We start from the raw sequence: 55,726 nt of genomic DNA, 5'->3' as shown, positions 1-55,726 counted from the left end.
GTTACGGCTCCCAGGGCCACGCCCAGGCCTGCAACCTGAAAGATTCCGGCGTTGACGTCACCATCGGCCTGCGCAAAGGCTCCGCTACCGTTGCCAAGGCCGAGGCTCATGGCCTGAAAGTGACCGACGTGGCTAGCGCCGTTGCCGCTGCCGATCTGGTCATGATCCTGACCCCGGACGAATTCCAGGGCCAGCTGTACAAGAACGAGATCGAGCCGAACATCAAGAAGGGCGCCACCCTGGCCTTCTCCCACGGCTTCGCCATCCACTACAACCAGGTCGTACCGCGTGCTGATCTCGACGTGATCATGATCGCGCCGAAGGCTCCGGGCCACACCGTTCGCACCGAGTTCGTCAAAGGCGGCGGTATCCCTGACCTGATCGCTGTTTACCAGGACGCTTCCGGCAATGCCAAGAACGTCGCTCTGTCCTACGCTTCGGGCGTTGGCGGCGGCCGTACCGGCATCATCGAAACCACCTTCAAGGACGAGACCGAAACCGACCTGTTCGGCGAGCAGGCTGTTCTCTGTGGCGGTACCGTCGAGCTGGTCAAGGCCGGTTTCGAAACCCTGGTCGAAGCTGGCTACGCGCCGGAAATGGCCTACTTCGAGTGCCTGCACGAACTGAAGCTGATCGTCGACCTCATGTACGAAGGCGGCATCGCCAACATGAACTACTCGATCTCCAACAACGCCGAGTACGGCGAGTACGTCACCGGCCCGGAAGTGATCAACGCTGAATCCCGTCAGGCCATGCGCAACGCTCTGAAGCGCATCCAGGACGGCGAATACGCCAAGATGTTCATCAGCGAAGGCGCCACTGGCTACCCGTCGATGACCGCCAAGCGTCGTAACAACGCCGCTCACGGTATCGAAGTCATCGGTGAGCAACTGCGTTCGATGATGCCGTGGATCGCTGCCAACAAGATCGTCGACAAGGCCAAGAACTAAGGTCTGCGATGTGCGAAAGAACGCGGCTTTATGCCGCGTTTTTTCATTCTGGGGCGAGGCTTCTGGTATAAAGCCAGCTCGCTGATTGGCGAACTGAGTTCAGTCGTCCCGGTCGAAATTTGTCAAACCCGTTGCAAGGTGCTGTTCATGAGTGAAGGTCCCGAGGATCAAAAGCCGGCTGGCGATAATCTGGAAAGCCTGCTGCCGATCGACGAGCACATAGAGGAAGGGCAGGACGCGGAAGGGCGCAAGGTGCGTCACCGTGGTATTTATCTGCTGCCCAATCTGTTCACCACGGCAAACCTGTTCGCCGGTTTCTACTCCATCATCAACGCGATGAACGGCAACTTTTATGTGGCTGCTGCCGCTGTGTTCGTCGCCATGGTGCTCGATGGTCTGGACGGCCGCGTGGCGCGTTTGACCAACACGCAAAGTGCCTTCGGCGCCGAGTACGACTCGCTTTCCGATATGGTGGCCTTCGGCGTTGCGCCAGCTCTGCTGGCATTCGAATGGGCACTGGGTAGCATGGGCAAGGTAGGCTGGATGGTCGCCTTCATCTATGTTGCTGGCGCGGCATTGCGTCTGGCGCGCTTCAATACGCAGATCGGCAGCGTCGACAAACGTTACTTCATCGGCCTGGCCAGTCCGGCTGCTGCGGGTGTGGTTGCCGGTACGGTGTGGGCGTTCAGCGACTTCGGTATCAAGGGCTCGAACATGTCCTTTGCCGTGGCGCTGCTGGTCGCTGCTGCAGGGTGCCTGATGGTCAGTAACATCAAGTACTACAGCTTCAAGGACCTGGATCTGAAAGGGCGCGTACCTTTCGTGGCCATTCTGGCCGTGGTGCTGGTGTTCGCGGTGGTGTTCAGCGATCCGCCCCGTATCCTGCTGCTTATCTTCCTCGCTTACGCAGCCTCCGGTCCGATTCAGTACCTGCTGCAATTGCGTCGTCGTAAATCTGCCTGATGCTGTAATTTCTCCTGCACTCCGTGGTCTACAGTTCGTTTCTCGAACTGTAGTCGCGGAGTCGCCATGCTCATCCGAGTACGTCCCTCTTCTCGGGCTCTTGAGTCCGAAGTCACCCCGGAATCCGTTTACCTCTCCCGTCGCAAGCTGATGCAGGGCTCGCTGGCGCTGGCTGCGATGGCGGCTATGCCTGGTTGGGCCGGTGCCGAAGCTCAAGGGCGCTACAGCGATGTCGAGCCCGCCAAGGCGCCAGGCTGGTTCGAAGAGAAACTGGCGGCCACGCGCTGGCAAGCGATTACGGCTGAAGGTGAAAGCATCACGCCGTTCAAGGACGCGACGCACTACAACAACTTCTATGAGTTCGGCACAGGTAAGGGCGATCCGGCGGCCAATGCCGGCAAGCTGCAGGCTGAGCCCTGGACGGTGATGGTCGATGGCGAGGTGGGCAAGCCGGGGCGCTATGCCATCGAGGATCTGGTCAAGCCGCATGCGTTCGAAGAGCGTATCTATCGACTTCGCTGTGTCGAGGCCTGGTCCATGGTCATTCCCTGGTTGGGCTTTCCTCTGGCCGAACTGCTTAAGCAGGTCGAGCCCACCTCATCGGCTCGTTATGTGCGCTTCGAAACGCTGGTCGATCGTGAGCGCATGCCGGGCCAGCGCTCGGGGTTCTCTCTGATCGATTGGCCTTATGTCGAGGGTCTGCGTCTGGACGAGGCCATGCATCCGTTGGCCTTCATGGCTATCGGCATGTACGGCCGAGTGCTGCCGAACCAGAACGGCGCTCCCTTGCGTCTGGTGGTGCCTTGGAAATATGGCTTCAAAAGCATCAAGTCCATCGTACGTATAAGCCTGGTCAACGAGGCGCCTAAAACTACCTGGGAGCGCATTGTTCCGAATGAGTACGGCTTCTATGCCAACGTCAACCCGCAGGTGGATCATCCGCGCTGGTCTCAAGCAACCGAGCGGCGTTTGCCCAGCGGGTTGTTCAGCCCCAATGTGATCGACACCCGGATGTTCAATGGCTACGAGGAGGTCGCTGACCTCTACGCGGGCATGGATCTGGCGAGGTACTACTGATGCGCTATAGGCTCTGGCGCGTCAGCGTATTCCTGGCTGCATTGGTGCCGCCGCTGTATTGGCTGTACTGCGCTGTCTTCGATTCGTTGGGACCTGACCCTGGAAAGGTTCTGGTGGATAACCTGGGGCTCGGTGCTCTGATCCTTCTGTTGATCACCTTGGCAATGACGCCACTGCAGCAGCTGACCCGCTGGAGCGGTTGGATCGCTGTACGCCGACAGTTAGGTCTATGGTGCTTTGCCTACGTAACGCTGCACCTGTCCGGCTATGGGCTGTTTATCGCAGGGGTACGCCTAGACCTAGTGCTCCGCGATCTTTCCGAGCGTCCCTACATCATCGTGGGGGCATTGGCCTATATAGGCTTGCTTGCCCTGGCCGTTACTTCCAATCGCTTCAGCATCAGAAAGCTGGGCCGTAAGTGGAAGGCTCTGCACCGTCTGGTCTACGTCATTCTGTTACTGGCCTTGCTGCACATGCTCTGGGTGGTGCGTGCGGATCTGGGTGAGTGGCTCGCTTATGCGCTCATCGGTGGGGCGCTGTTGCTGATGCGTGTTTCTGCAGTGGCAAGTGGGTTGCAGCGAGCTGGCGTCCTTTGGCGAGAAAATCCGAAGAAAGTTGAAATATAAGCTTGACGCATATTCTGCTGGATGTAGAATGCGCGCCACTTCAGCGATGAAGCTCTTCAAAAACTTCTTGTTAATCAATAAGTTAAGTTTAAAAGAGGGGTTGCAAAGCGAAGCGAGGTGTGTAGAATGCGCGTCGGTCGGCAGGGTGGTGGTTTGATCCTGTTGATGCTTTGGTCGAATGGATCGAAAGCGGTAAAAAAGAGGTGTTGACAGCGGTTTTGAACGCTGTAGAATGCGCCTCCCGCTGGAGAGAAGAAGTTCTGATTGAAGGCGCAAGTGGTTGAGTAGAAAGAAGTTTCTCCGGAAACAAAATCGAAAAACAGCTTGACAGATAGAGAGGCTGCTGTAGAATGCGCGCCTCGGTTGAGACGAAAGACTTAACCAACTGTTCTTTAACAACTGAATCAAGCAATTCGTGTGGGTGCTTGTGAGGTAAGACTGGTAGTCAACTGATTATCAGCATCACAAAGCAACACTCGTTAATTCGAGAGTTAACTCTTTAGCAATAGAGAGATTTGCGATTGCTGAGCCAAGTTTAGGGTTTTCTCAAAACCCAAGCAGTATTGAACTGAAGAGTTTGATCATGGCTCAGATTGAACGCTGGCGGCAGGCCTAACACATGCAAGTCGAGCGGATGAGAGGAGCTTGCTCCTTGATTTAGCGGCGGACGGGTGAGTAATGCCTAGGAATCTGCCTGGTAGTGGGGGATAACGTCCGGAAACGGGCGCTAATACCGCATACGTCCTACGGGAGAAAGCAGGGGACCTTCGGGCCTTGCGCTATCAGATGAGCCTAGGTCGGATTAGCTAGTTGGTGAGGTAATGGCTCACCAAGGCGACGATCCGTAACTGGTCTGAGAGGATGATCAGTCACACTGGAACTGAGACACGGTCCAGACTCCTACGGGAGGCAGCAGTGGGGAATATTGGACAATGGGCGAAAGCCTGATCCAGCCATGCCGCGTGTGTGAAGAAGGTCTTCGGATTGTAAAGCACTTTAAGTTGGGAGGAAGGGTTGTAGATTAATACTCTGCAATTTTGACGTTACCGACAGAATAAGCACCGGCTAACTTCGTGCCAGCAGCCGCGGTAATACGAAGGGTGCAAGCGTTAATCGGAATTACTGGGCGTAAAGCGCGCGTAGGTGGTTCGTTAAGTTGGATGTGAAAGCCCCGGGCTCAACCTGGGAACTGCATCCAAAACTGGCGAGCTAGAGTACGGTAGAGGGTGGTGGAATTTCCTGTGTAGCGGTGAAATGCGTAGATATAGGAAGGAACACCAGTGGCGAAGGCGACCACCTGGACTGATACTGACACTGAGGTGCGAAAGCGTGGGGAGCAAACAGGATTAGATACCCTGGTAGTCCACGCCGTAAACGATGTCAACTAGCCGTTGGGTTCCTTGAGAACTTAGTGGCGCAGCTAACGCATTAAGTTGACCGCCTGGGGAGTACGGCCGCAAGGTTAAAACTCAAATGAATTGACGGGGGCCCGCACAAGCGGTGGAGCATGTGGTTTAATTCGAAGCAACGCGAAGAACCTTACCTGGCCTTGACATGCTGAGAACTTTCCAGAGATGGATTGGTGCCTTCGGGAACTCAGACACAGGTGCTGCATGGCTGTCGTCAGCTCGTGTCGTGAGATGTTGGGTTAAGTCCCGTAACGAGCGCAACCCTTGTCCTTAGTTACCAGCACGTTATGGTGGGCACTCTAAGGAGACTGCCGGTGACAAACCGGAGGAAGGTGGGGATGACGTCAAGTCATCATGGCCCTTACGGCCAGGGCTACACACGTGCTACAATGGTCGGTACAAAGGGTTGCCAAGCCGCGAGGTGGAGCTAATCCCATAAAACCGATCGTAGTCCGGATCGCAGTCTGCAACTCGACTGCGTGAAGTCGGAATCGCTAGTAATCGTGAATCAGAATGTCACGGTGAATACGTTCCCGGGCCTTGTACACACCGCCCGTCACACCATGGGAGTGGGTTGCTCCAGAAGTAGCTAGTCTAACCTTCGGGGGGACGGTTACCACGGAGTGATTCATGACTGGGGTGAAGTCGTAACAAGGTAGCCGTAGGGGAACCTGCGGCTGGATCACCTCCTTAATCGAAGACATCAGCTTCTTCATAAGTTCCCACACGAATTGCTTGATTCATAGTCGAAGACGATGCTGTAACGCGACCCTGTTATAGGTCTGTAGCTCAGTTGGTTAGAGCGCACCCCTGATAAGGGTGAGGTCGGCAGTTCAAATCTGCCCAGACCTACCAATTGCTTGGTGCAGAAGAATACGGGGCCATAGCTCAGCTGGGAGAGCGCCTGCCTTGCACGCAGGAGGTCAGCGGTTCGATCCCGCTTGGCTCCACCACTCTCTACGCGGTTACGGTGAGAAGAGAAAGAGTTCAGAAATGAGCGCTTCAGGTTTGGCCTGTTGAGTGCTGATTTCTGGTCTTTTGATCGGTACGAATATCGTTCTTTAAAAATTTGGATATGTGATAGAAGTGACTGATTAATTGCTTTCACTGGCAATTGATCTGGTCAAGGTAAAATTTGTAGTTCTCAAGACGCAAATTTTCGGCGAATGTCGTCTTCACGATTGAGACAGTAACCAGATTGCTTGGGGTTATATGGTCAAGTGAAGAAGCGCATACGGTGGATGCCTTGGCAGTCAGAGGCGATGAAAGACGTGGTAGCCTGCGAAAAGCTTTGGGGAGTCGGCAAACAGACTTTGATCCAGAGATCTCTGAATGGGGGAACCCACCCGGCATAAGCCGGGTATCTTGTACTGAATCCATAGGTGCAAGAGGCGAACCAGGGGAACTGAAACATCTAAGTACCCTGAGGAAAAGAAATCAACCGAGATTCCCTAAGTAGTGGCGAGCGAACGGGGACTAGCCCTTAAGTTGATTTGAGTGTAGTGGAAGGCTCTGGAAAGTGCCGCCGTAGTGGGTGATAGCCCCGTACACGAAACGCTCTTATCAATGAAATCGAGTAGGACGGGGCACGAGAAACCTTGTCTGAACATGGGGGGACCATCCTCCAAGGCTAAATACTACTGACTGACCGATAGTGAACCAGTACCGTGAGGGAAAGGCGAAAAGAACCCCGGAGAGGGGAGTGAAATAGAACCTGAAACCGTATGCGTACAAGCAGTGGGAGCCTACTTAGTTGGGTGACTGCGTACCTTTTGTATAATGGGTCAGCGACTTATATTCAGTGGCGAGCTTAACCGAATAGGGGAGGCGTAGCGAAAGCGAGTCTTAATAGGGCGCTTTAGTCGCTGGGTATAGACCCGAAACCGGGCGATCTATCCATGGGCAGGTTGAAGGTTAGGTAACACTGACTGGAGGACCGAACCGACTACCGTTGAAAAGTTAGCGGATGACCTGTGGATCGGAGTGAAAGGCTAATCAAGCTCGGAGATAGCTGGTTCTCCTCGAAAGCTATTTAGGTAGCGCCTCGTGTATCACTGCTGGGGGTAGAGCACTGTTTCGGCTAGGGGGTCATCCCGACTTACCAAACCGATGCAAACTCCGAATACCAGCAAGTGTCAGCACGGGAGACACACGGCGGGTGCTAACGTCCGTCGTGAAAAGGGAAACAACCCAGACCGTCAGCTAAGGTCCCAAAGTTATGGTTAAGTGGGAAACGATGTGGGAAGGCTTAGACAGCTAGGAGGTTGGCTTAGAAGCAGCCATCCTTTAAAGAAAGCGTAATAGCTCACTAGTCGAGTCGGCCTGCGCGGAAGATGTAACGGGGCTCAAACCATACACCGAAGCTACGGGTTCATCCTTTGGATGAGCGGTAGAGGAGCGTTCTGTAAGCCTGTGAAGGTGAGTTGAGAAGCTTGCTGGAGGTATCAGAAGTGCGAATGCTGACATGAGTAACGACAATGCGAGTGAAAAACTCGCACGCCGAAAGACCAAGGTTTCCTGCGCAACGTTAATCGACGCAGGGTTAGTCGGCCCCTAAGGCGAGGCAGAAATGCGTAGTCGATGGGAAACGGGTTAATATTCCCGTACTTCTAGTTACTGCGATGGAGGGACGGAGAAGGCTAGGCCAGCACGGCGTTGGTTGTCCGTGTTTAAGGTGGTAGGCTGGTTTCTTAGGTAAATCCGGGAGATCAAGGCCGAGAGCTGATGACGAGCGTTCTTTTAGAATGCGAAGTGGTTGATGCCATGCTTCCAGGAAAAGCTTCTAAGCTTCAGGTAACTAGGAACCGTACCCCAAACCGACACAGGTGGTTAGGTAGAGAATACCAAGGCGCTTGAGAGAACTCGGGTGAAGGAACTAGGCAAAATGGCACCGTAACTTCGGGAGAAGGTGCGCCGGTGAGGGTGAAGTATTTACTACGTAAGCCCATGCCGGTCGAAGATACCAGGCCGCTGCGACTGTTTATTAAAAACACAGCACTCTGCAAACACGAAAGTGGACGTATAGGGTGTGACGCCTGCCCGGTGCCGGAAGGTTAATTGATGGGGTTAGCGCAAGCGAAGCTCTTGATCGAAGCCCCGGTAAACGGCGGCCGTAACTATAACGGTCCTAAGGTAGCGAAATTCCTTGTCGGGTAAGTTCCGACCTGCACGAATGGCGTAACGATGGCGGCGCTGTCTCCACCCGAGACTCAGTGAAATTGAAATCGCTGTGAAGATGCAGTGTATCCGCGGCTAGACGGAAAGACCCCGTGAACCTTTACTATAGCTTTGCACTGGACTTTGAGCTTGCTTGTGTAGGATAGGTGGGAGGCTTTGAAGTGGGGACGCCAGTTCTCATGGAGCCAACCTTGAAATACCACCCTGGCAACCTTGAGGTTCTAACTCTGGTCCGTTATCCGGATCGAGGACAGTGTATGGTGGGTAGTTTGACTGGGGCGGTCTCCTCCCAAAGAGTAACGGAGGAGTACGAAGGTGCGCTCAGACCGGTCGGAAATCGGTCGTAGAGTATAAAGGCAAAAGCGCGCTTGACTGCGAGACAGACACGTCGAGCAGGTACGAAAGTAGGTCTTAGTGATCCGGTGGTTCTGTATGGAAGGGCCATCGCTCAACGGATAAAAGGTACTCCGGGGATAACAGGCTGATACCGCCCAAGAGTTCATATCGACGGCGGTGTTTGGCACCTCGATGTCGGCTCATCACATCCTGGGGCTGAAGCCGGTCCCAAGGGTATGGCTGTTCGCCATTTAAAGTGGTACGCGAGCTGGGTTTAGAACGTCGTGAGACAGTTCGGTCCCTATCTGCCGTGGACGTTTGAGATTTGAGAGGGGCTGACCTTAGTACGAGAGGACCGGGTTGGACGAACCTCTGGTGTTCCGGTTGTCACGCCAGTGGCATTGCCGGGTAGCTATGTTCGGAAAAGATAACCGCTGAAAGCATCTAAGCGGGAAACTTGCCTCAAGATGAGATCTCACTGGAGCCTTGAGCTCCCTGAAGGGCCGTCGAAGACTACGACGTTGATAGGTGGGGTGTGTAAGCGCTGTGAGGCGTTGAGCTAACCCATACTAATTGCCCGTGAGGCTTGACCATATAACACCCAAACAATCTGCGAAGGCATAGGCCGGAGACAGAGGGTGTCGATGGTGAAGTCGACAGAAAGCCGAAAATTTGCAAGAACTACAAATCATCTATCACGTATCCAAGGGATAGCGTCTAATCGCGAGATCCCAACCGAATTGCTTGACGACCATAGAGCGTTGGAACCACCTGATCCCATCCCGAACTCAGTAGTGAAACGACGCATCGCCGATGGTAGTGTGGTGCTTCACCATGTGAGAGTAGGTCATCGTCAAGCTCCTATACGAAACCCCAGATCGCCTAGCGGTCTGGGGTTTCTTCTTTGCAGCGCGGAAAACAGAGCTTCGCGAGCAGAGCTCGCTCCTACAGGCTTGGGGCACGCACCAATAAAAGCGCCGCTCGGGTAGAATGCGCGAATTCTGCTGGGGACTTTCATGTCTGACTCGCCGTCCGAACCTTCCTTGTCATCCTTGACGATCGAGCAGTTGGTCGCCTGTCATGAGTGCGATCTGTTGATGCGCAAGCCGGTGCTGCAGGATGGTGAGAGCGCCGAGTGCCCGCGTTGTGGTTATGAGTTGTTCAGCCACCGTCATCGCGTGGTAAGGCGCAGCCTGGCCCTAGTACTGACGGCTCTGCTGCTCTATGTCCCAGCCAACTTCCTGCCGATCATGCAGCTCAACCTGTTGGGGCAGACCTCGCAGGACACCGTCTGGAGCGGTGTAATCGGGTTGTATGAAAGCGGTATGCAGGGCATCGCTGTTGTAGTGTTTCTGTGCAGCATGGCGGTGCCATTGCTCAAGTTGCTTTGCCAACTGCTGGTGCTGCTCAGTATTCGTATGGATTTCGGTCGTAGCTACGGTCTGTTGCTCTACCGGATCTACCATCACATGCGTGAGTGGGGAATGCTCGAGGTCTACCTGATGGGCATCCTGGTGGCGATGGTCAAGCTGATGGACCTGGCTGACTTGAGCCTCGGCTTGGGCCTGTTCTGTTTCATCGCGCTGTTGCTGGTGCAAGTCTGGCTGGAGGTGACCATGTCACCGCATCAGATCTGGGAAGCCTTGTCCGGGGAGGATATCCATGCGGGCGATTGAGGCAGGATTGCTGGTCTGTCACGAATGTCATCAACTCAATCCGGTCGACGTTGATGCCAAGCACCAGTACTGCAGCCGCTGTGGTGGTCAGATTCATGCCCGGCGGCCCAATAGCCTGATCAGAACCTGGGCATTGCTGCTGACGTCGGCGATTCTCTACATCCCAGCTAATCTGCTGCCTATCATGACCGTCAACAGTCTCGGCAAAGGTGCGCCAGCGACCATAATGGGCGGCGTACTGGAGCTCATTAACTTTGGCATGCTACCTATTGCGGCGGTGGTATTTATCGCCAGCATTCTGGTGCCAACCTTCAAGTTGGTGGGGATTGCTCTGCTGTTGTATTCCGTGCAGCGCCATCAACCGATGTCTGCGCGCCAGCGGATCCTCATGTACCGCTTCATCGAATGGATTGGCCGCTGGTCGATGCTCGATATTTTCGTCATCGCCATTCTGGTGGCAGTGGTGAATTTTGGCAGCCTGGCCAGCATCGAAGCTGGAGCCGGCGCCGCTGCCTTTGCCAGTGTGGTGATACTGACCATGCTTGCCGCATTGACTTTCGACCCTCGCCTTATCTGGGATAATACGGAAACCGATCATGACTGACCTTCCTCTGGCCAAGACGCGTCCTGCTTCGAACTGGTCAGCCATCTGGGTTTTGCCTCTTATTGCACTGCTCATTGGCGGCTGGTTGGCGTGGCGTGCATACAGCGAAGCCGGCATTCAGGTGGAGCTGATATTCGCCAGCGGCGAGGGTATTCAGGCCGGCAAGACCGAACTGATGTACAAGGGTATGGCGGTGGGGAAGGTAACGGCCATCAGTCTTGATCAAAGTGGAAAGAATCGCGGTGTTGTCGCTCAGTTGGAGGTCAATAAGGAACTCGAGCAGTATCTGCGTGAGGGCACTCGCTTTTGGTTGGTCAAACCGAATGTCAGTCTGGCGGGTATCAGCGGTCTGGAGACACTGGTTTCAGGTAACTACATTACCTTCAGTCCCGGTGAGGGCGAATCTACCCGCAGCTTCACCGCCTTGGCTCAAGAGCCGCCGATGGGTGACGATGTACCGGGGCTGCACATCACGCTGAAAGCTGAGCGGCTCGGCTCGCTCAACCGCGACAGCCCGGTTTTCTATCGGCAGATCCAGGTTGGCCGAGTGAAGAGTTACACCCTGGGTGATGACCAGAGCACCGTAGAGGTGAAGGTGTTCATCGAGCCCGCTTATGCGCATCTGGTGCGCAAACATACGCGGTTCTGGAATGCCAGCGGGATCAGCGTCGATGCCGACCTGTCCGGCTTCAAACTGCGCAGCGAGTCGCTAGCCAGTATCGTCGCTGGCGGTATCGCCTTCGCCACGCCTGAGCATCGCAAGGACAGCCCGCCCACTGATCCAGCGCTGCCGTTCCGTCTCTATGAGGACTACGACGAGGCTCAGGCGGGTATCAAGATCGTCGTGAAACTCAGCGATTTCGATGGGCTGCAGGAAGGTCGAACGCCGGTCATGTACAAGGGCATTCAGGTCGGTTCGCTGAAAGCCATGAAGGTCGACCGCGACCTCAATAGCGCCACGGCCGAGCTGACCATCAATCCACTGGCCGAAGAGTATCTGGTGGAGGGCTCGGACTTCTGGGTGGTCAAACCCTCCATTTCGCTGGCCGGTATCACTGGCCTCGAGGCGTTGGTCAAAGGTAACTACATTGCCGTGCGTCCAGGTGAGAAGGGCAATCCGCCGGCGCGCAACTTCGTCGCGCGGAGCAAGGCGCCGCCTTTGGATCTCGGTGCGCCAGGACTGCATCTGGTGCTGTTCACCGATCAGCTCGGCTCTATCGAAGTCGGCAGTCCGGTGCTTTACAAGCAGATCAAGGTGGGCTCGGTACAGAGTTTCCAGCTTGGCCGCGACAATAGCCAGGTCGTGCTCGGGGTGCATATCGAGCCTGACTACGTACACCTGATCAATACGTCCACACGTTTCTGGAATGCCAGTGGCATCACCCTAAGGGGTGGATTGTCCGGTGTAGAGGTGAAGAGCGAGTCGTTGCAGACCCTGCTGGCGGGCGGCATTGCTTTCGAGACGCTTGATCTGCAAGCCGCCAGGTCGGATCGCCAGGTGCAGCGTTTCGCCTTGCATGCGGACCGCGAAAGCGCCTTGCAGCTAGGGCAGCAGATCACCATTCGGCTGGCTGATGGTGACGGTCTGCAACCAGGCACCCTGGTGCGCTACAAGGGGCTGGAGGTTGGCAAGGTCGAGAGCCTCAGCCTGACCGCTGACCTGCAAGCGGTGATCCTCAACGTGCGTATCAGTCAGGCAGCCGAGCAGATCGCCCGTGAGGGGACGCGCTTCTGGGTGGTGAAGCCGGAACTTAGCCTGATCCGTGCCGCGAATCTCGGCACGCTGGTCAGCGGTCAGTATCTGGAGGTACAACCGGCTGCGCAGAAAGGAGCGCGACGTACCGAGTTCGTCGCCCTGGCTGCTGCGCCGAATCAGGCCGTGCGTGAGCAAGGCTTGCGCCTGGTGCTGAGCGCGCCGCGGCGAGGCTCGATCAAGCCGGGTGTGATCGTCAGCTACCGCGAGGTGCCGGTGGGCAAGGTGGTGGATTTCGAGCTGGGGCCGACCTCGGATCGCGTATTGATCCATGTGCTGATCGAACCGCGTTATGCGCCGCTGGTGCGTTCGGGCAGCCGCTTCTGGAATGCCAGTGGCATCGGAGTGGATGCCGGGCTGTTCAAGGGCGTGAAGGTGCGGACCGAATCGCTGGAGGCGTTGCTCGAAGGCGGCATCGCCTTCGCCACGCCGAACAACCCTGAGATGGGTGGGCCGGCGCAGCCGGGGCAGACCTTTGCACTGTTCGACGAGCCGCAGGATGTGTGGATGCAGTGGGCCCCGAAGATCGTGCTGGAGCAGTGAGCAAACCACAGAAATGAAAGGGGCCGCATTGAGCGGCCCTTTCACTTTGGGTTGATAAAAGCTCGCGGCCGAAGCCGCTCCTACGGTCGTGTGGACCTTGGGAGGGGCTTGAGCTTCAAGCCGGCTCGACCGCCTCTTCCTGCTGAGGTGCCTGGGCCTTGGCACTCTCGCGCGGTTTGATGAACTTCCAGTCCGCCTCGTCGATATAGATGCCGTTGGGGCCGCTGCCGCCTTCCAGGTCGATGGCCACGTGGGCCGAGACCTGCGGCTTTACCGATGCCAGGATCGGCACGAAGCCGAGCTGCAGGCTGGTTTCGATCAGTGCCTGCTGGTTACGCTCGTCGATGTCCGCCGCCTCGTCGAGGTAGTAGGGCAGGCGCACGCGCCCGGCCTGCTCGCGATCCATCAGGTGCAGCAACAGGTACATGTTGGTCAGCGCCTTGATGGTCATGGTGGTGCCGTTGGAGGCGGCGCCATCGATGTCGGTGTGGATGATCGGCTGGCCATGCACCTTGGTGATCTCGAAGGCCAGTTCGAACAGATCCTTCAGGCCCAACTGGTTGCCGTTGGCAGCCACCAGGCGCGACAGGTAGTCCTTGGCTTCCTCGTTTTTGGCGTCCTGATCGGCCGACTGCGACAGGTCGAACACCGACAGGGTCTCGCCTTCCTCGTACTGGCCGGCGCTGTGAATGATCTGATCGATATGGCGCAGCGCTTCCTTGTTAGGCGCCAGGACGATACGGAAGCTTTGCAGGTTGGACACCTGGCGCTTGTTGATCTCGCGGTTGAACAGCGCCAGCTGGTGCTCGAGGTTGTCGTAGTCGCTGCGGATATTGCGCAAGGTGCGGGCGATATCGGTGACCGCCGCACGGCGCGCCTTGGCCAGGGTCAGGGCTTCGTCCTGACGGTGGGCGTAGGCGTTGACCAGCAGTTGCAGGCGGCGCTCGACATCGTCCTCGCTGTCGAACTTGGCCACGCCCTTCAGGCGTACCTGGGCATAGAGTGCTTCGATCTGGCCGTCGATGCGCTGCAGCGCCTGCCAGGTGTCCTGGTAGTCGTTGAGCAGCGGCAGCAGGTTGTCCAGCGAGTCGTCCACCGGCTCCATGAACGGCGTGCCGAAGGGCAGATCGGCTGGCAGCAGCTGGCGACGACGCAGGGCGTCTTCCAGGGTGCGCTCCTTGGCTTCCAGATCGGCCAGTTGGCGGCCGACCAGTTGCAGCTTGGCCGAGAGTTGCTGCACGCGCTCGGCGAAGGCATCGCTGGCACGCTTGAGTTCGTCCTGGGCGCCTTCCAGTTCGGCCAGGCGCTCCAGCTTCTGCGGCTCTTCGGCAGTCAGGGTCTGGCTCTTGCGGAAGTCTTCCAGGGCCTTCTGCGCGTCCAGCACGGCCTGGTACAGGGTTTCAGCCTGGGCCTTGCTGGCGGCGCGGTCGGCGGCGACCGATTGCTGGGTCTTGAGCTGCTTGAGTTCGCGCTCCAGGCGATCCTTCTGGTCGCGCAGGGCGGCGCGGTCGGCCAGTGCCTGCAGCGCCGGCGGCTCGATATGACTGAGGTCGATGGACAGGCCCGGCACGGCGAAGGTGTCGCCCTTGAAGCGATCCAGCACCGCTTCGACCGCCTTGACCCAATCGTCGCCCTCGGCCTGGATGCCTTTTTCACCCAGCGGCAGGCTGAACAGCTGGCCGTTGAACAGGCGCATCAGGCGATCGACATCGGCCTGGCTGAATTCCTCGCGCAGGCGCGAGTAGCTGTTGTTGTCGGCGTGGTCGAGTTGCTGCTTGACCGACTTGAGGCGTTTTTCCAGATCGCGCAGGCGCTCGTCCAGGTCTTCGCTGGAGAACTGCCGCGACTGCGCCAGGGCGCCGGCCAGTTCGTCGTGGGCGTCCTTGGCGGCGAGCAGTTGCTCTTCCAGCACCTTGGCGTTTTCCACCAGGGCGAAGCGGTTCTTCAGTACGGACAGCTCGCCAAGCCAGCGCTGGATTTCGCTGATCTCACGCTCCAGGCGCATCAGCTCGGTGGTGCCGCCGCGCTGTTCGTTCTGCAGGCCGTCCTGCTCGTTGCGATAGTGCTCGGCCTGGATCACCAGCTCTTCCTTGCGTGCATCGGCGTAGTCGTGCCAGGTGCCGAGCAGGTTGTCGAGCAGCGGCGAGAGACGATGCAACTTGCCGCGCAGCAGTTCGCGCTGACCAACGCCGGCCGCCAGTGCCTCGATCTGCGGGCCGGCAGTCACCAGGGCCTGGTAGTCCTGCTCCATGCGGCGCACATCGCGGAAGGCCTCTTCGGTGGCCGCGATGTAGTCGACGCTGCCGGAGCGCAGGCTGTGCTCGAAGGCGTCGAGGAACAGCTGCTTGAGCTTGGCGGCGGTGATCTCACGCATGTGCAGCAGGTTGATGAACAGCGCGCGGAAGGTCTTCAGGCTCTGCTCGCTGGTCGAGCGCAGCGGGATCAGGGTCAGATCCAGCGGGATACTGGTGTGCCCGCCGACCAGCAGGCGACGCAGTTCGTCGGGTTTCAGTTCGTAGGCGGTGATGCCGGCCTGGCCGAGGTTCTTGAACAGTTCGCGCTGACGCAGGCAGGTGCCGTTGCTCTGGTAGTGCTCCAGATCCAGCTCTCCGGCGTAGGCGAAGAACTGGTGGCCGAAACCGCCACCTGGGCCGCGACCAGCCACGCCGATCACGTGCGGGCCGTGGGGCAGGGCGACTTCGACGAGGATGTAGCTGGTGTCGCTGGCGAAGTAGAACTTGCGCGAGGCTTCCAGGCTGTACTTGCCGAAGCTCATGTCCGACATGCGCGCCAGGATGGGGAACTGCAGGGCGTTGATCGAGGCGGATTTACCCAGGTTGTTGGCGCCGTAGACCGACAGCGGGTTTTCCAGCGGGAACAGGCCGAGGCTGTAGCCGGCGGTGTTCAGCAGGGCGAAGCGGCGGATGCCGTAGCGTTCCTGGCTCATGCGTCCATCTCCTGTGCGGCGCGTTCTTCGGCCATGGCGCGGGCCAAGGCGTCTTCCTCGGATTCTTCGATATCGATGACAGCGGTCGCGTCGGCGTCGGCGTCGGCGTCGCCGTCATCGTCCAGCAGTACCGGCGCCGGCAGCGGCAGGTCGCTGCTGTGCAGGCTGGCGGCCAGGTCGCGGTCGTGCTGCACCGACAGGCAGACGTCGAGGAAACGGTGCATCGGCGGCAGGAAGCGGTACACGCCGTTGCTGTCCTCGGCGAAGCCGAGCTGGGTGAGGCGGCGGATGATCTTGTCTTCCAGCTCTTCGAAGGTGGTGACTTCGGCCTGCAGGAACAGGTCGCGGTATTTCTCCAGCAGCGCTGGCAGCTCGTCACGGCCGATGCTGCCGCCGTCGAGTACGGAGAGCGGGTCGCGGCCCTGGTCGGCCAGATGCTCGACCAGGATGAAGGTGAACAGCGCCAGGCGTTGGGCGGTCTTGTTCACCTGTGGGGCGACCTGCTCGGGGACGAAGTAGTAGAAGCCGCGCGGGTCGCACACCAGCTCGAAGCCGAGGGCGCGGAACAGCGCGCGGTACTGGTCCTGCATGCTGGACAGCTGGGCGTAGCACTCCGGCTCGCTGCGGGAGATGTGGTAGCCCTTGAACAGGTCGCGGAAGGCGGCCGCGAGCTGGGTCATTTCTTTCAGATCGATGTTCATACGCAATGCTCACGGGCAGTCGTAGGGTGCGCTGTGCGCACCAGGTCGTCGGTTGCGGTGCGCACAGCGCACCCTACGGGTAGCTCAGCCATTGGGCTGGCCTACCAGGGCGAAGGAGGCGAGGCTGACCTCGTGCTCGCGGGTCAGGTACTGGCGGCGCTCCAGGCGTTCACGCTGGAAACGCGACTCGCGCGACAGGCGCGAGAACCAGTAGAGCAACTCGTCGGTGGCACCTTCCGGCTCCTGCTCCAGCAGCCAGGCCATCAGATCCGGCAGTGGCAGGGCCTGTTCGCAGCGTTCGATCATTTCCCGCGCGGTCTTCGGCGCCTTGGGCGCGCCGCCCTTGCGGCTGCCGCTGGCCTTGGGGAAGTGCGCCGGCTTGGCCTCGAAGCGTGCCAGGGCGTAAACGTAGGCCTCGACCTGGCTGGCCGAACCGAGGAAGTTGCTCTGCGGCCGGGTGAACAGCGGCATGGCCGCTTGCGGCACGGCGTCGATGCCCTTCTTGCGGATCACCGACAGCGCCAGTGCGGCGCCGCGGGTCACTGCGTTGTGCCGACGCGCTTCTTCGCGCAGCGGCAGCAGCAGTTCGCGGGCCTTGCGCAGCGTCAGTTGGGCGGTGGTCTGCATCTCCAGGATGCGCGCGTGGGTGCGCAGCAGCAGGTCATCGTCGACCAGTTGGCCGAGGCGCTGCTGATCGCCGAGCAGGCGCAGCAGCACCTGTTCGACGCGGCGTACGCCCTGCTCGAAGGCGCCGTCGGCGGCGACCAGCTGGATCATCGGTTCGACGTATTCGTCCCAGGTGGCCAGCACCTCGGCGTAGCGCTGGCGCAGTGGAATCTGCCGGTCGCTGGTTTTGGCGCGGTCGGCCACGCTGACCAGCGCCTGTTCGTCGTTGGCCAGCTTCTTCAGCACGTCGCGCACGCGCATGTCGAGCAGACGCAGCTGGCGCGCCAGGTCGTTGGCATCGCGCACTTCGAAGGCGTCCTGGATATAGCCGGCCAGGCGCTCCAGGTGGCGCAGGTAGGCTTCGATCTCCAGGCACAGGCCGAGGCGGTGCTCGCGGCGCAGGTAGGCGAGAAAATCGTGGATCTGCGCGTTGAGCTCGAAACGGTTGGGGCTCTTGGCCACTGGCACCAGGATGTCCAGGCGAATCCAAGTGTCGAGCAGGGCAGTGGTGTCGCTGGGCGTGGCGTCGGGCAGTTGCGCGGCGAGCTGGCCACGCAGCTCGACCAGGCTCAGGGTGCCGGCGTCGAAGCGCTCGCAGAGCGGTTCGAGCAACGTCCAGTGTTCGGCGAGGGCGCGCAATACGCGCTTGGGATCGATCATCGAGGCGCCGGTTCCAGGCAGGTTAAAAGCGACGATTGTACTGCAAGGTGGATGCCGGGTTTGAGTCCGAATCGATCAGAGGCAGGTGACGCGATTCGGCACATTGGGACGGGCTGTGCGCAGGAAACCCTGGCAAGTGCCTGAAAAGCCGGGAAAACCTGGGTTGGAGAGGTGGCACACTTTCTGCCGTGGCAACAGCGAACCGGTTTTTGGAGGGCTCTGTCTGAGTTATCTGTTGCAGTGGTCTAAACTGAATCGTGATCTTTCCCAGCATGAGGGATCTATCATGAAAGCGGTTCAGTTTTCGCGGTGGATGGCACAGCTTTCCAGCCTCAACCCAGAGCAACGCGACCAGTTGAGATCCAAGCTCTTGCCAGCTGCCAGGCACTCGCAGGACGCAATCAAGGCCCCAAGCCATTGCCCGCATTGTCAATCGCGGGAACTGCGCCCCTGGGGTTCCAGTGGTGACTTGCCGCGATACCGCTGTAAGGTTTGCGGCAAAACCAGCAATGCCCTGACGGGCACCCCAATGGCGCGACTGAGAAAGCGCCATCTCTGGCAAGACTATGCGGACGCACTGACCCAGAGCCTGAGCGTGCGCAAGGCCGCCGTTCATTGTGGCGTCAGCAAAAACACAGCTTTCCTGTGGCGACATAGGTTTCTTTCTCGGATTGCCGATCACCAGGCCCAGCACGCGTCAGGCATTGTTGAAGCAGATGAAACCTTCTTCCTGGAGTCCTTCAAAGGGCAACGCGAACTGCCTCGACCGCCTCGTCGGCGCGGTGGCAGCGCCAAACGACGCGGACTGTCTGCCGAGCAAATTCCTGTGCTGGTGGTAAGAGATCGCAGTGGTCAGCAGGCAGACTTCAAGTTGGAAAAGCTGGATGCACAGCACATAGGGGAGCGGCTACGCCCGCTGATAGACGCGGATGCGATTCTCTGTACTGACAGCGCAAGTGTCTACGCCCATTTCGCCAAGGTTGAAGGCATCACTCACCGACCGATTAACCCGAGCCAGAATCGACGGGTTGATGGTGCTTTCCACATCCAGAACGTGAATGCCTACGACAGCCGACTCAAGAGCTGGATGATTCCTTTTCATGGTGTGGCCACCAAGTACCTAACGAACTATCTGGGCTGGCGCCGCCTGCTTGAGCGCTACAAAACACAGCTCAACCCATTGATTTGCTTGAAAGAGGCGTTGGGGTATAGGGATATGCAACAGTTAACTCAGACATAGCCTTTTGGAGTCCCTGATGTCTGCCCTTGCCCTGAATGTCGATGCCCGTTGGCATGAGCTGCAGCACCAGCGCGATCTGAACTGGGAGCTGCACGCGATTACCGATCGTGCTCAGGCCATCGCGTTTCTACGGCGGTTCGAAAACCGCCTGTGCATCTACTCCAGCTATGTCGAGAAGCTCTACAGCAACTACAGCTTCGTGGTGCCGCAGGACGAGCAGGGCGGTATCACCATCCTGCCGGACGAGATGGCCTGGCATGACACCTTTCACGATATTCCCGCCGATGCGGTGGAGCCCACCGGTGTGCACATCCTGCCAGGTGAAACGGTGGGGTTCGACGGCCTATATATGAAGGTACCGGGTGAGTCGCGTCTGATTGCCTCGCGTGAATTACCATTCCAGGCCGGCTTGCGTTTGCTGATCGAGCGCTATCGGGCGCGCGGCGAACATTTTCTGCCCGTGCTGGTGAAAGGCGATCTGCGTGAGTACGAGGCGCGGATGCCATCGCTGCACCTGCACCGTATCAACCCCGCCAAGCTAGCTCACTGCTCGCGCTTGAGCATCGACACCATTCGCGGCGCCATCGCCGAGCACCTGCTGAGCCTGTTTCGTCAGCATTGAGCGCGTCGGATATCGCGGCAATGTGACCCGCACCAGCCCTGTGCGCCTCGGGGCGCGGGTGATGGATAAGCCTTGCCCGGTCATATCACTGTAACCGCTCGGCCGTAGGGTCTCCGCTCAGTCAAGGCAGACTCCGGTCATCACCGGTTGTACAAAAAATCCCCAATGCCCTTTCGATATGCGTCGGTTATCGGCACAATTCGCGTCCACTTTTTTCTGGGGGGCTGAAACCCCTCCACTGGCCGACCTTGCTGGGGCGACGAGATGATCCAGACGCCGTACTACCTCATCGACAAACAAAAGCTTCTGGTCAACCTGGAGAAGATCGCCTATGTGCGCGAGAACTCCGGTGCCAAGGCGCTGCTGGCGCTGAAATGCTTCGCCACCTGGTCGGTGTTCGACCTGATGCAGCAATATATGGACGGCACGACCTCATCGTCCCTCTATGAGTTGAAGCTGGGCCGACAGAAGTTCGCCGGCGAAACCCACGCCTACAGCGTGGCCTGGGCCGACGACGAGATCGAAGAGATGGTCGCCAACTGCGACAAGATCATCTTCAACTCCATCGGTCAGCTCGAGCGCTTTGCCGCGCGTACCGAGGGCACCATCCGCGGCCTGCGCGTCAACCCGCAGGTGAGCAGCTCCGACTATCTGCTGGCCGACCCGGCGCGTCCGTTCAGCCGCCTGGGCGAGTGGGACCCTGCGAAGATCGAGCAGGTCATGGGGCAGATTTCCGGCTTCATGTTCCACAACAACTGCGAGAACGGCAGCTTCGAGCTGTTCGACAAGATGCTGACCACCATCGAGGAGCGTTTCGGCCACCTGATAGCCCAGGTCGAGTGGGTCAGTCTCGGCGGCGGCATCCACTTCACTGGCGAGGGCTATCCGATCGATGCCTTCTGTGCGCGCCTGAAAGCTTTCTCCGAAAAATACGGCGTGCAGGTGTATCTGGAGCCGGGCGAAGCGGCGATCACCCTCAGCGCCTCACTGGAAGTCACCGTGCTCGACACCCTGTACAACGGCAAGAACTTGGCCGTAGTCGACAGCTCGATCGAAGCGCACATGCTCGACCTGCTGATCTACCGCCTCAACGCCAAGATGGCGCCGAACGACGGCGAACACACTTACATGGTGTGCGGCAAATCCTGTTTGGCCGGCGACATCTTCGGCGAGTACCAGTTCGACAAACCGCTGCAGATCGGTGATCGCCTGTCGTTCATCGACGCGGCCGGTTACACCATGGTCAAGAAGAACTGGTTCAACGGCCTGAAAATGCCGTCCATCGTGGTGAAACAACTCGACGGTAGCGTCGAGGTGGCGCGCCAGTTTGGCTTCGACGACTACCTGTCCAGTCTGTCGTGACACCGTTGATGGTGGGCTGAAGCCCACCCTACACCGAGCCTTGAGCCGTAGGGTGGGCCGGGCGGCGATCCGCTTCAGCCCACCTCATCAAACGTTTTAAACAACGCAGTTCCCTGGAGGTGAAACAATTGAAGAAGAATGTTCTGATCATTGGTGCAGGAGGTGTTGCCAAGGTGGTGGCCCATAAGTGCGCGCAACACAATGACGAGTTAGGTCGCATTGCAATTGCGTCGCGCAACATCTCCAAATGCCAGGCCATCATCGACAGCGTGCAGGCAAAGGGCGGTCTCAAGCAGCCCGGCGAGATCAAGGCCTATGCGCTGAACGCCCTGGACGTGGAAGCGACCAAGGCACTGATCCGCGAAACCGAATCGCAGATCGTCATCAACGTCGGTTCGGCGTTTCTCAACATGTCCGTGCTGCGCGCCTGTATCGACACCGGCGTCGCCTATCTGGACACCGCCATCCATGAAGATCCGAGCAAGATCTGCGAAACCCCGCCATGGTACGGCAACTACGAGTGGAAGCACCTGGCCGAATGCCAGGAAAAAGGCGTGACCGCCATCCTCGGCGTCGGCTTCGACCCGGGTGTGGTCAACTCCTATGCCGCTCTGGCGCAACAACAGTACTTCGACAAGATCGAGTCGATCGACATCCTCGACGTCAACGCCGGTTCGCACGGCAAGTACTTCGCCACCAATTTCGACCCGGAAATCAATTTCCGCGAATTCACCGGCACGGTCTACAGCTGGCAGAACAGTCAGTGGACCAGCAACAGCATGTTCGAAGTCAAACGCACCGACGATCTGCCGGTGGTGGGCGTGCAGAACCTGTACCTGACCGGCCATGACGAGGTGCACTCGCTGTCCAAGCACCTCAACGTGCCGAACGTGCGCTTCTGGATGAGCTTCGGCGATCACTACATCAACGTGTTCACCGTGCTGAAGAACCTTGGCCTGCTCTCCGAGAAGCCGGTCAAGACCGCCGAAGGCCTTGAGGTGGTACCGCTGAAAGTGGTTAAGGCCGTGCTGCCCGATCCCGCCTCGTTGGCGCCGGGCTATACCGGCAAGACCTGCATCGGCGACCTGGTCAAGGGCACCAAGGACGGCCAGCCGCGTGAACTGTTCATCTACAACGTGGCCGACCACGAAGAAGCCTTCGCCGAGACCGACAGTCAGGGTATTTCCTACACCGCCGGCGTGCCGCCAGTCGCCGCCGCGCTGCTGGTCGCGCGTGGCGAGTGGGATGCGCAGCGCATGGTCAACGTCGAAGAGCTGCCGGCCGAGCCGTTCCTCAAGCTGCTGGACGTAATGGGCCTGCCGACGCGCATCAAGGATGAGAATGGCGATCGTCCCTGGGATCAGTAAGCCCAGGTGAACCCCGAAAGCCCCGCTGCGCAAGCTGCGGGGTTTTTGTTTTTTGGACGCTTTGTTTGCCCGCAATCTCGTTGCGACGCTTCCCGCTCCGGCCATTTCACGCGACAATCCGCCCCTGTTGAAAATCCTCTCTCTGGAGCGCCTGTGATTCCCGAACAGCGCCGTCGCGCCTACCTCGACGCCATGCAGGTGGCCACTTGGCTGCCGCGTACCGAACTGCCCTTCGCGGCAGCGTCGCGTCTGGAGCTGCTTGAGCCGCAGCAGGAGGAAGCGTTCGAGCCTGTGCCAGAGCCTGTTGCCGTCACTCCGGCTGCCGTGCGTGAAGCGCCGGTCGAGCGGCCGAAGATCGAGATTCCGCGCCCGGGCGCCCAGCCGCGCCAGGCGGCTGTCGAACCGGTGGCGGAGCCGGAACCTGTCGAGGAAAAGCCGGCTCGGGTCAGTGCTCCGCCGCCGCGTTTTTCCCTGCAGTTGCTGCGAGCCGGCGATTGCGCCCTGTTGGTGGAGCTGCCCACCGGCCAGCCATTCCAGAGCCGCGATCCAGCCTACATCCTGCTCAAGGATCTGCTGCGCGCCGCCGGCTTGCCGGATAGCCCGCAACTGCTCGGTGAGCCAGTGCGCTGGCCGCTGCTGGTGCGCGGCAATATGGATCAGGGCCCGCAAGCGGCGCTGGAGTTCGTGCAGAGCTTCGTCGCTGCGCGCCTCGAAGAACAGCCGAGCACCTGTCTGTGGCTGGTTGGTCTGCCGGCCATTCGCTTTGCCGGCGAAGGCGACGAGCACAGCTACAACTGCGAACTGCAGGTCGAAGGTCTTGGCGCTTGCTGGGCGCTGCCGGGGCTGGAGCTGCTGATGGAAGAACCAGCGCGCAAGCGCGAACTCTGGCAGGCCATGCGGCGCGTTCGCCAGCGCTGGCTGACGCCTGCACATTCCTGAGAACCCCCGTCTTTGCGCCCGAGTTTCCCTTAATGAGCGATGCGATTTCCTTCCGCCCGATGACCGAGGCGGATCTCGATGCCGTGCTGAAAATCGAATACGCCGCCTTCAGCCACCCCTGGACGCGCGGCATCTTCACCGACAGCCTCAAGTCCTATAACTGCTGGCTGATGTTCGAGGGCAATCAGCAGGTCGGTCACGGTGTGATCAACCTGATCCTCGACGAAGCGCACCTGCTCAATATCACCGTCAAGCCGGAAAGCCAGGGCCGCGGCCTCGGTTTGCGTCTGCTCGAGCACTTGATGAAAGAGGCCTTTGAACTGGGTGGGCGCGAATGCTTCCTCGAAGTGCGCGCCAGTAATCAGAGTGCCTACCGACTGTACGAGCGTTTCGGCTTCAATGAAGTGGGACGCCGTCGCGATTACTACCCGGCAGTCGGCGGACGCGAAGACGCGTTGGTGATGGCCTGCACGCTGGTCGATTGATGTCATTGCTTTAAAAACGTAGCCCGGATGCAATCCGGGAAATCGTTGCCCCGGATTGCATCCAGGCTACGGTCTAGCCGTTTGATCGCACCAGGCATTTCACCCCGGATGCCCATCCACCCGCGCCCGACACAGCATCGGCGCGTAATGCCAGGCGAACAGGGCGAAGGCCACGCCCCAGCAAAGCGCTGCCAACCATAGCCACCCGCCACCGCATGTGACCCGAATCAGCGCGCCCAGATTGAGCAGGCCGAAGGCCCAGCGCATTGCTTTTGGCGGTTGCAGCGCGCGGCCGGTGTGGCCGAGGCTGACCCGCGCCATCATCGCCAGGATCAGCCCGCCCATCGCACCCACCCCCAGCGCGTGGCTGGCCAGGCTGGGTTGCGCCAGCCAGCCCAGGTGCCAGGCGGCCATGCCGAGTGTGGCCAGCAAAAGCCAGGCGTAGGCCAGATGCAACGACCACAGCAGCGGCACGCGCCAGATGCCTGGCAGGTACCAGCGCCACAGGCGCAGGCCGTGCAGCGCGCTCAGCAGGATGAACGGTGCGGCCAGCCATGGGCGGGCCTGCAGGTTGTGCCCGCTGGCGAACAGCGCCGCGACCAGCACGCCGCAGGCCAGCAGCAGACGGTCCAGCCAGGGATGGGCGGCGAAGGCCTCGGCCCGCCCCAGGCCGCGCTGAGTGAAGAAGGGGATCACGCGGCCACCGATCAGGCTCAGCATTACCGCAATCAGCCACAGGGCGGCCAGCGCTCCCCGGCGTTGCAGGTCGTCGTCACCCATTGCCAGGCCGGCGAGAGTGAGTGACTGGCATAGTGCGAGCAGGCTCAGGACCAGCAGGATCGGGTAGTTGTTACGCTGCCTCGCTGCGATCAGCTGGCGCGCCATCTGCGTGATGAGCAGACCGATAAAGGCCAGTTGCACGGCGATCAGCAGGTGCAGCGGTACGGGTGCGAACCAGGCCAGACGCGCCGTCAGCCACAAGCCGAACAGCGCGATCAACGGCCGCCCGCTGAGGCCGGGGCGGCCCGTCCAGTTCTGTACAGCCGTGAGCAGGAAGCCGGCGATGATCGCCAGGCCGAAGCCGAAGGGCATTTCATGGCGATGCCAGGCCAGCATGCCGCCGGGCACCGCAGGGTTTGTCAGGCCGTGCAGCGCCGCCGCCCAGAGGGCGACGGCGAGCAGGGCGAACAGGGCGCCAGCGAGGAAGAACGGCCGAAAGCCAAGGCGCCAGAGCGGCGCAATGGCCAGGGCCTGCTGGCGATCAAGCAACTGCATGAGCACATGCCCTGTCGTTCAGGCGCTCCTGTGCGATCAGACGCAGCACGTAGCCGATCTTCAGTACGCTCGGACCGATCAGTGTCAGGCTGTGGGCCAATACCAGTGTCGGTACATTCAGGTGCTTCTCCAGGCCGTAGGCCGCGACCAGTCCGACGAGCAGCAGAATCAGGCCGCTCCAGAGCAGTTGGCTGGACAGATGAAGAATCTGCACAGGTGGAAGATTGAGCGGATACATGGTTTACCTCCTGATTGATCAGCTATCCAGTGCCGAAGCCGGGCCGAAGAATTCGTAGCGGCTTTGCTCGGCGGGAACGCCCAGCGCCTGCAGATGACGCTTGACCTGCGCCATGAAGGGTTTCGGGCCGAGGAAGTAGGCGTCCAGATCGCGCTCGGCCGGCAGCCATTGCTCCAGCAGATCGCGGCTCAGAAAACCGCTGGCGTCGGCCCTGTCACCCTCGCGCGGTTCGCTGTAGCAGACGTAGTGGCGAATCTGCGGATGCTCGGCGGCATGGGCATCGACCCAGTCGCGGAAAGCATGCACCTCGGCATTGCGCGCGCAGTGGATGAAGTGGATGGGACGGCCGCTGTGCCGCGCCGCGTCGAGCATGGCCAGCGCCGGGGTGATGCCGACGCCGGCACTGATCAGGGCCAGCGGTTTGTCCGAGGCGCTCAGGGTGAACTCGCCAGACGGTGGGAACAGTTCGAGTTCGTCGCCGACCTGAACCTTATCGTGCAGATGATTGGAGACACGACCGCCGACCTCGCGCTTGACGCTGATGCGGTATTCGCGACCGTTGGCCAGAGCCGACAGCGAGTAGTTACGGCGCACTTCTTCGCCATCCAGCAGCAGGCGCATGCCGATGTACTGGCCGGGTTGATGGTCGAGCAGGGCGCCGCCGTCGACCGGCACCAGGTGGAAGGAGGTGATCTCGGCGCTCTCTACCACCTTGCGCGCCACGCGGAAGCTGCGTGCGCCGCGCCAGCCGCCCGGCGCCGCTGCATTCTCGGTATAGAGCTGCTCTTCGGCGCCGATGAAAATATCGGCCAGTTGCTGGTAAGCCACGGCCCAGGCATCGATCACGGCATCGGTGGCGATCTCGGCACCCAGCACCTCGCGGATCGCGCGCAGCAGGCAGCCGCCAACGATGGGGTAGTGCTCGGGGAGAATCTGCAGGGCCACGTGTTTGTTCACCACCTGACGCACCAGCGGGCCGAGGGCTTCGAGACGGTCGATATGGCGGGCGTACATCAGCACGCCGCCCGCCAGGGCACGTGGCTGGTCGCCGCTGGCCTGGTGGGCCTGGTTGAACAGCGGGCGTACCTCTGGGTGTTCGCTGAGCATCATCCGATAGAAGTACGTGGTCAGCGCCTCGCCGCCGCTTTCCAGCAGGGGCACGGTGGCTTTGATCAGGTCGCGTTGAGCATTGGTCAGCATGGGGGGATCTCCGCAAGGCAAATGAAGAGCACCTCTAAAAACTATCTACGTTGTCATCACTGCGTTAAAAACAAGCTCAAAATGCTCATTTACAGCTCGTAAACTCCGCTTTTTCGCTTGTTTTTGCCTTGTGCTGACTGCCTCGACTACGTTTTTAGAGGCGCCCTGAAGGCGCCGGTGTGGCTCGTCTGGCCAGTTGTGGCGTGCTAGCGTTAGCGATCGATACCTATCAGTAAGTGTGCCAACTAAATAATCCTTAAAAATCAGTGGCTTATTTATTTTGTTGTGCTAATGACTCGCATCGCGTGTGAGTCATAAAGACTTTGAGTAGTCGAAATGACCGCTAATCCTCTGCTGGAAACTCTTATTCCTCTGGTCGCCGATCTGTCTCGCGAGCTGGATGATGGCGAGCGTTATCGCCGCCTGCTCGCGGCCTTGCGTCAGTTGTTCCCTTGCGATGCCGTGGCGCTGCTGCGACTCGATGGCGAAATTCTGGTGCCCCTGGCGGTCGAGGGGCTGAGTGCCGATACCCTGGGACGGCGCTTCAGAGTCAGCGAGCATCCGCGTCTGGCTGCGTTGCTGGAGCACGCCGGACCGACGCGTTTCGCTGCCGACTGCGGCCTGCCTGACCCCTACGACGGCCTGGTCGAGGGGCTGCATGGCCACCTGGAAGTGCACGACTGCCTCGGTTGCCCGCTGTACCTGGACGAGCAGCTCTGGGGCCTGCTGACCCTGGATTCGCTCGACCCGGCCAGTTTCGGTCGGCTCGATCTGGACAGCCTCGAGGCCTTTGCCAGCCTGGCCGCGGCCACGGTCAAGGTCAGCCAGCGCATCAGCGGCCTGGCGCAGCGGGTCGAGGCTGAGCGCCAGCTCACCGAGCTGTACAAACAGGCGCGGCAGCAACCGCGCGAGCTGGTGGGGCAGAGCGCGGCGCTGCGCAAGCTGCAGGACGAGATTCGCCTGGTCGGTGACAGCCCGCTGACCGTGCTGATCACCGGCGAGACCGGGGTCGGCAAGGAGTTGGTGGCCGAGGCGATCCACGCCGCCTCGCCGCGGGCGCAGCGTCCGCTGGTCAGCATCAACTGCGCGGCGTTACCCGATGCGCTGGTGGAGAGCGAACTGTTTGGCCATGTACGCGGCGCCTTCTCCGGGGCCATGAGCGAGCGCAGCGGCAAGTTCGAGCTGGCCGATGGCGGCAGCCTGTTTCTCGACGAAGTGGGTGAACTGCCGCTGGCGATCCAGGCCAAGCTGCTGCGCGTGCTGCAGAGTGGGCAGTTGCAGCGGGTCGGTTCGGATCGCGAACACCGCGTCGACGTGCGGGTGATCGCCGCCACCAACCGCGACCTGGCGGCTGAGGTGCGCGCCGGACGCTTTCGTGCCGACCTGTATCACCGCCTGAGCGTTTACCCGTTGCCGGTGCCGCCGCTGCGTGAACGTGGTCGCGATGTGCTGTTGCTGGCCGGCTACTTCCTCGAAGAGAACCGCGCTCGGCTCGGGCTGCGCAGCCTACGCCTGAGCCCTGAGGCGCAGAAGGCGCTGCTCGGTCATGATTGGCCGGGCAACGTGCGTGAACTGGAACACCTGATTGGCCGTGCGGCGATCAAGGCGCTGGCGCGCCACGGCGAGCGCCCGCGCATTCTCAGTCTGGACATACAGGACCTGGATTTGCCGACGGCCCAGGCGATGGCTGCCTCAGACGACGTGCTGGCGCCCATTGATCTACCTCCGGCAGGCCTGGAGCTGCGTGCGGCGGTGGATGTTTTTCAGCGCCAACTGATCGAGCAGTGCCTGGCGCGCCATCAGGGCAAATGGGCCGATGCGGCGCGTGAGCTGGGTGTGGATCGTGCCAACCTCAGCCGTTTGGCCAAGCGGCTGGGTATTCGGTAGCTGGATTGTAGGAGGGGCTTTAGCCGCGATCTGTTCACGTCGCGGCTAAAGCCCCTCCCACAGGTTTATCCCTGTTGGAACACCAGAGCCTTCAGGCCGCTTTCGGGCGAGATGTCAGGAAACTCCGGTGGGTTGTCCAGGCGCTCGATAAAGCGCAGTTGCGGCGCCTCGGCGGCCATGCCCTCAATGAGAAAGTCCGGGCCGATATCCGGGTCGTTGACGCAGGCCAGCACCGTACCGTGCTCGCTGAGCAGCTCGGGCAGGCGACGGAGGATCTTGCGGTAGTCCTGGGTGAGGGCGAAGCTGCCTTTCTGAAAGCTTGGCGGGTCGATGATCACCAGGTCATAAGGCCCGCTCTTGCGCACCTTGCCCCAGGACTTGAACAGCTCGTGGCCGAGAAACTCCACCCGGCTCAGGTCGTGCTCGTTCAGGCGATGGTTGTCGCGCCCGCGGGACAGCGCTGCGCGCGCCATGTCCAGGTTGACCACCTGCGCGGCACCGCCGGCAATCGCCGCCACGGAGAAGCCGCAGGTGTAGGCGAACAGGTTGAGCACGCGTTTGCCGGCCGCCTGTTCGCGCACCCAGTGGCGACCCAGACGCATATCGAGGAACAGCCCGCTGTTCTGCTTGCTGCCGAGGTCGAGCAGGTAGCGCAGGCCGTCCTCGATGATCGACCATTGCGCCTGTGGCTCGCCGGCCAGCCATTCGCTCTCGCTGCCCTGCACATAGCGGTGCTGCAGCAGCAGGCCGCGCGCACCGCTGGCCTGCCATTGCGGTGTTTCCAGCAGTTCCATGAGCAGCGGCCGTAGTGCTGGCGACGGCTCGCGGAACAGCATCACCAGCACCACGCCGGAGAGCCAGTCGACGGTAATCTGCTCCAGCCCCGGCCAGCAGCGGCCGCGGCCATGGAACAGGCGGCGGGTCTCGTGGCCGGGGTGGTTTTCCAATGCCTGCAGCAGGTGCTCGCGCAGGGTGGCGAGGGCGGTGTCAGTCATCGCGGGTCAGCACTTCCAGCAGCTCGATCTCGAAGGTCAGGTTGGAGTTGGGTGGAATCGAGCCGACGCTGCGCTCGCCATAACCCAGGTGAGCTGGCACCTGCAGCTTGCGTTTGCCACCGACCTGCATGCCCATCAGACCCTGGTCCCAGCCCTTGATCACCCGGCCGGTGCCGATCACGCACTGGAACGGTTTGCCGCGCGACCAGGAGGAGTCGAACTCGCTGCCGTCGGCCAGCCAGCCGCGGTACTGGGTGGTGATCAGGGCGCCCTTGACCACGGCCTTGCCGTCGCCGAGTTGCAGGTCTTCGATGATCAGTTCGTCAGTCATATCAGGTTTCCTTGCGATGACGGTTTTGACTGGCCTGTACCGAGCGTTCCGCGGGGACGCGCAGCTGGGTCAGCAGGTAGTCGGCGAAGGCGGGTGCATAGTTCTGTAGGGCGATGGCGCTGGCCATGCAGCTCAGCCAGCTTTCGGCCAGCGCCTGATCGATCGGCCACTGGGCATGAAAGGCCGGAATGCTGATGCTGCCGTATTTCTCGGCGAACAGGCGCGGCCCGCCCAGCCAACCGCTCAAGAAGCACGCCAGCTTGTCGCGCGAGGTGCTCAGGTCGGCGGGGTGCAGTGCGCGCAGGGCAGTAGCCTCAGGGCGTTCGTCCATCAGTCGGTAGAAATCATCGACCAGACGGCGCAGGCCGTCGATGCCACCAGCCGCTTGGTAGGAGGCATCGCCGGTGCCGTAGGGAGGTGTGTGACTCATCGCGTTGTTCCGCGGAAAAGGCGCCATTGTAACCGCTGGCGTAGAATGGCCGGCCAGCTTGAGGCGCCAAATCTTGTGGGAGGCGCTTTAGCGGCGACTATCGCGGCTGAAGCCGCTCCTACAGGGGCTCATGACCTGTCGTGCAACCCGTGACCCAATCCCGATGACGCAATCCCAGCAAGGCTTCGTGCTTAGCCGCCATTGGCGCGATACGCCAGAGGGCACGGAAGTGGCCTTCTGGCTGGCGACCGATGCAGGCCCGCGCCAGATACGTCTGCCGTGCCAGGAGACGGTGGCTTTCATTCCCGCTGAGCAGCGCGCCTGGGCCGAGCCGCTATTGCGTAATGAGAAAGGCGTCGAGCTACGCGAGCTGACCTTGCGCGACTTCAAGCGCCGCCCGGTGCTGGGTTTGTACTGCCGCCAGTACCGCCAGTTGCTGCAGCTGGAGAAGAAGCTGCGTCAGGTCGGCGTGGATGTCTACGAGGCCGATATCCGACCGCCGGATCGCTACCTGATGGAGCGCTTTATCACCGCCAGCGTGCTGTTCGACGGTATCGAGCAGGAAGGCGGCAGCCTGCTGTGCAAGTCGCTCAAACCCGCGTCTGATTACCGCCCGACGCTGCGCCTGGTGTCGCTGGATATCGAGACCAGCGCCCGCGGCGAGCTGTATTCCATCGCCCTGGAAGGTTGTGGTCAGCGCCAGGTGTACATGCTCGGCCCAGTCAATGGTGACGCCAGCATCGTCGACTTCGACCTGGAATACTGCGACAGCCGCAAGGCGCTGCTCGAACGCCTGAATGACTGGCTGCAGCGGTATGACCCGGACGCCATCATCGGCTGGAACCTGGTGCAGTTCGACCTGCGCGTGCTGCGCGATCACGCCGAGCAACTCAAGGTGCCGCTGCTGCTGGGGCGTGGCGGCGACGTGATGGGCTGGCGCCAGCACAACAGCAGCCAGCACTACTTCGCCGAGGCGGCCGGGCGGCTGATCATCGATGGTATCGAGGCGTTGCGTTCGGCGACCTGGAGCTTCCCCTCGTTCAGCCTGGAGTCGGTAGCGCAGACGTTGCTCGGTGAAGGCAAGGCGATCGACACGCCCTATGCACGGATGGACGAGATCCAGCGCATGTTCGACGAGGACAAGCCGGCGCTGGCCCTCTACAACCTCAAGGACTGCGAGCTGGTCACGCGTATCTTCGCCCACACCGATCTGCTCGCTTTCCTCCTCGAACGCTCCAGCGTCACCGGCCTGGCGGCCGACCGCAGCGGTGGCTCGGTGGCGGCTTTCACCCACCTGTACCTGCCGCCCATGCACCGCCTAGGTTTCGTCGCGCCGAATCTCGGCGACATTCGTGGCGAGAACAGCCCCGGCGGCTTCGTCATGGATTCGCGCCCCGGGCTGTACGACTCGGTGCTGGTGCTGGACTACAAGAGCCTGTATCCGTCGATCATCCGCAGCTTTCTGATCGACCCGCTGGGCCTGGTCGAGGGGCTGCATCAGCCGGATGACGAGCACTCGGTGGAGGGCTTTCGCGGCGCGCGCTTCTCGCGTACCCGGCACTGTCTGCCGGCCATCGTCGAGCGCGTCTGGCAGGGCCGTGAGGCGGCCAAGCGTGACGGCAACGCGGCCTTGTCGCAGGCCCTTAAGATCATCATGAACGCTTTCTACGGCGTGCTTGGCTCCAGCGGCTGCCGTTTCTTCGATCCGCGCCTGGCTTCGTCGATCACCCTGCGCGGGCACCAGATCATGAAGCGCACTCGTGAGCTGATCGAAGCCGAGGGGCATGCGGTGATCTACGGCGACACCGACTCCACTTTCGTCTGGCTCGGCCGTGCTCATGACGAGGACGAGGCAACGCGCATCGGCCGCGCACTGGTGGCCTGCGTGAACGCTTGGTGGCGTGAGCATCTGCAGCAGGAGCATGGCCTGACCAGCGCGCTGGAGTTGCAGTACGAAACCCACTATCGACGCTTTCTCATGCCCACTATCCGTGGCACCGAAGAGGGCAGCAAGAAGCGCTACGCTGGTCTGGTGCTCGGCGCCGATGGCAGCGAGCGCATGGTATTCAAGGGGCTGGAGACGGTACGCACCGACTGGTCGCCGCTGGCGCAGCGCTTTCAGCAGGAGCTGTATCGCCTGGTGTTTGCCGGGCTGCCGTACGAGGACTACGTGCGCGCCTACGTCAAAAGCACCCTGGCCGGCGAGCTGGACGAGTTGCTGGTGTATCGCAAGCGTTTGCGTCGGCGCCTCGACGACTACCAGCGCAACGTGCCGCCGCATGTGCGCGCCGCGCGCCTGGCCGACGAGCACAACCAGCGTCTTGGCCGGCCGCTGCAATATCAGCGTGGCGGCTGGATCAGCTATCTGATCACCACAGGCGGGCCGCAACCGCTGGAGCGTCTGCTGTCGCCGGTGGACTACGAGCATTACATCAGCCGCCAGCTGAAGCCGGTGGCCGATGCCATCCTGCCGTTCGTCGGCGGCGACTTCGAGCGGTTGGTGGACGGGCAGCTCGGACTGTTCTGAAACCTTCGGATAAACAGCGAACCCCGTAGGAGCCCGCTTGCGGGCGATCCTGGTGCCGGCGGCTGATCGCCAGCAAGCTGGCTCCTACAAGACGGCAGCAGGCTCTGTAGCGGCGTAGAGCCGGAAATACTTTGCAAAAATCGTCTCGTTGAGCAGCATTCTTGGCCTGAGTATCTTTGCGCCCGTGATGCCGGGCCCCTCTGGCGGTTAACACCGCGATGTCGGAATCACAGTCTGTTCAATCTGACTGTAGGAGGGGCTCATGACTGCCCTAGAACCGTTTCTCTTCGCCGACTTCCTCGGCACGGCCACCTGGTTGTGGCTGGTCTTCATCGCTGTCGTCATCTCCCTGCTGGCCTTCGACCTTGGCGTGCTGCATCGCGATAACCGCGAAATCGGCGTGCGCGAGAGCCTATTGCTGTCGGGTGGCTACATCACTGCGGGTCTGCTGTTCGGTGTCTGGGTGTTCTTCCAGAAGGGCGGCGACGCCAGCATGGATTACCTCACCGGCTTTCTGATCGAGAAATCGCTGTCGATGGACAACGTGTTTCTCATGGCCATGATCTTCAGCTTTCTCGCCATCCCGCGGCAGTACCAGCACAAGGTGCTGTTCTGGGGAATCATGGGCGTGCTGGTGCTACGGGCGATCATGATCGGCCTGGGCGCCGCGCTGATCCACGAGTTCGCCTGGATCCTCTACGTGTTCGGTGCCTTCCTGTTCTTCACCGGCGTGAAGATGCTGTTCTCCAAGCTCGACGATGCGCCGGACTTGCAGAACAACGTGCTGGTGAAGTTCCTGCGCAAGCATCTGCGTGTTACCGACAATCTGCATGGCCAGCGCTTCTTCGTCCGTCAGGACGATGGCCAGGGCCGCAGCGTGCTGTGGGTGACGCCGCTGTTCCTGGCGCTGATCATGATCGAGTGCGCCGACCTGGTGTTCGCCATCGATAGCGTGCCGGCGATCTTCGCCATCACCCAGGACCCGTTCATCGTCTACACCTCGAACATCTTCGCCATCCTCGGCCTGCGCGCCCTGTACTTCGCCCTGGCTGCGCTGATCCACCGCTTCGCCTACCTCAAGTACGCGCTGGCCCTGGTTCTGGTGTTCATCGGCGCGAAGATCTTCCTGGTCGGCATCATCGGCAAGATCCCGGCGGTGGTGTCCCTGAGCGTAACCCTGGGCCTGCTGATCGGCGGTGTGCTGCTGTCGCTGTACAAGACCCGCGGCCAGCCGCCCGCGCAGATCTGATCACAGACTTTAACCCGGCTATGCACAACGTCTGGCCGGGTCCTCGAAACTGGAGAGCCATGATGCACACACACTGGAAAAACCGACTTGCGCCTGTCGCACTGGGCCTGGCGTTGATAACTCTGGTCGGCTGCGATGCGGCCGAACAGTCAGCGCAGAAACTCGCGGAGGAGGCGAAGAAGGAAGCGCAGGCGCTGATCGAGGGGTCGGTCGGCGAAGTGGTCGATGAGGTCAACCGCCAGGTGGACTCTCTGCAGGAGTCCACCAATCGCGCCTTGGGCAAGGATGATAAGGAGCAGGACACCGAGGCACAGCAGGAAGATCCCGAGAAACCACTCGAGCAGGGCGTGGAAACCTGATTCCAGGGCAGGATCGGGTAATGGAATTGAGTGTGTGAGAGCGGCAGTTGGCCTCAAAGAACGAGGCCACTGGCGGCTGAAAACCTTCCAACTGCTCAGCCCAGCAGGCGCCCTGGGCTGAGTATCGCCTCGTTAAGGCCGGCTTTTACCAAGTGTTCCGGCAGCGGCTGCCGGCGGATCAGCGCCGCACAGGCCTGGCCCATGGCCGCGCTGGTCTGGATGCCGTAGCCGCCCTGCGCTGCTACCCAGAAGAAGTCATCCGCGTGAGTGTCGAAGCCGCCGACCAGATCGCCGTCGGCGACGAAGCTGCGCAGGCCGGCCCAGGTATGCGCCGGGCGGCGAATCTGCAAGGTGGTGTGTGCCTCGATCTGATGGATGCCCAGTGCGATATCCAGCTCTTCCGGTTGCACGTCATGCGGCGCCACCGGGTCGGCATTGGCTGGTGAGCCCAGCAGCAGGCCGGCATCGGGTTTGAAGTAGAAGGACTCATCCAGGCTCACCAGCGCCGGCCAGGCCTGGCAGTCGACGCCCGGCGCACCATCAAAGGTGAAGGCCGCACGACGCTTGGGTTGCAGGCCGATGCCGGGCAGCCCGGCCAGCTCCGCGATTTCGTCGCACCAGGCACCGGCCGCATTGATCAGCACGGCCGCGCTGTAGCTGTGCCCGGCGCAATCCACCCGCCAGCCGCCAGCGTGGCGCATGATCGATACCACGTCGCGGTTGCAGTGAATCTCCCCACCTTGCTGGCGGATGCCACGCAGGTAACCCTGGTGCAGCGCTGCGGTATCGATATCGGCGGCGCTGGGGTCCAGCAGTGCGCCATGCACGAGCTCACGGCGCAGCACCGGAATCAGCGCGCAGGCCTCGTCAGCGTCGAGCAGACGAGCCTCGGTGACATGCTTGCGGGCTTGCGCATACTGGCGCTGCAACTCGGCGGCGTCACCGCTGAAATCCACCACCAGCTCGCCACGCGGCGTGAGCAAGGGATGCTCGGCGAAACCGGCTGGCGGGGCATCGTAGAAGGCGCGGCTGGCGGCCGTCAGCGCGCGGACCTGCGGCGTGCCGTAGGCCACGGTGTAGAGCGCGGCCGAGCGGCCGGTGGCGTGATAACCGGGCTGCGCCTCGCGCTCGAGCAGCAGCGTCTTGCCGTGGCTGGCGAGGAAGTAGCCGGTGGACGCGCCGGCAATGCCGGCGCCGATGATCAGGTAATCGCAATGCTGCATGCCGCGTCTATCCAGTGTGCAAGGTGATTTCGTCAGGGGGCACTGTCCAGGTACTGCTTGAGAGGTGCAGGGGCGAACAGTGGCTCCCGGCTGATCATGCGCACGCCGTCAGGGCCAGTTTCCAGTAGACGCCGTTCGCTGTGCGCCACGAGCAGGTCGAGACTGTACCCTGACGCGCTCAGGCTGGCAGCGATTTTCCGGATGGCCTGCAGTGCCGCAGGCAGATCGGACTCGAAATGGCCAAGCAATTGATCGTCATAACGGATGGTGAGGCGGAAGATGGGCATGGGTGATTCATCCTCGGATGCAATGCGACCTGGTTTCAGGCAGATGAGAGGCGTTCAGACGGCGCAGTAACTGTCGGCCAGCACGATCCGCCCGAAGCTGGCGCCGGTGTTGAGCGGGGTGATGGCCAGCAAGCGATCCAGGCGTAGCTCCTGCTGGCCGGTGTCGCCTTGCACCACCAGAAATTCTTCCTTGCTGGCTGTCGTGCGCGTGGTCAGCGCCCTGGCCTCGACGCTCGGACCTTCGAGTCGTTCGATCAGCAAGCGATAGCCATGCATGCAGGCAATTTCCAGGTAGTCGTGCAGGTCGCAATTCAAGGGGCGATACGCGTTCATGGGGTGTCTCCTAGCAGCCTTGCAGAGGAATGATGAAATAGCCTTTGCTGCTGATGGCCGCAGCGACTTCGGGGTGTGCGGGCTCGCTGTGGCAGAACTGGCAGCGGCTTTGTTCGATATCGTCGCCTTGCAGGCCGCGTTCGGCCATCCAGTCCTGGGCGAACTGGTTGGCTCGCCCCTGGTCGTTACCCTCGATCAGTACATCGAAGTGCAGGTAACGGCCGTCGCGCGTGCGTACGTGGGTATCGAAAACATTCACTTTCATGCGGTTTCTCCTCGCTGGGGGGCGAGACGCCGCAGGGCGTCTCGCACGCTCTGGATTACTTCAGGTCGTCGATGGAAGCGCCGAAGTTCAGGTGCAGCACCTGGCCGTCGACTACCAGTGCGGGGACCGACTTGACCCCGGCCTGTTCGGCTTCCGCCACTCGGGTGGCCTGTTCGCCGAGGTGAACGATCTCCACCTTCACCTCCGGAGCCAGCAGGTTCAACAGGGTCTGTTCGGCCGATACGCAGACGGGGCAGCCGGCGTGATAGAAGCGTGCTTGAGTCATGGTCAATCTCCTGCTCGTCAATTTGGTATCGAATCGATACTGAATCACAGGCTACGCTCAAACCGATCTTTGTCAATATGGTGTTTAGTCGATACTATGTTTCGACAGGAGTGATACATGACCGACACGACTCTCTTCGATCTGCTCGAAAGACTTTCCAGCCTGACCCGTATCTGGTTTCGCCAGCACCCGCTGCTGGCCGAGTTGCAGCCCATCCAACTCAGTGCGCTGATGTACCTGGCGCGCTGCAACCACTATTCGAATACACCGCTGGGGGTGACCGACTACCTCGGCCTGACCAAGGGCACGGTGTCGCAGTCGCTCAAGGCGCTGGAAGGCAAGGGGCTGATCATCAAGACGCAGGACGCACGCGATAAGCGCAGCGTGCACCTGGCGCTCACCGACCCGGCCTGGGCGTTGCTGCAGACGCTGCTGCCGCCGGATTTCCTCGCTGCCGGCGAAGCGCGCCTGGGGGCTCAGGCAGGGCAGTTGAAAAATCTGCTGACCGATCTTCTGCGGGAAATTCAGCGCGACACCGATGTGCCGGGCTTCGGTCTCTGTGGCAGCTGCCGCTTTCACCAGCAGGTCGATGGTCAGCCGTTCTGCGGTCTGACCCAGGAGCCGCTGCAGCCAAGCGATGCCCAATTGATCTGCCGCGAACATCAGCCCCCGGAGGCCGCATGAACAGCCTGCAACTCGATGCATTGCTGACGGGGCGTGCCCAGCCTTTCACCCGGCCTGGCTCGCGCAGCGGCATTGCCAAGGTGCCACGCCAGGAAGCCCTGGCGGTGACCACGCTGGGGCTGGCCGGAGACGAGCAGGGCGACCTGCGGGTGCATGGCGGCGTGGAAAAGGCCATTCATCACTATCCGCGCGAACACTACGCCGCCTGGCTGGCCGAGTTGGGCGAGCATCCACTGCTGATGCAACCCGGTGCTTTCGGCGAAAACTTCAGCACCACGGGTTGGACCGAGGATGACGTCTGTCTGGGCGACCTGATACATGCGGGGTCCGCCCTGCTGCAGGTTTCCCAGGGGCGCATGCCGTGCTGGAAACTGAGTGATCGCTTCGGCGTGGCCAACCTGGCGCTGAGGGTGCAGCAGTCCGGCCGTACCGGCTGGTATTACCGGGTTCTGCAGGAAGGCGTGGTTGGCGTGGGAGACCGGTTGCAGGTGGTGGAGCGCATTCATGCCGATTGGCCGCTCAGCCGTCTTTCGGCGGTGTTGTTCGACAAGCGCGTGGAGCCCGAGCTGTTGCGTGAATGCCTGGCCCTGCCGCTGGTGCCGTCCTGGCGCAGAACCCTGGAGCGACGCCTGGAAAAAGCCGAGGTCGAGGACTGGACGCCTCGGCTGCAAGGCACAGACGTCATTGGGTAGCGAGCGAAATGCGCAGATGACTGGAACGGCAAACGGATGCGAATGCTTCTACACTGGTTTCTCTTGTTGATTCCAGGTGGTTCTATACCAAGCGCCTAGCGTTTGTTGTGGGGGCAAGATGAGCAGGTTGATCTGCGCCGACTTCGATGAGTTCGAGGAGGCCTTGTACGGGGTAGAGGGCCGTTATCTGCTGCGTTCACGGCAGCAGCGCGACTGGCGTTTACATGTCGTCGAGCTCGATGGCGTGGCGCTGATGTTCGGTCGCGAGGGGGCGGGCACGGTCTACAGTGGCGTCGGTCTGCCGGGCTTCTTCAATATCTTCCTGCCGCTGAGCCGGCACGAATGCACGGTACTGGGCGGCAAGCGCCTCGACCGTCGATTGATCGGCTGGATGGTGCCTGAAGCCATGTTCCACATCGATGCCAGCCAGCCTGCGAGCTGGATGACGGTGGCCATGTCGTGCGAGCTGGTACTGCGTTGGGCGCAGCAGCATGAAGACGAGTTCGATCTGTCGATTCTTTCCCGCAACCTGGTCTGTGTGGCTCAACAGGATCTGGCGCCGCTGATATGGCTGGCGCTGCGTCTGTTACGCATCGACCACTGTGCGCCGCAGGACCTGCATGTGCCGGCGGCCGAGCGTGCAGCGCAGGCAGAGTTGATGGCGCTGGTGTTTCACAGCCTGTTGCCGGTGACACTGGCTCCGCGAAATCACGCCGGGCATCAGCAGATTCTCCGCCGTGCCCTGGAACTGCTGGAGGCGACACCGGATGCGCCGCTGCATATGTCCGATCTGTGTCAGGCGTGTAGCACCTCGGAGCGCACATTACGCAATCTGTTCACCCGCTACCTGGGCATGAGCCCGCACCGCTATCTCATGCAGCATCGTCTTCATGCGATCCGCCGGGCCATTCTGCATGCGCAGGCCAATGAGACCATCACCGAGATCTGTGCCCGTTTCGGGGTCTGGGATTTCGGTCGCTTCGCAGGTTTGTACCGGCTCTATTTCGGTGAGTTGCCGTCGCAATCACTGCGCAGTCGCCGCGTGCTTGCCGAGCCGCTCAACTCGCGTTGAGCGGTCGCTGCAAGGTGGTACTGGGATACTCGCCGAAAACTCTGTAGTACTCCGCGGCCATACGTCCGCAGTCGGTATAACCGAAACGCTGTGCAATCGCCGCGACGCTGCTCTGTTGCCCATCGGCTATGGCCAGTGCGGCGCGCAGCAGGTGCAGGCGTCGCAGGCGCAGATAACGTGCCGGCGCCATGCCCAGCGTATGCACGAAGGCGCTGCGCAAGGTCCGCTCACTGACGCCCACCATTCGACATAGCTCGGTCAGACGAGGCGTGCGCCCGCCGGCCAGCGGTAGCAGCTCCAGCACCTGCTGCAGCAATTGCTCATGGGAGGCCTGGCGAGCGCGCTGGCGAGGCGTCATTCGCGGTTGCATGGCGGTGTCCTGGCCGAAGGGGAGCACTCAGGCTGCGCGCGTGCAACGGTGCTCGCTACGTAAAACAGGCAAATCGCCGGGTAGTGAGATTTGCCGATTTTACGTAGTGAGCGACCACGCACTACGGCGAGCATCGACTCAACGCTCGCCAGTCGCCGTTCGAGCTGACGAGCCTTCAGAAGCGTTCGATGTGGATCGACGCGAGGGGAGGCTATATGAGTCCGTCGACGTGCAGCTGGGGCATCTGTCTGGTGCTGGCCGGTGCGTTTGCTGCCAGCCAGGCGCAGCCGCTCGGGCCCCAGGTGCTCGAGGTCGAGCCATTCGTCGAGTTGCCGTCAGGGGTGCGCTACCCCGAAGGCCTGGCAAGCAACCCACGCAACGGCGACATCTACGTCGGCACGTTCGATATGCGCCAGCCCGCCTCCGAGCGTAACAATCAACTGCTTCGTTACGCAGCCGATGGCCGCCTGCTGGCGCAGCGATCATTCGCCGGCATGCCGCTGACCGGGCTGGGCTATGCCGACGGCCAGCTCTACATCCTCAATTTCGGTGCCGGCAAGCTGCAACGCATCCTGGCCGACTTCACGGCGGACACCCCGGTGGAAGATGTGCTCGATTTCCCCCGGCTCGTTCCGCCAGCCCCGGCGGCTCGCATGGTGGACAACCCGGACGGCAGCCAGGACCGGATCGAGTTCGCTGCCAGTGGCATGCCTGCTCCCAACGGCCTGGTATTCGCCGGCAATGGTGATCTCTATGTGTCCGACTCCTTCCAGGGCGCGCTGTATCGAATCGCTGACGCCACGCACTGCAAACCCTGCTCGCTTGAGGTGCTGTCGCGTGATCCGCTCCTCGCGACGGCGGGCTTCCTGCCCTTTGGCGCCAATGGACTAGCCCTCGATGATGGCGAGCGCCATCTCTATATCAACAACGCTGGTGACGGTCGTCTGCTGCGCATGCCGCTGCCTGGCGGTGAGTTGCAGGTGGTGGCTGAAAGCCTGCCTGGAGCCGATGGTCTGCTGTTTCACGACGGTCTGCTGTGGCTGCTGGCCAACCAGGTCGACCAGCTTTTGGGGCTCGATGAACAGGGGCTGATCCGTATACGTGCCGGTGGTTTCCAGGGCCTCAGCGCCAGCGGAGCCCCGTTGGGCTTGCTGTTCCCTGCCAGCAGCGTGGTGCAGGGCGACTGGATGGTGATCAGCAATCTGGCGCTGCCATTGACCCCCGCCGAAGGCGACGAGTGGGAAGAGCAGGTGCGTACCTGGAATCTGGTGCGGCTGCGTCTGCCGCGATCTTCGGCCAAGGGAGGGGCAACTCATGCCGCAAACCCCTGAACAACCTTTGAATAACGGACGTCGCCAATTGCTGCTCGGCTCTGCCGCGCTGGCAACGGTGATGTTGTTACCCCTGGGTGGTTGCGTGCGGGGCGCTGGCCCCGGCACTGCCCATCCGCAAACCGAGAATGGAGGGCGTAGAACCATGGGCACCATTACCACACGCGACGGTACACAGATCTACTACAAGGACTGGGGCAGCGGCCCGGTCGTGGTGCTCAGCCATGGCTGGCCACTGAACTCCGATAGCTGGGAGGCGCAGATGATGTTCCTGGCCAGCAACGGCTATCGGGTGATCGCTCATGACCGGCGTGGTCATGGACGCTCCAGCCAGCCCTGGAATGGCAATGAAATGAACACCTACGCCGATGATCTGGCTGCACTGCTCGATCACCTGGATGTGCGTGGCGCTTCGCTGTTCGGTTTTTCCACTGGTGGCGGTGAGGTGGCGCGCTACATCGGCCGGCATGGCACCGCCCGGGTGGCCAAGGCAGGGCTGATCGCCGCTGTTCCGCCGTTGATGGTGCAGACCGAGGCCAATCCGGGCGGTCTGCCACTCTCGGTATTCGATGGCATACGCGCGGCATCGCTCGCCGATCGTTCGCAGCTGTACCGCGACGTCGCCAGTGGCCCGTTCTTTGGCTACAACCGCCCCGGTGCCAAACCCTCGCAGGGAGTGATCGACGCGTTCTGGATGCAGGGCATGATGGCGGGTCACAAGAATGCCTATGACTGCATCAAGGCTTTCTCCGAAACCGACTTCAGCGACGACCTGAAGAAGTTCGATGTGCCGACGCTGATCCTGCATGGCGATGACGACCAGATCGTGCCCGTGGACGCCGCTGCCAGAGCTTCGGCCAAGTTGGTGCCACACGCCAAGCTGGTCATCTACCCCGGAGCGCCTCACGGCATCACCGATACCCACAAGGAACAACTGGGCGCGGACATGCTGGCCTTCCTGCGTAGCTGATCGACCAGCAACGGCCATTCAATGTCATTTCGAGGACTGACCCATGAGTAGCAAGACAGCCCTGATCGTCGTGGATATCCAGAACGATTACTTCCCAGGCGGCCTATGGACGCTGAGCAAGGTCGAGGCCGCCGCCGCGAAGGCGGCACAGGTGATCGCCGTTTTTCGTGAACGCGGCGATCTGGTGGTGCACATCCGGCATGAGTTCACCAGCGCCGATGCGCCGTTCTTTCGACCCGGCAGCGAGGGGGCGCATATCCATCCCAGCGTCATTAATCAGGGTGACGAGCCGGTCGTGCTCAAGCATTACATCAACTCCTTTCGCGAAACCGAACTCAAGGCGGTACTCGATCGGCACGCCATCGACGCCGTGGTGATCGTCGGCAACATGAGTCATATGTGCGTTGATGGCATCACCCGAGCCGCGGTGGATTTCGGCTACGACACCACGGTGCTGCATGACGCCTGTGCCACGCTCGATCTGCAATTCAACGGTGTACAGGTGCCGGCCGAGCACGTGCATGCGGCATTCATGGCGGCGCTCAGCTTCGGCTACGCGCCCGTGATTTCCACTGCTGAATATCTTGCCAAAGGCTAGGGACGCTTATGAACACGCTGACGCTAAGTGCGTGGCTGGCCATGCTGGCAAACCCGGCCTGGGCCCACGGCCCGGAAGGTATCCACAGCGAAAAGGGCGGGCAGGTCGAGGCGGCTTTCGATCTGGTGCATACCCGGGTGTTCAAGGAGGGTAGCGATCTGGTCTTCGAGCAACTGGTCGATGGCCAGGCTGGTAGTCGTCTGCCCACCGCCAAAGGCAGCTTTGCCGGTGCAGAGGTCTACAGCTACGTCTGGCCGACGAGTCTGGACAGCGGCTCGGTGGGATTCGAGCAGGAGTCGGGCATTCTTGCCCTGGCGCTGACCTCGCACCCTGATTTCGACGACACCCCGCAGCTCGACGAGAACGGTGACGGCGACAAGGGCAATGACGGTGGCTTGTGGCACTCGCACTGGGTGGTGCTGACCAAGGAGCCCAGCTGTGGGCCCAGCGGCCTGAAGGTGCGGGACATTCCAGAGGGCGCCACACCCAAGTTGCCCGCCACCTGGCCAGGCGTGCCGCTGTACATCGATTCGCCAGGCTATGACCTGAGTGTGAAGAACGACGCGGCGCAGATTCGTGTTCCACTCGCAGCCGTTGGTTTCCCCGCCAGTTTCAACTACGACGGGGTGACCGCCGCGCTGCAGGTCAATGCCGATCTGCATGACCCGTTGTTGTGTGTCTCCAGCGTTTGGGATGTCGCCTCGGGCGACCTGTCCCTGCCTGCGACCTGGAAGACCTCGGACTAAATCATCGCGCGCAATTGTCGGCTGCCATCGATTCCGCTGGCGGCTGGCGTTCGCCCGTCGTTCGGCATATTTGCTTGAGGAGTACCTGTCATGTCCAAACAGAAGCTGACCCATGCCACCGGTGCGCCAGTGGTGGACAACCTCAACATCCAGACCGCCGGGCCTCGAGGGCCGGCTCTGCTACAGGACATCTGGCTGATCGAGAAACTCGCCCATTTCGACCGCGAGGTGATTGCCGAGCGGCGCATGCATGCCAAGGGCGCAGGTGCCTATGGCACCTTCACCGTGACGGGCAACATCAGCCGTTTCAGCCGCGCCAGTCTGTTCGCCTCGGTAGGCAGGCAGACACCGGTGTTCGTGCGTTTTTCCACGGTGGCTGGGGAACGTGGCGCCGCCGATGCCGAGCGTGATATCCGTGGCTTCGCCGTGAAGTTCTATACCGATGAAGGCAACTGGGATCTGGTCGGCAACAACACCCCGGTGTTCTTCTTCCGCGACCCGATGCGTTTTCCCGACCTCAACCATGCGGTCAAGCGCGATCCGCGTAGCGGCCTGCGCAGTGCCAGCAACAACTGGGACTTCTGGAGTCTGCTACCCGAGGCGTTGCACCAGGTCACCATCACCATGAGTGAACGCGGTATACCGCGCAGTTACCGGCACATGCACGGATTTGGCAGTCATACCTTCAGCCTGGTCAATGCGGACAATCAGCGCTTCTGGGTCAAATTTCACCTGCGCTGCCAGCAGGGCATCGAAAACCTCAGCGACGCCGAGGCGGCCAGCGTGATCGGCGCCGACCGTGAAAGCCATCTGCGTGATCTCTACCAGAGCATCGAGCGGGGCGACTATCCGCGCTGGACGTTATGTATTCAGGTGATGACCGAGGAGCAGGCCAGTCGCCACCCGCACAACCCCTTCGATCTGACCAAGGTGTGGTCGCATGCCAATTACCCGCTGATCGAGGTGGGCGTGCTGGAGCTCAATCGCAACCCGGACAACCATTTCGCCGAGGTAGAGCAGGCAGCGTTCTCGCCTGCCAATGTCGTACCAGGCATTGGCTTTTCACCGGACAAGATGTTGCAGGCGCGTCTGTTCTCCTACGGCGATGCCCAGCGGTATCGGCTGGGTGTCAACTTCAACCTGATCCCGGTCAATGTGCCGCGCTGCCCGTACCACAGCTACCACCGGGACGGTCAGATGCGCACCGACGGCAATCAGGGCTCGACCATCGCCCATTACCCCAACAGTCAGGGCGAATGGGAGGATCAGCAGGAACTGCGCGAGCCGCCGTTGCCACTGGAGGGGAGCGCGACCAACTGGGATCACCGCGTCGACGATGACCACTTTCAGCAGCCGGGGGATCTGTTCCGCCTGATGAGCCCGGCGCAGCGGCAGGTGTTGTTCGAGAACACGGCCAGGGCGATGGGCGACGCATCCGCTGAGATCAAACGGCGCCATATCGGCCATTGCAGCAAGGCTGATCCCGCCTATGGTGCGGGGGTGGCCAGGGCGCTGGGTTTGGGTGATTGACGCTCAGGCATGAAAAAGGCGAAGCCTCGCGGCTTCGCCTTGGTTCGACCTGCGCTGGCTCAGTGCTTGCGCGGCACCGGCTTGAGCAGTTCGTCCGGCGGCATTTCGCACTGGATCTTGCGGCCGATCAGCGCCTCGATCGGCGGCAGGGCGAAGGCATCGTCTTCGCCGGCGAAGCTGATCGAGGTGCCGCTGGTGCCGGCGCGGCCGGTACGACCGATGCGGTGCACGTAGTCGTCCGGGTCTTCCGGCAGGGTGAAGTTGATCACGTGGCTGATGGCATCGACGTGGATGCCACGACCGGCGACGTCGGTGGCGACCATGACGCGGATCTTGCCTTCGCGGAAGCCTTCCAGGGCGCGGATACGCTTGTGCTGGGGAATGTCGCCGGACATCTGCACGGCGCTGATGCCGTCGCGAGTCAGGCGCTCTTCGATGCGCCGTACTTCGTCCTTGCGGTTGGCGAAGACCATGACCCGCGTCCAGTCGTTCTGGCTGATCAGGTTGTAGAGCAGTTTGTACTTGTCAGCCGAGGCTACGGCGTACACGTGCTGCTCGACGGTATCGCTGGCGACGTTCTCTGGCTCGATTTCAACGATGGCCGGGTTGACCGTCCATTGCTTGGCCAGGTTCATCACGTCTTCGGTGAAGGTGGCGGAGAACAGCAGGGTCTGGCGGTCACCTTTCATCGGCGTCTGGCGGATGATCTGGCGCACCTGCGGGATGAAGCCCATGTCGAGCATGCGGTCGGCTTCGTCGAGCACCATCACCTCGACCATGTCCAGGTGCACCTCGCCGCGCTGGTTGAAGTCCAGCAGGCGGCCCGGGGTGGCCACGAGGATGTCGCAGAAACGCGATTCCAGTTGCTTGAGCTGTTTGTCGAAGTCCATGCCGCCGACGAACTGCATGACATTCAGGCCGGTGTACTTGGTCAGCTCGGCGGCGTCCTTGGCGATCTGCACCACCAGTTCGCGGGTCGGCGCGATGATCAGCGCGCGTGGCTCGCCCATGTAGCGCTCTTTCGGCGGCGGGGTCTGCAGCAGCTGGGTGATGATCGAGATGAGGAACGCGGCGGTCTTGCCGGTGCCGGTCTGGGCGCGGCCAATGGCGTCCTGGCCCTTGAGGGTGTAGCCCAGTACCTCAGCCTGGATCGGCGTGCAGTAGGGGAAACCCAGATCATGAATGGCATGCATCAGCTCGGGGGCGAGCTTGAAGTCATGGAAACGGGTCTTACCTTCGGCCGGCTCGACCACGAAATCTTCCAGTTTCCAGTTGCTTACTGGCTTGGCTGGGCGCTCGCGGCGTGGCTTGTCGGCCTTGGGCGGGCGGGGCTGTTGCTGCGCCGGGCTATCGCCTGCGCTCTCGCTGGCAGTGCGGGCGGGCTTGTTCTGGCGGGGACGCTTGTGCTCTGCGTCACCGCTCTGGGCAGGCGCTGTTACGGGTGACGGCGCTGGTTGTGGCTGCTCGTCTTCGGCTTTGCCGAACATTTTCTTGAGTGCTTTGAGCACGGGCTTCTCATCGACTGGTTAAGGAGTGAACGCCCGCCAGTGTAATGCAAGACGCGGGCGTGGCGAAGTGCTTCGCTCGCGTCTGTCAAGAGGAGCGTGTGCCCAGCGCCTCATTTCTCCGGCAGGCTGGCCAGCAGCAGGCGCTGTACATTGCCGCCCATGATCGCGGCAATGGCGTCATTGTCGAAGCCGGCGGTTTGCAGCCCCTCGGTAATTTGTGCCAGGCCGGTGACGTCGAATGGTGTATGCACGGTGCCATTGAAGTCCGAGCCCAGGGCGACGTGCTCGACGCCGACCTTGTCCGCCGTATAACGAATAGCTTTGATGATGGCCGCGACCGAGGTGTCGCACACGGCGGTGCTCCAGTAGCCGATACCGATCACCCCGCCCGTGGCGGCGATGGCCTGCAGGTGCTTGTCGCTGAGGTTGCGCGTGCCGGGGCAGGTGCCCTCGACCCCGGTGTGCGAGACCAGCACCGGGCGCGTGGCCATGGCCAGCACATCGTCGATCAGCGGGCGCGAGGCATGAGCCAGGTCCACCAGCATGGCTTTTTCTTCCAGGCGTGCGATCACCTGGCGCCCCAGCGGCGTCAGCCCGCCTTTTGCCAGGCCGTGGGCCGAGCCGCCCACTTCGTTATCGAAGAAGTGGGTCAGGCCGGCGATACGAAAGCCCGCATCAAACAGCGTATCTACATTCTCCAGCTGGTTCTCGATGGGCTGCAGGCCCTCGGTGGCGAGCAGGCCTGCCACACGCTGCGGGTCTTTGTCCCAGGCCTCGATGAAACGGGCCAGGTCCGCGCGGCTGCGGATCAGCACCAGGCGACCTTCGCTGGCGTGCGCCGCATCCTGCAGCTTCTGCGCCTGGTACAGGGCGCGCTGCAGCAGGCTGTTCCAGGTTTCCCGCGGCCAGCGCTGGGCCATGGCCAGCAGTGTGATGTTGTCACTGTCGGCGGCGTTGCTCTCCATGTTCAGCCCGCGTGGCGTCTTGGTCACGGTGGAGAACACCTGCAGGCCGAGGCGCCCTTCGAGCATGCGTGGCAGGTCTGAGTGACCGTAGTCGTAGCGTTTGAGCAGGTCGCGCTCCCAGAGCAGGGCGTCGTCGTGCAGGTCGGCGACGAACAGCCCCTGGTGCAGCTTCTGTGCGCTGGCGCTGGCCGGATAAGGGGGCGGGCTGGCCACGCTGTTCATCTGCGCGTCGATGACTCGGGGCAGGCCCAGTACGGCGAGGGCAGAGAGGGGAACCAGCAGGAGCAGGGCGATCAGCAGTTTTCGCATAAAGGGTGGCCATCCAGGCTTGTCGTTATGCTCGGCACTGTAGCAAGGGAAGGGGCGGCGGTGCGCGGCAGCTCTGTGGGAGGCGCTTCAGCGGCGATTCGGTCGCGGCTAAAGCCCCTCCCACAATGCCTAGCGCACCAATGTCGCAAATTATCAGCCGCAGAGGCAGTTACGCCCCTGTTGCTTGGCCTGGTATAGCGCCGCATCGGCCCGCGCGATCAGGCTTTGCAGGCTGTCCTGGTGCTGCATCTGCGCCAGGCCGATGGAGATGGTGACGCCGGGCAGCACGCCAACCGGCGAATAGAAGGAGGCGATCTGCTCCAGGCCGATACGCAGGCGCTCACCGATACCGCGTGCAGCCTCATCGGCGATCTCCGGCAGGAGAATGACGAACTCCTCGCCACCGAAACGTATCAGGCTGTCCTTCGGCCTCAGCTGGCTGCTCAGGGTATGCGCCACCAGGCACAGGGCGTAATCGCCGGCCAGGTGGCCGTGCTGGTCGTTGTAGGCCTTGAAGTGGTCGACATCGAGCATCAGCAATGACATGGGTTCGTCGTTGAAGGCACAGCGGGTGCTCTCACGCTCGAACACGTGTTCCAGCCAGCGCCGGTTGAAGCAGCCGGTGAGGGTATCGACGTTGGCGTTCTGCTCACTGTCGAGAATCTGCCGGTTGCCTTGGCGCACGCGATCGCAGAGCAGCTCCAGCAGGTTCTGCATCATCTGTGGGGATTGTTGGAACAACGCCACCAGTGACTCTCGGTGCAGGCGCAGGACGATGGAGGGGCGCTCGGCCACGACGTAGGCGGAGGGATGTTCGTTGTCGATGAAGCTGATTTCACCGGCGCAGTCGCCGACTTCGAGGGTGCTGACGGCCTGGTTGTCCAGTGATCCTAGGTAGACGCGCAGTTGGCCCTCGATCAGGAGATAGAGGTGCTGGTTGCGATTGAAGGGGGAGAGCAGTACTTCGCCGGCTTCCAGCTCGCAGGCACGAAATTCCCGCAGCAACTGGTCGAGGCTGCTGGTGGCGACATTATGAAATAGTCGCAACTGTTGAATTTGCTGCAGGTCTGCCTGCCAGTGCGCCGGTTTCATTGCGATCTCGTCGGGCCTGGCCGGGCGAATAGGCCTGAGGGCACCACCAACGCTCCCTGTCGTGTCTACGAATAGAGTTCGACAGTATTCCCGAGCTTCAGGCGTGGCAATGCTTGCCTGAAGCTCGGCCGACCAGTGGTTGCGCGAAAGTGCAAAGCTGTTAACTGGCGCGCGTCCTGGCGCGCTCTGGATCACGCTGCGAAGTGAATGCGATGGCCCACCGCGTAGCCGGACAGCCGTTCGCCAATGCTGGCAGCCAAGGCCTGATCCTGATTCGGCAGGTGGATGTGGGCCAATTGACCAGCCCTGTCATCGCTCAGCACTTCAACCCGAACAGCCGGGTGCAACTCATCGATAGCCGCTTGGTAAACCCGGGCGATGGCATCGAAGCGCAGCGCTGGTTTGAAGGTCTTGCCCACCGCCGTGAGCGGAATGGCATCGATGATCCAGGCATCCTTGGGCACCGCGGCGCGTTCGGGAATATGTGCGGCGGCATGTTCCAGCAGCTCGGTTTCACTGGTCTGCGCGCCCGGCTTGAGCTGCACGTAGACCACCGGCAATTCGCCGGCCTTCTCGTCTGGCTTGCCCACGGCAGCGGCCATGGCCACGGCGGGGTGTTTGTGCAGGGCTTCCTCGATCATCTGCGGGTCGATGTTGTGACCGCCGCGGATGATCAGATCCTTGCTGCGCCCGGTCAGCCAGATATAGCCGTCAGCATCGACGCGACCGAGGTCGCCGGTATTGAACCAGTCGCCATCGACCCAGATGCCGGCGTTCTTGCTCGCCTGCAGATAGCCCCTGAATACCGTGGCACCGCGGATGCACAGGTTGCCGATCTCATCCTGCTCTGCATCCCGGAGATAGCGTCCCTGCTCGTCGAGTACCTTGATGCGCACTTCGCAGTACGGCATGGGCAGGCCGATCGAGCCGGGGCGGCGCTCGCCGGCTGGAGGGTTGGCGCAGCTGCCGCAGGTGCCCTCGGTCAGACCATAGCCTTCGAGCAGGGTCAGGCCGGTCTTGGCCTCGAACTGGCGTATCAGTTCCACCGGCATGGGCGCGGCGCCGCACAGGGCGTATTTCAGCGAGGACAGGTCATGGCCTTCGCTGGGAATCTGCAGGAGGCCGGCATAAATGGTGGGCACACCGCTGAAGAAGCTGACCTTGTGGCGTTCGATGACCTTCCAGAAATTGCCAATCAAGGTGGTGTTGCGATAGCCCTGCGGCGTGGCCAGCAGCACTTCGGCACCGCCGATGAAAGCCGTCAGTCCGGTGACGATGACGCCGTTGACGTGAAACAGCGGCAGGCCGCAGAGCGTCACGTCGCCGACGCCGAAGCGAGTGACCAGGTTCATGCTGTAGGCCATCGCCACTTCGTTGCCGTGGCTGTGCGGCGCCAGTTTTGGCGTGCCGGTGGTGCCACCGGTGTGGAAGTAGCTGGCGATGTCGTCGGCGGTGATCACGCGACCGCTTTCCAGGTGGTCGGCGGGGCAGGCGGCGATGGTTTCATCGAAATCCAGCACGCCCTCCGGCAGCAGGCCGCGCTGGGCCTTGAGCGCGCTGCGTTGTGGTTCGGGCAGCAGGTTGGCCATGTCCACGCAGAGAATCGCTTTCAGCTCCGGCAACTGATCGCGCAGGGCATCGACTTTGTCCCACAGCTCGGTGCCTGGGAAGGGCGCCAGGGTCACCAGCAGCTCGGAGTTGGACGCGTGGATCAGCTCGGCGATATGTTCGGCGTCGAGCAGCGGGTTGATCGCATTGACGATGCCGGCGGCCTCGCCACCCCAGATGGTGTAGTGGGTCTGCGGCAGGTTGGGCAGCAGGAAGGACACCGCCTTGCCGGGACGCAGGCCCAGGCGGTGGAAGGCGTTGGCGGTCTGGGTGATCTTGCCGAGCAGCTCGGCATAATTCAGGCGCAGCGGGGTTTCCTCTCCCGTGCCCTGGAGAATGAACGACAGCGCAGCTGCCTCGGGGCTGGCCTGCGCCGTGCGGCGAATCAGCTCGAAGGTGCTGCTGGGCAGGTCGCGCTCGCTCAGCGGGGTGCTCTCGATCTGTTCGATATCCTGCAGGGTGCGAATGAGGGGCGCTGTGCTCATTTATCGTGCATCTCTTCGGTTCGGTCAGTCTGTCAGCAATTGGCTCAACCATTCGGCGATATCGCGAATCTCTTCCGGTAGCACTTCGTGGGCCATCGGATAGTCGCGCCATTGCACCGGCACCCCGCAGGCGTGCAGGCGGTCATACGCGGCGCGTCCCATGTCGGGTGTCACCACGTCGTCGAATCTGCCATGCAAACAAAGCACCGGCAGTTGTCTTTTTGTATCCGCCAGCTGCATGTCGTCACTGAAGGTCGGTGCGTAGGTCGAGAGTGCCAGCACCCCGCCGAGGGTCTCCGGATAACGCAGGAAGGCGGTGTGCAGTACCACCGCGCCACCCTGGGAGAAGCCCGCCAGGACGATGCGTTCAGCGGCGATGGCGCTTTCGCGCTCGGCCTCGATCAGGGCGATCACCTGGTCGGCGGACTCGTCCAGCTGGGCCTGGTCGATGGCGCGCGCCGGGCTCATGGCAAGGATGTCGTACCAGCTCGGCATGCTCCAGCCGCCGTTGATGGTCACCGGGCGGGTTGGCGCCTGCGGCAGGATGAAGCGTGTGCTGGGCAGGCGCTCCTGCAGCAACTCGGCGACCGGCAGGAAATCGTAGCGGTCAGCCCCCAGCCCATGCAGCCAGATCACGCTGGCATCGGCGGATTGTGGGGGCTGCAAAATCATGGGTGCGGTCATTGGTAGCTCCAGTGTGGTGCGGGCGCATCGAATTGGGGCGTGCCCCTGTTCAAGGCTTGGCTAATCTGTGAATAAGTTGTCGCACGGGTGAATCTTTTGCTCTTGCCCCCCTGCACATACGGCAATTCGCCATGTGCTGGTACGGGGCTTGCTATGGCTCATCCGGACTGACGACGCGGTGCGCTAACGGTAACACTGTGCCATTGCGCATTGCTCAACAGGCAGGAATCTGCTGTGTGGGGTTCCTAACTAGACCGTCGGGGTGATGAAACGCCCAGGCGGATGACGATCCGTCTCAGGCCCGTTCAACCAATGGGCTGGGTAGGAGCAGTTGGCCAGCAGAGGGAAATGCCGACTAGGCTCCTGCCTGACGTTCGAACTTCTCGTCGATACCGTTGCTGCCGGCGGGTCGCGGCCTCAAAAGGGTGAGGAAGGCGGACGGAGACTCCAACACAACAAGAGCAACTGGAGGTTTTTGATGAAGATGGTGAAATCCACCCTGGCTGTGCTGACCACCGCAGCTGTGCTCGGTGTCAGTGGCTTTGCTCAGGCAGGCGCCACTCTGGATGCAGTGCAGAAGAAAGGCTTCGTGCAGTGCGGTATCAGCGACGGTCTGCCTGGCTTCTCCTACGCCGATGAAAAAGGCAACTACCTGGGTCTCGACGTTGACGTCTGCCGCGCTGTTGCAGCCGCGGTTTTCGGCGACGCGACCAAGGTCAAGTACAGCCCGCTGACCGCCAAGGAGCGCTTCACTGCGCTGCAGTCCGGCGAAGTCGACATCCTGTCGCGTAACACCACCTGGACCAGCTCGCGCGACGCCGCACTGGGTCTGAACTTCACTGGCACCAACTACTACGACGGCCAGGGCTTTTTGGTGAACAAGAAGCTGGGCGTTTCCAGCGCCAAGGAACTGGACGGGGCTACCGTCTGCATCCAGGCCGGTACCACCACCGAGCTGAACCTCTCCGACTACTTCCGTGCCAACGGCATGAAGTACACCCCCATCACCTACGATACCTCCGACGAGAGCGCCAAGTCGGTCGAAGCCGGCCGTTGCGACGTGCTGACCTCCGACCAGTCGCAGCTGTACGCACAGCGCATCAAGCTGGCCAACCCGGACGACTATGTCGTACTGCCGGAAGTCATCTCCAAGGAGCCTCTGGGCCCGGTCGTGCGCCAGGGTGACGAAGAGTGGTTCGACATCGTGCGCTGGACCCTGTTCGCCATGGTCAACGCCGAAGAGCTGGGTGTGACCTCGGCCAACGTCGAAGCCACTGCCAAAGACACCAAGAACCCGGACGTAGCACGTCTGCTGGGTACTGAAGGTGAGTTCGGCAAAGACCTCAAGCTGCCGAAAGACTGGGCAGTACAGATCGTCAAGCAAGTCGGTAACTACGGTGAGTCCTTCGACCGTAACGTCGGTGCCGGCAGCGAGCTGAAGATCGAGCGTGGTCTCAACGCCCTGTGGAACAAGGGTGGTCTGCAGTACGCACCGCCGGTGCGTTGACCGTCCACAGCGGCAGGCCTGAGGCCTGCCGCTGTCGTTTCCGATTAAGTGAACTCCGGCCGGCTTGCGTGCGGCCGGGGCTTCCGTGAGGGTTGTCATGCACACGACTGCTAATGCCCCGCGCCCGCGAGGATCGCTTCTGAACGATCCGCAGGTGCGTGCTTGGGCTTTCCAGATCATTGCCGTTATCGCCGTTGTGGCGCTCGGCTGGTTTCTCTTCCAGAACACCCAGGCTAACCTGGAGAAGCGCGGGATCATTTCCGGCTTCGCTTTTCTCAATAACAGCGCCGGTTTCGGTATCGCCCAGCACCTGATCGAGTACACGGAAAGCGACAGCTACGCCCGTGTGTTTCTGGTCGGCTTGCTCAATACCCTGCTGGTGTCTTTTATCGGTATCGTGCTGGCCTCCATCCTTGGTTTCCTGCTGGGTGTGGCGCGGCTATCGCCCAACTGGCTGATCAGCAAGTTGGCCACCGTTTACATCGAGATTTTCCGCAACATTCCGCCGTTGCTGCAGATCCTCTTCTGGTATTTCGCGGTATTTCTTGCCCTGCCTGGTCCTCGGCAGAGCCTGGATGTGGGTGAAATCTTCTTCCTCAACAGTCGCGGTCTGTACATGCCGGCGCCTGGCCCTTCGGAGAGTTTTGGCCTGTTCGCGGTGGTAGTACTGGCGACCATCGTCGGCATCATCGCCCTGGGACGCTGGGCCAAGAAGCGCCGCGAGGCCACTGGTCAGATCTTCCCGCTGTTGTGGACCTCGCTGGCGCTGATCGTCGTCATCCCTGGCCTCACCGTGCTGATCGGCGGTAACCCGCTGGTGTGGAGCGTGCCGGAGTTGACTGGTTTCAACTTCCGTGGCGGCTGGGTGATGATCCCCGAGCTGATGGCGTTGACCCTGGCGCTGACCATCTACACCGCGGCTTTCATCGCCGAGAACGTTCGCTCCGGGATCATGGCGGTCAGCCATGGTCAGACCGAAGCGGCGCGCTCGCTTGGGTTGCGTCCGGGCGTCACCCTGCGTCTGGTGATCATCCCGCAGGCACTGCGCGTGATCATTCCGCCACTGACCAGTCAGTACCTCAACCTGGCGAAGAACTCGTCCCTGGCCGCCGGTATCGGTTACCCGGACATGGTTTCGCTGTTCGCCGGCACCGTGCTCAACCAGACCGGCCAGGCCATCGAGGTGATCGCCATCACCATGAGCGTGTATCTGGCCATCAGCATCAGCATTTCCCTGCTGATGAACTGGTACAACAAGCGCATCGCGCTGACTGAGCGGTAAGGAGCAGCCATGCAGACTCACACATTCAAACCGGACCTGCCGCCGCCACGCCTGAGCGTCGGTGCAGTGGGCTGGCTCAAGGCCAACCTGTTTTCCAACTGGTTCAACAGCCTGTTGACCATCTTCGCGCTTTATCTGATCTGGCTGGTGGTACCACCGCTGCTGCAGTGGGCGATCATCGATGCCAACTGGGTGGGCAGCACCCGTGCCGACTGCACCAAGGAAGGCGCGTGCTGGGTGTTCATCCAACAGCGTTTCGGTCAGTTCATGTACGGCTTCTACCCCAGTGAACTGCGCTGGCGCGTGGACGCCACGCTGTGGCTGGCAATCGTCGGCGCGGCGCCGCTGTTCGTGCCGCAGATGCCGCGCAAGGCGTTCTACGGCCTGGGCTTCCTGGTGATCTATCCGGTGATCGCCTGGTGCCTGCTGCACGGCGGGGTATTCGGCCTGAGCGTGGTATCCACCAGCCAGTGGGGCGGCCTGATGCTGACCCTGGTGATCGCCTCCGTGGGCATCACCGGTGCCTTGCCGCTGGGTATCCTGCTGGCACTGGGGCGACGTTCCAACCTGCCGGCGATCAAGGTCATCTGCGTCACCTTCATCGAGTTCTGGCGCGGTGTGCCGTTGATCACCGTGCTGTTCATGTCCTCGGTGATGCTGCCGTTGTTCCTGCCCGAAGGCATGCATTTCGACAAGCTGATGCGTGCGCTGATCGGGGTGATCCTGTTCCAGTCTGCCTATATCGCCGAAGTGGTGCGCGGTGGTCTGCAGGCCATTCCCAAAGGGCAGTACGAGGCGGCCGCGGCCATGGGCCTGGGCTACTGGCGGATGATGGGCCTGGTGATCCTGCCGCAGGCGCTGAAGCTGGTGATTCCGGGCATCGTCAACGTCTTCATCGCCCTGTTCAAGGACACCAGTCTGGTGATCATCATCGGCCTGTTCGATCTGCTCAACAGCATCAAGCAGGCGACCACCGACCCGGCATGGCTGGGTATGGCTACCGAAGGTTATGTGTTCGCCGCGTTGGTCTTCTGGATTTTCTGTTTCGGCATGTCCCGCTATTCGCTGCATCTCGAGCGGAAGCTGGATACCGGCCACAAGCGTTAGGAGTGAGTCATGAGTGAAGCAATCAAACAACCCAGCGCCGAGCCGATGATCCTGCTGCAGGGTGTGAACAAGTGGTACGGCCAGTTCCATGTGCTCAAGGACATCAACCTGAGCGTGCAGCAGGGCGAGCGCATCGTGCTCTGCGGGCCGTCCGGTTCGGGCAAGTCCACCACCATTCGTTGCATCAACCGCCTGGAA

49 protein-coding genes, 2 tRNA genes and 3 rRNA genes (2 of these 54 only partly in view) are annotated in these 55,726 nt (G+C 61.4%); 34 read left to right on the top strand and 20 right to left on the bottom strand.

What is annotated here, in order from left to right; genetic code table 11:
• The 12 genes from ilvC to BLT86_RS13540 all read left to right on the top strand — a co-directional run.
• Positions 1 to 950, top strand: the 3' portion of a protein-coding gene (ilvC, locus tag BLT86_RS13600; protein ID WP_017675289.1) for a ketol-acid reductoisomerase. Its footprint begins 67 nt before the window's first position; 950 of the gene's 1,017 nt are visible here — the last part of the coding sequence; its start codon lies off the left edge, out of view; the stop codon is at positions 948 to 950.
• A 147-nt stretch (positions 951 to 1,097) separates the two neighbouring features.
• Positions 1,098 to 1,913: a CDP-diacylglycerol--serine O-phosphatidyltransferase gene (pssA, locus tag BLT86_RS13595; RefSeq protein ID WP_026088416.1), complete on the top strand. Its 816-nt coding sequence runs from the start codon at positions 1,098 to 1,100 to the stop codon at positions 1,911 to 1,913.
• A 66-nt stretch (positions 1,914 to 1,979) separates the two neighbouring features.
• Entirely contained in the window at positions 1,980 to 2,990 is a 1,011-nt protein-coding gene (msrP, locus tag BLT86_RS13590; protein ID WP_092377374.1) for a protein-methionine-sulfoxide reductase catalytic subunit MsrP, read from the top strand.
• Entirely contained in the window at positions 2,990 to 3,616 is a 627-nt protein-coding gene (gene msrQ, locus BLT86_RS13585) for a protein-methionine-sulfoxide reductase heme-binding subunit MsrQ (protein WP_092377371.1), read from the top strand. The genes msrP and msrQ overlap by 1 nt, the downstream gene beginning before the upstream one ends.
• Before the next feature lie 565 nt (positions 3,617 to 4,181).
• Positions 4,182 to 5,718 (top strand): 16S ribosomal RNA (locus BLT86_RS13575).
• A gap of 85 nt (positions 5,719 to 5,803) precedes the next feature.
• Positions 5,804 to 5,880, top strand: a tRNA-Ile gene (locus tag BLT86_RS13570).
• Positions 5,881 to 5,902: 22 nt separating this feature from the next.
• Positions 5,903 to 5,978, top strand: a tRNA-Ala gene (locus tag BLT86_RS13565).
• 261 nt (positions 5,979 to 6,239) lie between these two features.
• Positions 6,240 to 9,132, top strand: a 23S ribosomal RNA gene (locus tag BLT86_RS13560).
• 149 nt (positions 9,133 to 9,281) lie between these two features.
• Positions 9,282 to 9,397: ribosomal RNA gene (gene rrf / locus BLT86_RS13555) — 5S ribosomal RNA — on the top strand.
• The 16S, 23S and 5S rRNA genes sit together here with 2 tRNA genes alongside, the layout of an rRNA operon.
• A 157-nt stretch (positions 9,398 to 9,554) precedes the next feature.
• On the top strand, positions 9,555 to 10,214 hold the full coding sequence (locus BLT86_RS13550; protein ID WP_026088414.1) for a paraquat-inducible protein A: 660 nt from the start codon (positions 9,555 to 9,557) through the stop codon (positions 10,212 to 10,214).
• Entirely contained in the window at positions 10,201 to 10,818 is a 618-nt protein-coding gene (locus BLT86_RS13545; RefSeq protein WP_021488741.1) for a paraquat-inducible protein A, read from the top strand. The genes BLT86_RS13550 and BLT86_RS13545 overlap by 14 nt, the downstream gene beginning before the upstream one ends.
• Positions 10,811 to 13,114, top strand: a complete 2,304-nt coding sequence (locus BLT86_RS13540) for a PqiB family protein (RefSeq protein WP_017675283.1) — start codon at positions 10,811 to 10,813, stop codon at positions 13,112 to 13,114. The genes BLT86_RS13545 and BLT86_RS13540 overlap by 8 nt, the downstream gene beginning before the upstream one ends.
• Before the next feature lie 115 nt (positions 13,115 to 13,229).
• On the opposite strand, the gene mksF is transcribed toward BLT86_RS13540, so the two are convergent.
• From mksF to mksB, 3 genes are all read right to left on the bottom strand, one after another.
• On the bottom strand, positions 13,230 to 16,061 hold the full coding sequence (gene mksF / locus BLT86_RS13535) for an Mks condensin complex protein MksF (protein ID WP_017675282.1): 2,832 nt from the start codon (positions 16,059 to 16,061) through the stop codon (positions 13,230 to 13,232).
• Positions 16,058 to 16,762, bottom strand: coding sequence for an Mks condensin complex protein MksE (gene mksE, locus BLT86_RS13530; protein WP_017675281.1), 705 nt, complete (start codon positions 16,760 to 16,762; stop codon positions 16,058 to 16,060). The genes mksF and mksE overlap by 4 nt, the downstream gene beginning before the upstream one ends.
• 84 nt (positions 16,763 to 16,846) lie before the next feature.
• Positions 16,847 to 18,088, bottom strand: a complete 1,242-nt coding sequence (gene mksB / locus BLT86_RS13525; protein WP_017675280.1) for an Mks condensin complex protein MksB — start codon at positions 18,086 to 18,088, stop codon at positions 16,847 to 16,849.
• Positions 18,089 to 18,374: 286 nt separating this feature from the next.
• Here mksB and BLT86_RS13520 point away from each other — a divergent pair, with 286 nt between their 5' ends.
• From BLT86_RS13520 to rimI, 6 genes are all read left to right on the top strand, one after another.
• Positions 18,375 to 19,328 carry an IS1595-like element ISAchd1 family transposase gene (locus BLT86_RS13520; RefSeq protein ID WP_045107762.1) on the top strand — a complete coding sequence of 318 codons (954 nt, stop codon included), beginning with the start codon at positions 18,375 to 18,377 and terminating at the stop codon, positions 19,326 to 19,328.
• 16 nt (positions 19,329 to 19,344) lie between these two features.
• The gene (locus BLT86_RS13515; RefSeq protein ID WP_017675279.1) at positions 19,345 to 19,950 is read left to right on the top strand and encodes a hypothetical protein; all 606 of its coding nucleotides are present in this window, start codon (positions 19,345 to 19,347) and stop codon (positions 19,948 to 19,950) included.
• Positions 19,951 to 20,214: 264 nt separating this feature from the next.
• Positions 20,215 to 21,312: a carboxynorspermidine decarboxylase gene (locus tag BLT86_RS13510; protein ID WP_017675278.1), complete on the top strand. Its 1,098-nt coding sequence runs from the start codon at positions 20,215 to 20,217 to the stop codon at positions 21,310 to 21,312.
• 128 nt (positions 21,313 to 21,440) lie between these two features.
• Positions 21,441 to 22,679, top strand: coding sequence for a saccharopine dehydrogenase family protein (locus BLT86_RS13505; protein ID WP_017675277.1), 1,239 nt, complete (start codon positions 21,441 to 21,443; stop codon positions 22,677 to 22,679).
• 153 nt (positions 22,680 to 22,832) lie between these two features.
• On the top strand, positions 22,833 to 23,618 hold the full coding sequence (locus BLT86_RS13500) for a hypothetical protein (RefSeq protein ID WP_017675276.1): 786 nt from the start codon (positions 22,833 to 22,835) through the stop codon (positions 23,616 to 23,618).
• 32 nt (positions 23,619 to 23,650) lie between these two features.
• Positions 23,651 to 24,103 (top strand): ribosomal protein S18-alanine N-acetyltransferase, encoded by a 453-nt coding sequence (gene rimI / locus BLT86_RS13495; RefSeq protein ID WP_017675275.1) that lies wholly within the window; start codon positions 23,651 to 23,653, stop codon positions 24,101 to 24,103.
• 99 nt (positions 24,104 to 24,202) lie between these two features.
• On the opposite strand, the gene BLT86_RS13490 is transcribed toward rimI, so the two are convergent.
• From BLT86_RS13490 to hmpA, 3 genes are read right to left on the bottom strand one after another with little or no spacing between them, the layout of a single operon-like run.
• Complete coding sequence (locus BLT86_RS13490; RefSeq protein ID WP_017675274.1) at positions 24,203 to 25,378, bottom strand: NnrS family protein; 1,176 nt, start codon at positions 25,376 to 25,378, stop codon at positions 24,203 to 24,205.
• A complete protein-coding gene (locus BLT86_RS13485; RefSeq protein ID WP_017675273.1) occupies positions 25,365 to 25,616 on the bottom strand; it encodes a hypothetical protein in 252 nt (83 codons plus the stop codon). The genes BLT86_RS13490 and BLT86_RS13485 overlap by 14 nt, the downstream gene beginning before the upstream one ends.
• Before the next feature lie 18 nt (positions 25,617 to 25,634).
• A complete protein-coding gene (gene hmpA, locus BLT86_RS13480; RefSeq protein ID WP_017675272.1) occupies positions 25,635 to 26,816 on the bottom strand; it encodes an NO-inducible flavohemoprotein in 1,182 nt (393 codons plus the stop codon).
• A gap of 336 nt (positions 26,817 to 27,152) precedes the next feature.
• Between hmpA and norR the strand changes: the two genes are divergently transcribed.
• Positions 27,153 to 28,703 carry a nitric oxide reductase transcriptional regulator NorR gene (norR, locus tag BLT86_RS13475; protein ID WP_064495645.1) on the top strand — a complete coding sequence of 517 codons (1,551 nt, stop codon included), beginning with the start codon at positions 27,153 to 27,155 and terminating at the stop codon, positions 28,701 to 28,703.
• Positions 28,704 to 28,768: 65 nt separating this feature from the next.
• On the opposite strand, the gene BLT86_RS13470 is transcribed toward norR, so the two are convergent.
• The 3 genes from BLT86_RS13470 to BLT86_RS13460 are packed head-to-tail and all read right to left on the bottom strand — an operon-like array spanning position 28,769 to position 30,459.
• The gene (locus BLT86_RS13470) at positions 28,769 to 29,698 is read right to left on the bottom strand and encodes a class I SAM-dependent methyltransferase (protein WP_092377368.1); all 930 of its coding nucleotides are present in this window, start codon (positions 29,696 to 29,698) and stop codon (positions 28,769 to 28,771) included.
• A complete protein-coding gene (locus BLT86_RS13465) occupies positions 29,691 to 30,029 on the bottom strand; it encodes an FKBP-type peptidyl-prolyl cis-trans isomerase (protein WP_059392951.1) in 339 nt (112 codons plus the stop codon). The genes BLT86_RS13470 and BLT86_RS13465 overlap by 8 nt, the downstream gene beginning before the upstream one ends.
• A gap of 1 nt (position 30,030) precedes the next feature.
• Positions 30,031 to 30,459, bottom strand: a complete 429-nt coding sequence (locus tag BLT86_RS13460; protein ID WP_197676063.1) for a group II truncated hemoglobin — start codon at positions 30,457 to 30,459, stop codon at positions 30,031 to 30,033.
• A gap of 163 nt (positions 30,460 to 30,622) precedes the next feature.
• On the opposite strand from BLT86_RS13460, the gene BLT86_RS13455 reads away from it, so the two are divergent.
• The 3 genes from BLT86_RS13455 (at position 30,623) to BLT86_RS13445 (ending at position 34,594) form a co-directional block, all read left to right on the top strand.
• Positions 30,623 to 32,986: a DNA polymerase II gene (locus tag BLT86_RS13455; protein WP_092377362.1), complete on the top strand. Its 2,364-nt coding sequence runs from the start codon at positions 30,623 to 30,625 to the stop codon at positions 32,984 to 32,986.
• A gap of 262 nt (positions 32,987 to 33,248) precedes the next feature.
• Complete coding sequence (locus BLT86_RS13450) at positions 33,249 to 34,235, top strand: TerC family protein (RefSeq protein ID WP_021488726.1); 987 nt, start codon at positions 33,249 to 33,251, stop codon at positions 34,233 to 34,235.
• A gap of 59 nt (positions 34,236 to 34,294) precedes the next feature.
• The gene (locus tag BLT86_RS13445) at positions 34,295 to 34,594 is read left to right on the top strand and encodes a hypothetical protein (protein WP_231976542.1); all 300 of its coding nucleotides are present in this window, start codon (positions 34,295 to 34,297) and stop codon (positions 34,592 to 34,594) included.
• Positions 34,595 to 34,689: 95 nt separating this feature from the next.
• Here the strand turns inward: BLT86_RS13445 and BLT86_RS13440 are convergent, their stop codons facing one another.
• From BLT86_RS13440 to BLT86_RS13420, 5 genes are read right to left on the bottom strand one after another with little or no spacing between them, the layout of a single operon-like run.
• Positions 34,690 to 35,817, bottom strand: a complete 1,128-nt coding sequence (locus BLT86_RS13440) for an NAD(P)/FAD-dependent oxidoreductase (RefSeq protein ID WP_092377359.1) — start codon at positions 35,815 to 35,817, stop codon at positions 34,690 to 34,692.
• 32 nt (positions 35,818 to 35,849) lie between these two features.
• Positions 35,850 to 36,104: a cytoplasmic protein gene (locus BLT86_RS13435; RefSeq protein WP_092377356.1), complete on the bottom strand. Its 255-nt coding sequence runs from the start codon at positions 36,102 to 36,104 to the stop codon at positions 35,850 to 35,852.
• Between the two features lie 54 nt (positions 36,105 to 36,158).
• A complete protein-coding gene (locus BLT86_RS13430) occupies positions 36,159 to 36,437 on the bottom strand; it encodes a Rho-binding antiterminator (RefSeq protein ID WP_092377353.1) in 279 nt (92 codons plus the stop codon).
• A gap of 10 nt (positions 36,438 to 36,447) precedes the next feature.
• A complete protein-coding gene (locus BLT86_RS13425) occupies positions 36,448 to 36,702 on the bottom strand; it encodes a DUF2024 family protein (RefSeq protein WP_017675261.1) in 255 nt (84 codons plus the stop codon).
• 55 nt (positions 36,703 to 36,757) lie between these two features.
• Positions 36,758 to 36,988 carry a thioredoxin family protein gene (locus BLT86_RS13420; protein ID WP_017675260.1) on the bottom strand — a complete coding sequence of 77 codons (231 nt, stop codon included), beginning with the start codon at positions 36,986 to 36,988 and terminating at the stop codon, positions 36,758 to 36,760.
• A 117-nt stretch (positions 36,989 to 37,105) separates the two neighbouring features.
• Here BLT86_RS13420 and BLT86_RS13415 point away from each other — a divergent pair, with 117 nt between their 5' ends.
• The 3 genes from BLT86_RS13415 to BLT86_RS13405 all read left to right on the top strand — a co-directional run bounded on the left by BLT86_RS13415 (position 37,106) and on the right by BLT86_RS13405 (position 39,436).
• Positions 37,106 to 37,672, top strand: a complete 567-nt coding sequence (locus BLT86_RS13415; protein ID WP_059392946.1) for a MarR family winged helix-turn-helix transcriptional regulator — start codon at positions 37,106 to 37,108, stop codon at positions 37,670 to 37,672.
• Positions 37,669 to 38,364, top strand: coding sequence for an MOSC domain-containing protein (locus tag BLT86_RS13410; RefSeq protein WP_092377349.1), 696 nt, complete (start codon positions 37,669 to 37,671; stop codon positions 38,362 to 38,364). Before BLT86_RS13415 ends, BLT86_RS13410 begins: the two co-directional genes overlap by 4 nt.
• 118 nt (positions 38,365 to 38,482) lie before the next feature.
• Positions 38,483 to 39,436: a helix-turn-helix domain-containing protein gene (locus tag BLT86_RS13405; RefSeq protein ID WP_045734815.1), complete on the top strand. Its 954-nt coding sequence runs from the start codon at positions 38,483 to 38,485 to the stop codon at positions 39,434 to 39,436.
• Here the strand turns inward: BLT86_RS13405 and BLT86_RS13400 are convergent.
• Positions 39,423 to 39,806 carry a helix-turn-helix domain-containing protein gene (locus tag BLT86_RS13400; RefSeq protein WP_021488718.1) on the bottom strand — a complete coding sequence of 128 codons (384 nt, stop codon included), beginning with the start codon at positions 39,804 to 39,806 and terminating at the stop codon, positions 39,423 to 39,425. The genes BLT86_RS13405 and BLT86_RS13400 overlap by 14 nt on opposite strands.
• 215 nt (positions 39,807 to 40,021) lie before the next feature.
• Here BLT86_RS13400 and BLT86_RS13395 point away from each other — a divergent pair, with 215 nt between their 5' ends.
• The 5 genes from BLT86_RS13395 to BLT86_RS13375 all read left to right on the top strand — a co-directional run bounded on the left by BLT86_RS13395 (position 40,022) and on the right by BLT86_RS13375 (position 44,981).
• Entirely contained in the window at positions 40,022 to 41,137 is a 1,116-nt protein-coding gene (locus BLT86_RS13395) for an SMP-30/gluconolactonase/LRE family protein (protein WP_092377346.1), read from the top strand.
• 145 nt (positions 41,138 to 41,282) lie between these two features.
• Positions 41,283 to 42,107 (top strand): alpha/beta fold hydrolase, encoded by an 825-nt coding sequence (locus BLT86_RS13390; RefSeq protein WP_017675254.1) that lies wholly within the window; start codon positions 41,283 to 41,285, stop codon positions 42,105 to 42,107.
• A gap of 43 nt (positions 42,108 to 42,150) precedes the next feature.
• Positions 42,151 to 42,705 carry a cysteine hydrolase family protein gene (locus BLT86_RS13385; RefSeq protein WP_017675253.1) on the top strand — a complete coding sequence of 185 codons (555 nt, stop codon included), beginning with the start codon at positions 42,151 to 42,153 and terminating at the stop codon, positions 42,703 to 42,705.
• Between the two features lie 8 nt (positions 42,706 to 42,713).
• Positions 42,714 to 43,451, top strand: coding sequence for a hypothetical protein (locus BLT86_RS13380; RefSeq protein ID WP_021488715.1), 738 nt, complete (start codon positions 42,714 to 42,716; stop codon positions 43,449 to 43,451).
• Positions 43,452 to 43,541: 90 nt separating this feature from the next.
• The gene (locus tag BLT86_RS13375; protein ID WP_092377342.1) at positions 43,542 to 44,981 is read left to right on the top strand and encodes a catalase; all 1,440 of its coding nucleotides are present in this window, start codon (positions 43,542 to 43,544) and stop codon (positions 44,979 to 44,981) included.
• 59 nt (positions 44,982 to 45,040) lie between these two features.
• On the opposite strand, the gene rhlB is transcribed toward BLT86_RS13375, so the two are convergent.
• From rhlB to BLT86_RS13350, 5 genes are all read right to left on the bottom strand, one after another.
• Complete coding sequence (gene rhlB, locus BLT86_RS13370) at positions 45,041 to 46,489, bottom strand: ATP-dependent RNA helicase RhlB (RefSeq protein WP_059392940.1); 1,449 nt, start codon at positions 46,487 to 46,489, stop codon at positions 45,041 to 45,043.
• A gap of 110 nt (positions 46,490 to 46,599) precedes the next feature.
• On the bottom strand, positions 46,600 to 47,763 hold the full coding sequence (locus tag BLT86_RS13365) for a dipeptidase (RefSeq protein ID WP_021488712.1): 1,164 nt from the start codon (positions 47,761 to 47,763) through the stop codon (positions 46,600 to 46,602).
• A 153-nt stretch (positions 47,764 to 47,916) separates the two neighbouring features.
• Entirely contained in the window at positions 47,917 to 48,855 is a 939-nt protein-coding gene (locus BLT86_RS13360; RefSeq protein WP_092377339.1) for a GGDEF domain-containing protein, read from the bottom strand.
• A gap of 191 nt (positions 48,856 to 49,046) precedes the next feature.
• Positions 49,047 to 50,948: an acyl-CoA synthetase gene (locus BLT86_RS13355; protein ID WP_092377336.1), complete on the bottom strand. Its 1,902-nt coding sequence runs from the start codon at positions 50,946 to 50,948 to the stop codon at positions 49,047 to 49,049.
• Between the two features lie 24 nt (positions 50,949 to 50,972).
• Complete coding sequence (locus tag BLT86_RS13350) at positions 50,973 to 51,632, bottom strand: alpha/beta hydrolase (RefSeq protein ID WP_074861235.1); 660 nt, start codon at positions 51,630 to 51,632, stop codon at positions 50,973 to 50,975.
• Between the two features lie 478 nt (positions 51,633 to 52,110).
• On the opposite strand from BLT86_RS13350, the gene BLT86_RS13345 reads away from it, so the two are divergent.
• The 4 genes from BLT86_RS13345 to BLT86_RS13330 form a co-directional block, all read left to right on the top strand.
• Positions 52,111 to 53,139, top strand: coding sequence for an amino acid ABC transporter substrate-binding protein (locus BLT86_RS13345; protein ID WP_017675245.1), 1,029 nt, complete (start codon positions 52,111 to 52,113; stop codon positions 53,137 to 53,139).
• Positions 53,140 to 53,236: 97 nt separating this feature from the next.
• Positions 53,237 to 54,421 (top strand): amino acid ABC transporter permease, encoded by a 1,185-nt coding sequence (locus BLT86_RS13340; protein ID WP_026088410.1) that lies wholly within the window; start codon positions 53,237 to 53,239, stop codon positions 54,419 to 54,421.
• 9 nt (positions 54,422 to 54,430) lie between these two features.
• Positions 54,431 to 55,528, top strand: a complete 1,098-nt coding sequence (locus tag BLT86_RS13335) for an amino acid ABC transporter permease (protein ID WP_021488709.1) — start codon at positions 54,431 to 54,433, stop codon at positions 55,526 to 55,528.
• Positions 55,529 to 55,537: 9 nt separating this feature from the next.
• Positions 55,538 to 55,726: the 5' end (the start) of an amino acid ABC transporter ATP-binding protein gene (locus BLT86_RS13330; protein ID WP_017675242.1), read on the top strand. The gene runs 573 nt beyond the window's last position; only the first 189 of its 762 coding nucleotides appear in the window; the start codon lies at positions 55,538 to 55,540; the stop codon falls past the right edge of the window.

Source organism: Pseudomonas sihuiensis (assembly GCF_900106015.1).
GTDB lineage: Bacteria > Pseudomonadota > Gammaproteobacteria > Pseudomonadales > Pseudomonadaceae > Aquipseudomonas > Aquipseudomonas sihuiensis.
Note: the sequence above shows the minus strand (reverse complement) of the source record. Positions and strands in the feature narration are given on the sequence as shown.

What these genes read in the sequence shown, in the direction of transcription:
- pssA (WP_026088416.1), top strand. Translation starts at nt 1,098, where the DNA reads ATGAGTGAAGGTCCCGAGGATCAAAAGCCGGCTGGCGATAATCTGGAA.
- msrP (WP_092377374.1), top strand. Translation starts at nt 1,980, where the DNA reads ATGCTCATCCGAGTACGTCCCTCTTCTCGGGCTCTTGAGTCCGAAGTC.
- msrQ (WP_092377371.1), top strand. Translation starts at nt 2,990, where the DNA reads ATGCGCTATAGGCTCTGGCGCGTCAGCGTATTCCTGGCTGCATTGGTG.
- BLT86_RS13550 (WP_026088414.1), top strand. Translation starts at nt 9,555, where the DNA reads ATGTCTGACTCGCCGTCCGAACCTTCCTTGTCATCCTTGACGATCGAG.
- BLT86_RS13545 (WP_021488741.1), top strand. Translation starts at nt 10,201, where the DNA reads ATGCGGGCGATTGAGGCAGGATTGCTGGTCTGTCACGAATGTCATCAA.
- BLT86_RS13540 (WP_017675283.1), top strand. Translation starts at nt 10,811, where the DNA reads ATGACTGACCTTCCTCTGGCCAAGACGCGTCCTGCTTCGAACTGGTCA.
- mksF (WP_017675282.1), bottom strand. Translation starts at nt 16,061, where the DNA reads ATGAGCCAGGAACGCTACGGCATCCGCCGCTTCGCCCTGCTGAACACC.
- mksE (WP_017675281.1), bottom strand. Translation starts at nt 16,762, where the DNA reads ATGAACATCGATCTGAAAGAAATGACCCAGCTCGCGGCCGCCTTCCGC.
- mksB (WP_017675280.1), bottom strand. Translation starts at nt 18,088, where the DNA reads ATGATCGATCCCAAGCGCGTATTGCGCGCCCTCGCCGAACACTGGACG.
- BLT86_RS13520 (WP_045107762.1), top strand. Translation starts at nt 18,375, where the DNA reads ATGAAAGCGGTTCAGTTTTCGCGGTGGATGGCACAGCTTTCCAGCCTC.
- BLT86_RS13515 (WP_017675279.1), top strand. Translation starts at nt 19,345, where the DNA reads ATGTCTGCCCTTGCCCTGAATGTCGATGCCCGTTGGCATGAGCTGCAG.
- BLT86_RS13510 (WP_017675278.1), top strand. Translation starts at nt 20,215, where the DNA reads ATGATCCAGACGCCGTACTACCTCATCGACAAACAAAAGCTTCTGGTC.
- rimI (WP_017675275.1), top strand. Translation starts at nt 23,651, where the DNA reads ATGAGCGATGCGATTTCCTTCCGCCCGATGACCGAGGCGGATCTCGAT.
- BLT86_RS13490 (WP_017675274.1), bottom strand. Translation starts at nt 25,378, where the DNA reads ATGCAGTTGCTTGATCGCCAGCAGGCCCTGGCCATTGCGCCGCTCTGG.
- BLT86_RS13485 (WP_017675273.1), bottom strand. Translation starts at nt 25,616, where the DNA reads ATGTATCCGCTCAATCTTCCACCTGTGCAGATTCTTCATCTGTCCAGC.
- hmpA (WP_017675272.1), bottom strand. Translation starts at nt 26,816, where the DNA reads ATGCTGACCAATGCTCAACGCGACCTGATCAAAGCCACCGTGCCCCTG.
- norR (WP_064495645.1), top strand. Translation starts at nt 27,153, where the DNA reads ATGACCGCTAATCCTCTGCTGGAAACTCTTATTCCTCTGGTCGCCGAT.
- BLT86_RS13470 (WP_092377368.1), bottom strand. Translation starts at nt 29,698, where the DNA reads ATGACTGACACCGCCCTCGCCACCCTGCGCGAGCACCTGCTGCAGGCA.
- BLT86_RS13465 (WP_059392951.1), bottom strand. Translation starts at nt 30,029, where the DNA reads ATGACTGACGAACTGATCATCGAAGACCTGCAACTCGGCGACGGCAAG.
- BLT86_RS13460 (WP_197676063.1), bottom strand. Translation starts at nt 30,459, where the DNA reads ATGAGTCACACACCTCCCTACGGCACCGGCGATGCCTCCTACCAAGCG.
- BLT86_RS13455 (WP_092377362.1), top strand. Translation starts at nt 30,623, where the DNA reads ATGACGCAATCCCAGCAAGGCTTCGTGCTTAGCCGCCATTGGCGCGAT.
- BLT86_RS13450 (WP_021488726.1), top strand. Translation starts at nt 33,249, where the DNA reads ATGACTGCCCTAGAACCGTTTCTCTTCGCCGACTTCCTCGGCACGGCC.
- BLT86_RS13445 (WP_231976542.1), top strand. Translation starts at nt 34,295, where the DNA reads ATGATGCACACACACTGGAAAAACCGACTTGCGCCTGTCGCACTGGGC.
- BLT86_RS13440 (WP_092377359.1), bottom strand. Translation starts at nt 35,817, where the DNA reads ATGCAGCATTGCGATTACCTGATCATCGGCGCCGGCATTGCCGGCGCG.
- BLT86_RS13435 (WP_092377356.1), bottom strand. Translation starts at nt 36,104, where the DNA reads ATGCCCATCTTCCGCCTCACCATCCGTTATGACGATCAATTGCTTGGC.
- BLT86_RS13430 (WP_092377353.1), bottom strand. Translation starts at nt 36,437, where the DNA reads ATGAACGCGTATCGCCCCTTGAATTGCGACCTGCACGACTACCTGGAA.
- BLT86_RS13425 (WP_017675261.1), bottom strand. Translation starts at nt 36,702, where the DNA reads ATGAAAGTGAATGTTTTCGATACCCACGTACGCACGCGCGACGGCCGT.
- BLT86_RS13420 (WP_017675260.1), bottom strand. Translation starts at nt 36,988, where the DNA reads ATGACTCAAGCACGCTTCTATCACGCCGGCTGCCCCGTCTGCGTATCG.
- BLT86_RS13415 (WP_059392946.1), top strand. Translation starts at nt 37,106, where the DNA reads ATGACCGACACGACTCTCTTCGATCTGCTCGAAAGACTTTCCAGCCTG.
- BLT86_RS13410 (WP_092377349.1), top strand. Translation starts at nt 37,669, where the DNA reads ATGAACAGCCTGCAACTCGATGCATTGCTGACGGGGCGTGCCCAGCCT.
- BLT86_RS13405 (WP_045734815.1), top strand. Translation starts at nt 38,483, where the DNA reads ATGAGCAGGTTGATCTGCGCCGACTTCGATGAGTTCGAGGAGGCCTTG.
- BLT86_RS13400 (WP_021488718.1), bottom strand. Translation starts at nt 39,806, where the DNA reads ATGCAACCGCGAATGACGCCTCGCCAGCGCGCTCGCCAGGCCTCCCAT.
- BLT86_RS13395 (WP_092377346.1), top strand. Translation starts at nt 40,022, where the DNA reads ATGAGTCCGTCGACGTGCAGCTGGGGCATCTGTCTGGTGCTGGCCGGT.
- BLT86_RS13390 (WP_017675254.1), top strand. Translation starts at nt 41,283, where the DNA reads ATGGGCACCATTACCACACGCGACGGTACACAGATCTACTACAAGGAC.
- BLT86_RS13385 (WP_017675253.1), top strand. Translation starts at nt 42,151, where the DNA reads ATGAGTAGCAAGACAGCCCTGATCGTCGTGGATATCCAGAACGATTAC.
- BLT86_RS13380 (WP_021488715.1), top strand. Translation starts at nt 42,714, where the DNA reads ATGAACACGCTGACGCTAAGTGCGTGGCTGGCCATGCTGGCAAACCCG.
- BLT86_RS13375 (WP_092377342.1), top strand. Translation starts at nt 43,542, where the DNA reads ATGTCCAAACAGAAGCTGACCCATGCCACCGGTGCGCCAGTGGTGGAC.
- BLT86_RS13365 (WP_021488712.1), bottom strand. Translation starts at nt 47,763, where the DNA reads ATGCGAAAACTGCTGATCGCCCTGCTCCTGCTGGTTCCCCTCTCTGCC.
- BLT86_RS13360 (WP_092377339.1), bottom strand. Translation starts at nt 48,855, where the DNA reads ATGAAACCGGCGCACTGGCAGGCAGACCTGCAGCAAATTCAACAGTTG.
- BLT86_RS13355 (WP_092377336.1), bottom strand. Translation starts at nt 50,948, where the DNA reads ATGAGCACAGCGCCCCTCATTCGCACCCTGCAGGATATCGAACAGATC.
- BLT86_RS13350 (WP_074861235.1), bottom strand. Translation starts at nt 51,632, where the DNA reads ATGACCGCACCCATGATTTTGCAGCCCCCACAATCCGCCGATGCCAGC.
- BLT86_RS13345 (WP_017675245.1), top strand. Translation starts at nt 52,111, where the DNA reads ATGAAGATGGTGAAATCCACCCTGGCTGTGCTGACCACCGCAGCTGTG.
- BLT86_RS13340 (WP_026088410.1), top strand. Translation starts at nt 53,237, where the DNA reads ATGCACACGACTGCTAATGCCCCGCGCCCGCGAGGATCGCTTCTGAAC.
- BLT86_RS13335 (WP_021488709.1), top strand. Translation starts at nt 54,431, where the DNA reads ATGCAGACTCACACATTCAAACCGGACCTGCCGCCGCCACGCCTGAGC.